The sequence below is a fragment of the Spirosoma litoris genome (assembly GCF_054776755.1).
Genome location: NZ_BAAHBI010000023.1, coordinates 173015 through 230685, shown reverse-complemented (window position 1 = coordinate 230685; position 57671 = coordinate 173015). Strand labels below are relative to the sequence as shown.

Below are 57671 nucleotides of genomic sequence, written 5' to 3'. Positions count from 1 at the left end.
TCGAAGAGAGCCGAAAGCTCCTGGCAGCTACTTCGAATAATGATCTCCGAAAAGAAATCGACGCCCAGTTAGGCGATGCTTACAACGGAATCGGCGATCATGCAAAATCCGACGAGTCGTACGAAGCGGTTCTGAAAGTAGACCCTATCAACGACCACGTTCTCAATAACTATAGTTATTTTCTATCCTTACGGAAAGAGAATCTGCCTCGCGCCTTACAGTTGGCCCAAAAGCTCATTGAACGGCACCCGACCAATGCGACCTATCTGGACACTTATGCCTGGATACTCTATGTATCAAAGGATTACGCCAAAGCCAAGCAATACCTGGAGAAAGCGCTCGCCGATCCAGCCAACGTTAGCGGTACGATCATTGAACACTACGGCGATGTTCTTTACCAGCTTGGCCAACCCGACAAGGCGGTCGAACAATGGAAACAGGCGAAAGCAAAAGGTGGAGCGGGTCCTGACTTAGACAAAAAGATAACTACTGGCAAGTTGTAAACTGGCTTATGGTTTACGGTGGGTGAATACGTAAACCATAAGCCGAAATTTTCCCAAATGAATAAATACCTGTGTGTAATTGGATTGCTGGTCACGCTGTTGAGTTCGGAAGGTTGCCGACGTCGTCATATGTCGCATTCGACGGGCTCAGCTGTTGCTCCATCGCCTACACCAGACTCAACTACTGCCGCCCGGCCTACTTCAACTATTCCTGCTACTACCCCCACAGTTGTTCGCCCGGATATTGAGGAAGCGCGTACACGTGTTGCCGAAATTGATTTTCAGTACCTCACGACCAAATCCAAACTTTCGTTTAAAAGTCCTTCGCAGGACATTGATAATGCGAATGTTAGCATCCGCATTCAAAAAGACAGTCTGATCTGGTTATCTGTATCGAAGTTGGGAATCGAAGCGGTTCGGGGACTCATTACACCGGATTCAATCACCATCATTGACAAGATTCATAAGGAGTATACCGTTTATGATTTTCCAACGCTAAGCAAACAGTTCAATTTCCAGATGAACTTCCAATTGCTACAGGCCTTAATCGTCGGAAATTTACCCTTTCCCAAACGCCCCGCTCAATTAATTAAAAATGAGGGCAATGAGCTGTTATTACGACAAACCGAAGGGCAGGCATTAGTCGAAAATTATATTGGTGAGCAGGATCGAAAATTAAAAAAACTGGTCATAACAGAGCAGCCAACCAAAAATACACTTCGGCTGGATTACGAAGATTTTACCACCCTCACTAACTTCCTGGTTCCATATACAAGTCTTTTAACGCTCGATTATCAGTCGAAAACGGATGGGCAGTCTCGTCAAACCCAGCTTCGTCTAAAACATACTAAAGTTGAACTGGTCGAAACCAGTCCGGGCTTTCCTTTCACTCTTCCGACTAATTACGAGCGTCGACCATAAGTACATTCGTTGGTCCTGAAATCCATGCACCCCACTCCCATATCCACTTGCCGAATCGTTTTCTGGTCAGCTATCAAGTTGATAGCACTCGGTTTTTTATGGTTTACCGAGCCAGTACAAGCGCAGGTGCAACCATCAACTTCGATTCCGCAAACCCAGCGGAATCGACAGGTTCTGGAAAAAGAAAAAAAGCAGAATCTAGAGAAAATGAGTCAGATTCGAACGATTTTGAAACAAACAGCCACGGAAAAGCAAGCTAGTTTAGGACAACTCAAAGCGCTCGATCAACAGATTCAGGCCCAGTCGAAACAGATTAACCTGCTTAATAAGGATCTCCGATTGACCGACGCTGAAATTGCTGAACTACGACAGGCTAGCACGAAGCTCACGCAAGATCTAAATAAACTAAAATCGGAGTACGGCTCCATGATTTATGCTGCCGACAAGCGCCGACAGCAGGTAAATCCATTGGGGTTTCTATTCGCTTCGGATAACTTCAATCAACTCGTTGCCCGCTATCGCTACTTACGCCAATATTCTGATGCCCGCCAAAGTCAGGTGCGACAAATGAACAACGTACAGGTTATGCTACAGGGGAAACAAAAAGCAACCCAGCACAAACGCCTGGAACAGAAAAACACCATTGGCGCTAAGGTAAACGAGACTAAAAAACTCGAGACATTAAAGGTTGAGAAAAACGATGTAGTTAAAGAATTAAGTAAGAAGGAGTTCGAACTTCAGACTGAGCTGGCCGAGAGCCGCCGGGCCATTAACCGGCTTGAAGCCATGATTACGCGCATCATTGCTCGTGAAGCCAAAGAACGAGCAGAGCGAGAGGCCCGAGAACGAGCAGAGCGAGAGCGGTTGGCCCGAGTTGAAGCCGCCCGTAAAGCTGCAGAACGCAAACGGGCCGAAGATGCCATTGCTGCGGCCGAAAAAGCGGGCGAAAAACCGGCACCAGCCGATGTTGCCAAAGTAGAGCGCCCAGCCGAGCCCGAACCTACGGTTAAAAAGCCCGATGAACGGCGAGACAATAACCTCAATGATGAAGAAACGGCGCTGGCATCGTCTTTCACGGCATCGCGAGCACACCTTCCCTGGCCAGTTACAAAAGGCTTTATTTCCGATCATTTTGGCCGAAAACCTCACCCAGTTCTAAAAGGTATATTCGTTGAAAATCAAGGAATTGATATCCAGACCAACGCAGGAGAAAGCGTGCGTACCGTTTACGATGGCGTTGTGCAGGATATCACCAATATCCCTGGGATGAACAATGTTGTTGCCATTCAACATGGCGACTATTTCACGCTTTACGCCAAACTAAAGAATGTATCGGTTCGCGTAGGCCAGCGCGTAAAAGCCCGCGAAACCATTGGAACGGTGGCGACCGATAAAGACGGTGTCTCCGAAATCCAGTTCCAAATCTGGAAGGAGTTCACCAAACTCAACCCCGAATCATGGCTAACGCCAAGATGATTTACGAATTACGCTGTACGAGTTACGATTTTAGAATCCTGCACCTGTACCTTTGCACGGTGCGAAATCGTAATTCGCCAATCGTACAACGTAAATCACTATGTCTGTTCATAATCCCGACATCAAGCGCGTTACCACGCATACTATACAGGAACTAAAAAATAAAGGCGAAAAAATTTCGGCCCTGACGGCCTACGATTATTCGATGGCGCGGGTAGTTGATGGAGCTGGCGTTGAACTGATCCTGGTGGGCGACTCAGCCTCGAACGTTATGGCTGGTCATGAGACTACACTACCAATTACACTCGATCAAATGATTTATCACGCCAGCTCGGTAGTGCGCGGGGTGAAGCGGGCTTTGGTTGTTGTCGATTTACCATTTGGCTCCTATCAGGGTAACTCGTCGGTAGCTCTGCAATCGGCCATTCGGATCATGAAAGAGTCAGGAGCGCATGCGGTCAAAATGGAAGGCGGTCTTGAAATCAAGGAATCAATCGTCCGAATCCTGAGCGCGGGGGTTCCTGTGATGGGCCATTTAGGCTTGACTCCTCAATCTATTTATAAATTCGGAACTTATGCCGTACGAGCAAAAGAAGAGGCCGAAGCGGAGAAGCTAATGGCCGATGCACATATGCTCGAAGATATTGGCTGCTTTGGTGTAGTGCTCGAAAAAATCCCGGCTGCTCTCACCAAAGAGGTATCGGCAAGTCTGAGCATTCCTACCATTGGAATTGGTGCTGGACCAGATGCCGACGGCCAGATTCTGGTTTTTCACGACTTACTGGGCATTAACAACGAGTTTAAGCCCCGCTTTCTGCGCCGATATGCCGAACTACATACCGTTATGACACAGGCCATTGCTCATTATGTGGATGATGTAAAAGCCAACGACTTTCCGAACGAGAAAGAAGCATATTGAGTTAGAGAATAAATGAATAATGGAAAATGAAGTTCGTGTTGCCATTTTCCATTACACATTATCCATTATGAAGAAGAAACCATACCAGGTCGTTTACGAAGATAACCACCTGCTAATTGTCAATAAAGAACCGGGCATTCTAGTTCAGGGCGATCGAACAGGCGACACCACCCTACTGGATGTTCTGAAGGATTACGTCAAGGAAAAGTACAACAAGCCAGGAGAAGTATTCCTCGGCCTGGTGCATCGGCTCGACCGCCCCGTAAGTGGTTTGGTTGTATTTGCCCGTACGTCGAAGGCACTTGAGCGCATGAACGAGATTTTCCGTAAGCGACAGGTTCAGAAAACGTATTGGGCCGTGGTGCGCCATAAGCCCCCTAAAGATGCAGATAAACTAGTAAACTGGTTGGTCAAGGACGAGCAGAAGAATCAGGTTACGGTGTACGATTATGAGGTACCTGGTTCACAGAAGGCCGAATTATCGTACCGGATATTGGGCAAAATCAATGAGCACTATTTATTGGAGGTAAATCCAATTACGGGTCGACCACACCAAATTCGCTCTCAGTTAGCACACATGGGTTCTCCGATTCGGGGAGATGTCAAGTATGGTTACGACCGGGCTGTGGCTGATAAGAAGATTTACCTGCACGCCCGCCGTCTTTATTTCATTCATCCGGTAAAGCAAGCCGGAGCGCCAGATCGACCCATCATTTGCAAAGCTGGACTACCCAACGATCCGTTTTGGGAGGAATTTCTGGAGTTGGACGATGAAAACTATAAAGACAAGAATATGGACTTCATTTATGAATAAGAAGTTCAGGACTTTCATCAAAGCCCCAAATTCATTCTATAGTTTACGGAACACAAAGAGCCGCATTTTCTGAAAATCAGAGAATGCGGCTCTTTAGTTGGATAAGCCCAAAAACCTGGCTATCCAATGTATATATAATGTCCTAAAATCAGGATTCTGTCACCTGCGTTGACGATGCCGGATCTGACGGAGCAATATCCAATATCATTTGCTCCATCACTCGTTCAATCATCTGCACAATTCCACGCAACGCTCCGAAGATGATACACATCGGAAGGATAATGGGCAAGAAAAAAACCCATTGAAAAATCATGTACAAGCGGAAATTTCTCATCGGTTTCAAGAAGTAATTATTAAAGATTAAGGTTACGGTTTTACAAATTAGACAACTTAAAAAGTCAGCGCTTGATACATAATTCTATTCTTATTCAAAATTAACCTTGACTTAATACAAAAACAAGCATAGCCTCTAAATTTTCGAAACAAAATGTTGACTTTATCTTGCTCTGCTGGTTAATATGTTGTCACTTGTCTAACCTGAATAGATTCTTCTCAATTATAATGCCAAAAAATATTTATGTCCTCCTAAGTTAACTATTTCAAAATTAACATTCCTACTGTATTTAACATTTTTCGAATATGTCACCTTAAATACCAGTATTCTTCCAATTTAGATTCTAGAGATTCTTTTGATTCTACCTGATGGTTTAGTCATTGATTATCAGCAGAATATCCGCAATAGAATCCGATAGAATCAACAGAATCCGTTTTACTAAAATACTAATTATCAGGCACTTTGGATTATGTCTTTAGGTACGCCGGAGGTCTCAACATCGTGGATCTTCCTTCGTGATGATAAACTATTTTGTATTCATTAGCTTCTTTCCGATTACTACTGGGCTTATCTGCAATTGTACTATTTAGCAAGCAGGAAATTTCTAGATCAGAACTACCCAAACAAAAAATGTCGTCAGGATGGCTGAAATATAGCCATCCTGACGACATCATTTACCTTATTTTATGGAGCTTCTACTTCAAAGTCGCCACGGCATCTTTAATCCGTTGGACGGCTTCAACAAGCGATTCATCGGAAGCCGCCGTTGAGATACGCAGGCAATCAGGAGCACCGAAGCCCGAACCGGCCACTGTTGCCACATGTGCGGTGTTCAATAACCAGCCAGCAAAATCATCAGAATTTTCGATAGTGGTTGTACCGTCCGATTTTCCGTAGTAATAGCTAATATCAGGGAAAGCGTAGAACGCACCTTCAGGGACGTTCGTGCGGAAATGAGGCACCTCTTTCAGCAGTTTCACCACTAAATCACGACGACGATGATAAGCCTTCGCCATTTCCATGGATGGTTCCATAGGACCATTCAAGGCAGCTACAGTTGCTTTCTGCGCAATCGAGTTCGTACCCGACGTTACCTGGCCTTGTAACTTCTCAACACCGTCGGCAATCCATTTAGCTGCGCCAATATAACCAATACGCCAGCCGGTCATGGCATAACCTTTAGCTACCCCATTCACCGTGATTACACGTTCAGCAATTTCAGGAATTGAGCCTATGCTGAAATGACCTTCTGGAGTGAAGTTGATGTATTCATAAATTTCATCAGCCAGCACATGAACGTTCTCATGACGAGCGACAACATCGGCAATAGCCCGCAACTCAGCTTCAGAGTAAATCGAACCCGTCGGGTTGTTTGGCGACGCATACATAACAATTTTAGTCCGATCGGTAATAGCGGCTTCAAACTGTTCTGGCGTTACTTTAAAATTATTCTCAAACGATCCGTCGATGACAACGGCCTTTCCTTCGGCCAATTTCACCATTTCGGAATAGCTAACCCAGTAGGGAGAGAAAATGATTACCTCATCTCCGGGGTTCACAAGCACCTGAATTACGTTGGCGAGCGAGTGTTTAGCACCCGTCGAGACAACGATGTTTTCGGGTTTCCAATCAATATTATTGTCGCGCTTAAACTTATCAGCAATGGCTTTGCGGAGATCAGGATAACCCGCAACAGGCGAATAGCCGTGGAAGCCGTCGTCGATGGCTTTTTTAGCGGCTTCGCAGATGTGTTGGGGCGTTTTAAAATCCGGCTCTCCAACGCTCAGGCTAATTACTTTGTGGCCCTGAGCAGCCAATTCACGGGCTTTTTTGGTCATCGCCAGCGTGGACGATTCCTCCAGCGCGTTGATGCGGTCGGCTAATAAACTCACGGTGTCAAGCGTGGCAGACATAATCGGTGCTATTTTTTTGAGAAAATGATAACAAACTGACCGCAAAGGTACAATGTTTTCAGCCGAAGGGCGAAGTTTTTGGTGAATTAAAAATTATGACCTCACCTTCATCTTCACATTCGTCCAATAACTCAAGCGTTGTTTTTTTCAGAACTGGATGAACAAACGTGGGTGCAATCTCAGCAAGAGGCACAAGCGTAAACCGTCGCTGATGCAAATACGGATGCGGAATAATCAGTCTGGGCGTTTGCAGTATGAGTTGGTCGTAATACAGAATATCAATATCAATGACACGGGCGCCCCACTTCTCAAGTCGAACGCGCCCTAACTCCTGCTCAATTGCCTGTGTCTGGTTTAAAACCGCTTCAGGTGTCAAAACTGTCTCAACAGCCAATACCTGATTTAAATAAGCTGGCTGATCCGTCACTCCCCAGGGCGCTGTTTCATACAAACCCGACTGCTTTACAATAGGCCCAACGCGCTCGGCTATCAGGTCAACAGCTCGTTGTAAGGTTGTCGTACGATCGCCAAGATTTGCTCCGAGAAGAAGAATAGTTTCCAATGAGTGAATGAGTGAATGAGTAAATGAGTGATTCCGTTCGAGCATTTAATCATTCGCTCATTCATTAATTCACCCATTCACTCATTATCTATCAATAATCTTTAATTGGCTTGATTCCGTAGTACGCTTTAATTTCCTCTTCGCTGGGGGTTTTGGCTGGACGAACAATCCGGAAACCAACAAACGAAGCCGAGGTTAACCACCAGTCCGATTTTGGACTTTGCGGATCAAGTACTTTCCAGGCAGGAGCCGAAGGCGTACGAGCTGCCGAACGTAATACTTCGGGCTCATCATCCCAGGAACCACCTCGTACGGAATTTGGGTAGAGTGTTGTTGTGGGAGCAAATGGCTCTTTCACCTTGCCGCTGGCCACTTGCTTGTAATAATCCTCAATGTACTGATCCTTCGTCCATTCCATGACGTTGCCATGCATGTCGTATAGGCCAAACGAGTTCGGCTTTTTTGTACCAACTTTCTTATAACCGCCACCACTGTTGCCTGCGAATACAGCATAGTCGCCTAATTGCTTCACATCATTTCCGAACGAATAGGCCAGCGTCGCGTTCTTATCATTTCCCCGGCAAGCGTATTCCCACTCGGCTTCGGTAGGTAGCCGATAAAATACCCCCGTTTTGGCATAAAGCCAGGCACAGAATTTAATGGCGGCATACTGGGTCATGTTAATAGCTGGGTAACCCGCCCGACCCATGCCAAATGACATGTCTACATAAGGTGGGCTAGGCCGGGTAGTAGCATCGGTTTTGGCAAGGTTCGCATCTGTTGCGGTATATTTTGCGGCCATCTCTTTCTCCATGTTCGTGAAGGCAAACAGGTCGTAAAAATCCCAGGTGATTTCGTATTTACCCATATAAAAGGGCTCGATCGTTACGCTATGTATAGGCTCCTCATCAGGTTTATGCCCTTTTTCGCCAGGGGCACTGCCCATCAGAAATTTACCTCCGGGAATAGCCACCATCGCATAGGTCTGGTTAGTACCCGGAATGGTTTGGGTATATGATTTGATACTGGTGACTTGGGCACTTGTGCTACCAATCGACGTAATATATAAGGCTACAGCTAACAGAAGGTATTTAGGAGACATCGGGGGCTATCAAAGTAATGTATTTGTAAAAGTAAAACAGATCAGTTTCTCGCTTCATATTGGTCTAGTATTTTTTTAAATTCGACTAGGCCAACCCTGACTACTTTCGGGAAATCTACTTCGTCTATCTCCCTGAAATGTCGATCTTCAGTAATAATGTAATCTGCCCCGCAGGCAATAGCACAGTCTACAAACTTGTTATCATCGACATCCGAACTTATTAGAAACCATTTGTAGTATGGAATTGTCTGAATTGCAAACAGTTTGTATCAATAACAACTATCATTAATGATAAGGTGTACGACGGTGAGTTTTGAGAGCCTCTTCTAAATCTTGTTGAGTCATCCCCCTCGCATCCCAGATTCGATCAATTTCTTCGTCTACCAATCGCGCAAAATAATCAGACAACAACTGTTTAATTTCCGCTTGTTGTTCTGGATTTAGTGGACGATCAAACTGTTTAATCATAAACAGTTGCATATCATTAAGCTTGGTGCTTTGAGCTGGTTCCATACTCCTTTATCACTTGTTGAACATTACATCCAGTAGTAAAAGTACGAACGATTTTCTTTGTTGTACCTTTGTGCTTTTAAACCTATTGGGTTTTCAAAACCTGGTGGGTTATTCAGACTTATGAACTATCTCTCAGCCGAAAATTTAACGAAGTCCTACGGCGACCGTACATTATTTAAAAACCTAACATTTGGTGTCAATCGGGGCGATAAAGTCGCGATTGTTGGGGCCAATGGATCAGGTAAAACCACCTTACTGTCTATTTTGGCCGGAGCCATGCCGCCCGATTCAGGCATTGTCAGCCATCGGAAAGACATTACGATTGGCTACCTCGACCAGCAGCCTGATTTGAACGATTCCTTAAGTGTTATGGATGTTGTTCTAGCGGGCGAAAGTGCGCAGCTCGAAGCAGTTCGGGCTTATGAGCACGCCTTGGCCATTGACGATCATGCAGCTCTCGAAAAGGCTATGATCGACATGGAAAAACTAGAAGCCTGGGATTACGAATCCCAAATTCGGCAGATTTTGGGGGAACTGGGTATCCAGAATGTCGATCAACTGGCGGGTTCGTTGTCGGGTGGTCAGCGGAAACGAGTTGCTTTAGCGCGGGTGCTTATCCAAAACCCTGACTTGCTGATTCTTGACGAGCCGACCAACCACCTCGATCTTGAAGCGATTGAATACCTCGAAAACTTCCTGAATACCAATAATGGTACGTTGCTGATGGTCTCCCACGATCGGTATTTTCTGGATCGGGTCTGTAATCAGATTGCCGAATTGGATAATGGACAGATATATTCTTACAAGGGGAATTACGCTTACTTTCTGGAGAAAAAAGAAGAACGTGAACTAGCGGCAGCCTCTGAGTTAGCCAAAGATCGCAACACCTTCCGGCGAGAACTGGAGTGGATGCGTCGGCAACCCAAAGCGCGAGGCACTAAAGCGCAGTACCGGATTGATGCCTTTGAAGACCTGAAAGAGAAAACAAGTGGCAAACGCAACGACGGCGAACTAGACCTGAATTTGCGCATGACTCGATTAGGCAGCAAAATTCTGGAAGTTGAGAACCTAAGCAAACGATTTGGCGATAAAGTCCTACTCGATCATTTCAACTACACGTTCAAACGTCCCGACCGCGTAGGGTTGATTGGCAAAAACGGTATGGGTAAAACCACGCTCATGAACATGCTAACCGGCCAGCTTCGCCCCGATTCGGGTAAGATCACAACGGGCGGCACTGTAAAGTTTGGTTATTACACACAAACAGAGCTTGATTTACCCGAAAATCAACGCGTAATTGATGTCGTGCAGGATGTAGCCGAAGTTATGAAGTTGGCTAACGGCGACACTGTTACGGCAACGCAATTACTCAGTCGTTTTTTGTTCGATCGTTCCAAACAGTATGATTATGTAGCGAAATTGAGCGGGGGCGAAAAACGACGCTTGCAGTTGCTGCTGGTGCTGGTTCAAAATCCAAACTTCCTGATTCTGGATGAGCCAACCAACGACCTCGACATCATGACGCTGAACGTACTCGAGGACTTTCTGCTCAATTTTTCGGGTTGTGTACTCATTGTAACCCACGATCGGTACTTCATGGATCGGCTGGTGGAGCACGTTTTTGTGCTGGAAGGCGAAGGGAAAGTCCGCGATTTTCCGGGCAACTACACCGACTACCGCGACTGGCGGGATTCGCAGCCCAAAAAATCGACTTCACAAATTGATAAACCAGCAACACCAGCTCCCAAGAACCAAACGCCTGAACCTGTAGTTTCTTCGGCAGCGAGTACGGTAAATGGCGCGAAGAAAAAGCTTTCGTTCAAAGAAATCCGCGAATACGAAACGCTTGAAAAAGAAATTGAATCGTTGGAGCAACGCAAAATCGAAGTTGTGGATCTGCTTAATTCAGGTGGACCGCATGAGCAATTAATCGCCTGGTCGCGTGAAATTGAGCAAATCGAGCACAGTATCGCTGAAAAATCGGACCGTTGGCTGGAGCTGGCGGAGTTTATGTAATTGTGAATGAGTGAATGAGTGATTGAGCGAATATTGTCTGTGTCAGGATTCACTCAATCACTCATTCACTCATTCACTCATTAATTATGAACCAGATTATCGACTTTTTCCAGTATCTGCTTAATTCCGAAGAAATTATTCGGACAGGTGGTCTGGTGTTGATTACCCTCATCATTTTTGTTGAGAACGGTATTTTCTTCGGCTTCTTCCTGCCGGGCGATTATCTGCTGTTTTTATCGGGCGTCTTTGCGGGCACAAAACTGTTGAATGTACCACTCTGGTTATTATTGAGCTGCATTTTTGGCGCGGCTGTACTAGGCTCGGCAACGGGTTACCTAACAGGCTATTATTTTGGCGCACGCATCAAAAATCGCCCCGACTCACTGTTTTTTAAACAGAAATACATCGATAATACGCGAGACGCCTTTTTACGATACGGCAATAGTGCTCTGATTATCTCGCGCTTTTTACCCATTGTCCGCACGTTTGCTCCATTACTGGCTGGCCTTATTCACATGCCAGCGCCATTTTTCATGTTGTACAATGTCATTGGTGGCGCTATTTGGGTGCTAACATTGGTAGGTGGTGGCTTCTATTTTGGCGAGAAGTTCCCCTGGATTGTCGATTACGTTCAGTACATCATCCTGTTTTTCCTCGCTATCACGACCTTCACCGTTATTAAAGGCTACCTGAATGCGCGGAAGCAAAAACCAACGGAGAACATCAGCGAATAGAAATCATAAACAACTGAGCCTACGGCTTCTCAATCCACACAGTTTTCACATTGACGAACTCTTTGATACCGACCTCCGAGAGTTCGCGCCCGAAACCAGACGTCTTGATCCCGCCAAACGGAACCCGCGCATCGGAACGCATTAACCCATTCACAAACACAGACCCAGCCTGAATTTGACGCACTAGCCGGTCGGCTTTGTCCAGATCCTGCGTCCAGAGCGCAGAACCAAGTCCAAAATTAGATTGATTGGCTAACCGAATGGCATCGGCTTCGTCTTTAGCTTCAATCAAAACGGCTAAGGGGCCAAACGTTTCTTCGTCGAAAGCCGCCATGCCAGGTTTTACTTTATCCAACAGAATTGGGGCAACGTTGCAGCCAGATCGCTGGAAGCCCGTTCCCTTTCCACCAGCTACTAATTTGGCGCCTTGAGCGATAGACTCACGAGCTTGTCGCTCAATGTCGTCGGCCAGATTAAGACGCGCCATCGGCCCCATCGTGGTAGTTTCATTGGTTGGATCTCCCTGCTTGATGTTGCTGATTTGATTTATCACCAACTCTGTAAATTGCTTTTTCACCGATTTCTCAATGATAAACCGTTTTGCAGCAATACAGCTTTGCCCGGCATTTTGCATGCGGGATTTTACCGCTATTTCAGCGGCTTTTTCCAGATCGGCGTCGGCCAATACGATAAGCGCATCAGATCCACCCAATTCCAGTACTGACTTTTTGATCTGGCTACCGGCAATACTTGCCACCGATGCTCCTGCCCGTTCGCTACCGGTGAGCGTAACCGCTTTTACCCGGCGGTCTTTCAAAATACCTTCAATAGCCGACGAATCGACCAGTAGTGAACTAAATACGCCCTCGGGCAGACCAGCCTCCCGAAAAATTTCTTCAATGGCCAGCGCACAGCCAAACACATTGGATGCGTGTTTCAGTAAGCCAACATTCCCCGCAATAAGGCCCGGAATCGCAAACCGCATAACCTGCCAGAAAGGGAAATTCCAGGGCATAATGGCCAGTACCGGTCCGAGTGGCTGATACGTTATAAAACTATATTTGGCATCGGTTTCAATAGATTGGTCGGCAAGAAAGGCTTCGGCATGATCGGCGTAATAGACGCACGTAGCTGCGCATTTTTCAACTTCAGAAACAGCCTCCTTGAGCGTTTTACCCATTTCGGCCGTCATCAGTTCGGCATAGCGCTGCTTGTGCGCAGATAAATACGTACCTACTTTACGTAGATAGTCTGTACGCTCCCGAACAGACAAAGCCGACCAGTCGGCGAAGGCCCGGTCGGCTTGTTTCAATTTACGCTCTATAGCCTGAGAGCTATCGGCGCGATACGTTTTCAGCTTTTGCTGATTATATGGGTTGATGGAGGAAAACATGAGTGACTTACGAATTACGGTTTACGATGTGCGAATTAAGGACTGATGTCAGGCAACTCGTACACCGTAAACCGTAATTCGTAAATCACTGTTCTTCGCTTTCTAATTTATTGGTTAATTCAACCAGGGTATCAAGAACCAGTTCCATGCGCTCATGCCCAACGATCACATCAAATTTATCACGAGCCTCTTCCATACACCCTTTAAGACTTATGAATAACTCCTTCCCTCGATCATTCAGAAAAATAATGTTCGACCGAGAGTCGGTCGGATTTTTCTGAATGTAGATATAACCTTCGCTTTCCAGCAAACCAACGATTTTACTCATCATTTGCTTCGTAACGCAGGCCCGTTTCGCTAACTCATTATTTGTTGTTCCTCCCTCTTCAATGTTCGAGAGAAACATCAAATAACTCATTTTGAAATCTTTATATCCAAGTGCATGCAGTTTAGGCTCAATATAGTTACTCGTATATCGCTTGAGCCGCCAGAATAAGCGACCTAGAGATCGCTCCCGAATGACCCGATATTGGTCAAAATCAAAGGAATTTTTGTCTGTTTCCACGAACATATTGGCAAAATGAAAAACGCTGAACCATTTCAGGCCAAAAGATATTACAAATATAGTCAACCTACTTGACTTCATAGTCAACCTGGTTTACTTTTGTCCCACATTAGTCAAACATATTCGACTACACAATAGGTTCTTTACCAACAGGACTTGCCTAAAACCAAGTAAAACAATGGCAACCACAACACAACAAATGGCAACCACAGAAGAGAAAAGCGGTATCGGCGCATATTTACCTCGCATTATTATTGGACTAGTAGTACTTGTAGGTGGTTATTTCGGGTATCAGGCGTTCCGCCATAGCCAGCAGTACGAAACAACAGACAACGCCCAAATTGAAGGTAACTCAGCACCAGTTCTCGCTCGGGTAGCCGGTTACGTAACCTCGGTGAATGTTCAGGATTACGCTAACGTAAAACAAGGTCAGCAACTCGTAACCATCGATCCTCAGGAATATGATGTAGCCCTGGCACAAGCCGAAGCCGATTATCAGCAATCATTGGCCGACCTTGAAAACGCCCGCGCCGACCTGCAAAATGCACAGGCTACAGCTCGCAACGTAGCGCAGAATGCGCGTGTAGCTCAATCGAACGCTCAGGTGCAGGCTATTCGGCGAAACAAAGCCCAGCAGGATTTGCAACGCGACCAGAACCTGTACAAAGAGCAGTCGCTGACCAAAAAGCAACTGGAAGATTCGCAGAATAACGTAGAAGTACAATCGGGACAGTACAACGCGAATATCGAGCAGGTTAACCTCGCCAAAACATCGGAAAGCGTAGCACAGGCTGGTATTGCCAAAGCGCAGGCCAACATTCAGAAAATCCAGGCCGTGCTGAAAGTGAAACAGGCTGCTATCGATAATGCCAAGCTGAAAGTAGGTTATGCCCGGATGACCGCTCCGATTGCGGGTAAAATTGGTCGCAAAAACGTAGTTGTTGGTCAATATGTACAACCTGGCCAGAACCTGTTTACGATCGTTGCCGATTCGACCTTCTGGGTAGTGGCGAACTTCAAAGAAACGCAGCTGGAGAAAATGCAGCTTGGCCAGGAAGTTGACATCAAGCTGGATGCTTATCCAGACCTCGATATCAAAGGCCGCGTATCGTCGTTGTCGGATGCAACAGGAGCCCGATTTGCACTGCTCCCTGCCGATAACGCATCAGGAAATTTCGTGAAAATCACGCAGCGCGTGCCAGTGAAAATCGAAATCCTGAATCCAGAGAAATACAAAAGTCAACTGCGGGCCGGTCTGAGTGTAGACGCCGAAGTGCGTGTAGCTAAGTAAAAAAGGAGAAAAGGGAGTAGAGGGAATAGAGGAGAAAGTAATCTGTTCACTCCTATTCTTCTTCCCTCTACTCCCCTTCCTCCCACTCTCCTTAAAAAAACATGGCAACTCAAACCTTGGCTCCTCCGGCGCAAGCGAACTTACCTACCGGATTAAAGCGGTGGATTATCGTCGTGACGGCCATTTCGGCAGCCATTCTTGAATTAATTGATACGTCCATCGTGAATGTCGGCTTAACCGACATCGCCGGTAACCTCGGCGTTACGATCGAAGACGTGTCCTGGGTAGTAACTGCCTACGCTATTGCCAACGTCATCGTGATCCCGATGACGGGCTTCCTGCAACGGTATTTTGGTCGTAAGAACTATTATATCGGCTCCATTATTCTGTTTACGGTTGCTTCGTATGGCTGTGGTTTCGCGGACAACTTATGGGTGCTGGTTTTCTTCCGATTCTTACAAGGCGTTGGCGGAGGGGCTCTTCTCTCGACATCCCAGGGATTAATGTTCGATGCGTTCCCCCCATCCCAACGACCGCTGGCTTCGGCCTTGTTCGGTATGGGTATTGTTCTCGGTCCCACCTTAGGCCCTACACTCGGTGGCTTTATCATTGATAATTACCACTGGAGCTGGATGTTCTACATCAACGTTCCAATCGGTATTGCGGCTGTGCTTTTAAGCATGGCCTATATCGACAAGAAAGCTGATGAAATCAACATTAACCGTAAGGCGATTAACATTGACCAGATGGGTATTCTCCTGCTCGCCGTTGGTATTGGAAGTTTGCAATACGTACTGGAGCGGGGCGAAGCTGACGACTGGTTCGACAGTGAAGCTATTTTTTGGCTAACAATTGTTGCTGCCATTGCCATTCCACTCTTCATCTGGTGGGAACTCAGAGCAACCAAAGACCCTGTCGTTGACTTACGGGCCATGAAAAACCGCAACCTGGCGATCGGCTCTATTCTGATGGTTGTAATCGGCTACGGCCTGTTTACATCAGTGCTGCTCTATCCTCTGTTTGCCCAGCGTATTGTCGGGTTAACGGCTACCCAAACGGGGCAACTCCTGATTCCGGGTGGCTTAGTAACGGTACCCATGTTTGCGCTGGTGGGCCGATTACTGGCCAAAGGTGCATCGCCCAGATTGATTGTTGCTTTGGGCTATGTTGCTTTTGCCTCCTTCTGTTTTATCATGTCGACCTATAATATGGATGCCTCCAACGGCGATTTCATTACGGCACTTATTATTCGAGGCATCGGATTGGCATTTGTCAACGTACCGCTTATTAATCAGTCAGTATCGACGCTGTCGCCCCGTGAATTGCCTACCGGAATCGCGATCGTCAACATGATGCGGCAGGTAGGTGGAGCGTTCGGGGTGGCAATCACAAATACTTATGTAACGCAACGCACAGCTGTTCACCGGGGTGACCTGGTTACGAACCTGCAACCGGGCGAAATGCTAACCAGCGAACGCCTGACGGCTATGACGCAGGCGCTGGTCGCGAAAGGTATAAATGCCCTCGATGCGGCAACAGGAGCCTATAAAAATCTTGATCTGATTATTTCAAGACAGGCACTGATGCTATCGTATCTGGACACGTTCAAGTTAGCGGGCTTGTTTTTCGTTGTTTCGTTCCCGCTGCTGTTTTTATTAAAACGGAAAAAGATGGATGCAGCTACCGCTAAAGCCATCGCCGATTCAGCTCACTGACCATTGGTAGCCGGTTTATGATGGCTAACACATCAACCATTCCATAAACCGGGTACTACAAACTCCTTCAAACATGCACTCCAAGCTTTTAATAATACCTATGCTCCTGGCAACAGGAGTCCTTCAGGCTCAGAATCAGCCAACTCAGCTTCCCGATGATTTACGGGCGCTGGTACAACAGGCCAATGCCAATTATCCGGTTCTGAAACAGCAACAACAGCAAATTCAGGCCAACGAGTTGCGAGTGGATATTGCCCGCACCGCCATGAAACCAAACGTATCGGGAAACGCCAGCTACCAGTACCTCAATCCGGTAGCGAAGGCAACCCTGCCCATTGATGGTGTAGATCGAACGCTCCAGTTTCAGCCCAACCACAACGTAAATGCTTACGTAGGTATCGGACAAACTATTTACGATTGGGGGCGTACGAATGCCGCCACACGGCAGGCTAGCGATAATGTACAAGTATTACGGAGGAGCCTGGAAATTACCCAGCAATCACTGGCGTATCAGGTTGCGGCAGCTTACTATGGTGTTGGTTTTCTGCAACGGAGCTTAGTCGTTCAGGATTCGGTTATCCGCACAGCCAGCGCCAATGTTCGTTTACTAGCTACTCGCCTGCAAAATGGTGATGCGCTTCAATATGACGTGCTTACTCAGCAGGTTCGGGTGAAAGTTGCGCAGAACCGTAAGATTGAGATTCAGAATCAATTAGAGCGGCAGTTGGCAGCACTTATCTACCTGACAGGCAATCCGAATCCAGACATTAGCCGAGCGGTGGAGCAATTCACCTTAGAAGCCATGTCGGGTCGCACGCCAACGCAGATTTTTGCTCTGGCTAATGACAGTCAAACAACATTAGCTGGTAACAAAGACGTTCAACTGGCCCAGGATCGCGTTCGACAAGCTGAAACCGATGTTTTGGTCAATAATCTGGCTGGTCGCCCTAGTCTTAGCTTCTCGGGTTCGGCTGGTTTCCGGAACGGTTATTTGCCCGAAATCAATACACCGAAGTTCAATATCGCGGCTGGTGTAACGTTGGCCGTTCCCATTTATTCTGGGAAACGCTACCAATTACAAAATCAGGCAGCTCAGTTAAATCTGAATGCCAGTCAGTATGCCGTTGAGAATGCCAACGCTCAGGTACGGCAGAGCATTGCCCAACTCAACGCCGATATCCGTAGCAACCAAACTCGTTTGGCTAACCTCGAAACGCAGGTAGAACAAGCCCAGAAAGCACTCCAGATTGCCAACGCACGTTTGCGGAACGGTGTGATTACGAACGTTGAACTCCAAAGCGCCGAGACAGGCGTAGAAGAAGCTGAATTGGGGCGCCTGAATTTCCAATATCAATTGATGCTCAATCAACTAGAACTAAAACGACTACTCGGCGAATCGTTGCTGTAAACTTCAGTCATACAGACGATTAACAGAAAAAAGATGCTCGTGATAGCGTATTACCGGCGATTGTCAATCCGCTAAACCATGATTTAAAAACTGTTAAAAAATCGGGAGCGCACATACTAAATCGAACAAAAATGGCTTCTATATATAAAAACAAGAGGCTGCAAAACATAAATCGTATGATGAAGGAGCGAGTTATTGAGATTCTGCATGGATTTGGGGTTCAGGAAACCGCCATTACCGACCAAACTCATTTCACCCGCGATTTGGGTCTGGATAGTCTGGACACCGTCGATCTGATTATGCAGCTCGAACAGGAATTTGGCATCCGAATTCCCGACGAAGATTACGACAAACTGACGACGATGAAAGGCGTCATGGCTTATCTGCACGGCGAACAAGCTGTAGCCTAATCCGCAGAAAGCGCCCAAAGTCCATTCCTTATTGGCTGCGACTTTTCCTTATTCACAAAATAATCACCCCACTAATCGGAACCTGAACAAACCCGAATTAGTGGGGTTAGTTATGTTTAGATACTGTCGTTTCGAATAGACCGTTACCAGTAAAGCAGCGATAAAATAGCCTTATAGGTATACTCAATGTATAACTATCCATGCGCTCGGTTCTTTCTCGACTAGTCGTTTGCTTCTCAATTCTCTTTCTGCCACTTGCCTGTATAGATCCGGACGACAGCGCTTTACTCAGCACGAACGATATATTGGTTGTAGACGGCACAATCACCAATCTGGCTGAAGCCCAAATTATTCGCCTTAACCGATCAAAAGCAAATCCTCTTACGGGGAAATTCGGGACCACACCCATTACGAAAGCAACGGTGATCGTCGTTGTTGATTCATCACTACAAATTGCCTGTCATGAGACAATTGATGGCAGTTATCAACTACCCATCGACTTTAAAGGTCAGGTTGGTCATGCGTATCAACTTCGATTTACGTTGAGTGATGGCACTCAGTATGTGTCTAGCCAACAAGTGATGGAGGCTGTTCCATCCATTTCGAAAGTAAGTTCACGATTTAATCCGAAGAGTCTTCCCGTTACTCAGTTAGATGGCTACACAGCTGCTCATGACATCTTTATCGAGAGTCAGGACCCAGCTCAGGAGCACAATTATTACCGATGGGACTGGAAACTCTACGAACGCCAGTATTGGTGCCGAACCTGCCAAAATGGAGTTTATGCCGTTCATAAAATCTTGCCCGGCGTCTATAACGCAGATAAATATTTCAAGTATTTTGTAGCTGGCGACGAACTCTACGAAGACTGCTTTGTGCCTTCTCCTGGATTATCACAGATCGATTCCAATGCGCCGGTTGTCCCTACGGAGCATTGGAATTATGATTATCCTTGCCGAACAGCCTGCTGGGAAATCTTATACAATAATGATATTCAGGTCTTTGATGACCGTTATTCAAATGGCAATCTGATTAGCCAGCAACGAGTAGCACAAATTCCGTTTTACGATTACCAGCCCGCTCTGGTCGATGTTCGTCAGCTCTCATTAACCCCAGACGCCTACCAGTATTATAAGTTGTTTGCTGACCAGAGCCAGAAAACAGGAGGTTTATCCGATACTCCGCCAACGGCTTTGGGTGGCAATGTTCATCAAGTAGCCAATCCCAAAAAACAGACCATAGGCTATTTTACGGCTTCAGCCGTTTCGCAGATGCATTACTGGCTCGACCGGGCCGATCGGCAGGGGTTTGCTTATGGCGCTTTGGACCCTACCGGTCCCCACCTTAATGATGGCGATGATTTGTTTTATGCGCTCAATAATCGTCGGCCAAGTCCCGAACCTCCTCCGCTGTATATTCTGGATGAGCATCGCCCAACGCCTAAAGTCAAGATTTGGCCGTATGCGGATCGCCCGCCCACGGCTCCGTGTTTACAGAGTGACAATCGAACACCCTTTAAACCCGAAGGTTGGCGAGAGTAAATACTATTTCACCTCCATGTTGACTAACGAACTGCCCCGCAATACGGGTATTACATCGTAGAGGTCGTGTTGCAAACAGTAAGCAATGTCTTTCTGAATCCCGAGCCGTTGGAGCCGTCGGATGTGCGATGCATTTGCCATGTACCCAATCAGGTTATCTTTCCCTTGTACGTACAGTCGCCACGCCATAATCGCGCTATCTTCTGCCATGGCATAGCTGTCCTTCAGTCGATCTACTAAAGCGCCTGCAAAGAGCGTATCTTCCAGATTCACACGCCCTTTCCAGCCCGCACAGAGTACCATGACATCGTAGCCTTCTGTTTTTAAATACCGTACCAACGCGTCCAGGTTCAGGAACGACCCGACCAAAACTTTCACTGCCGATCTCGACTTGGTAATAGCCAACGTACCGTTGGTAGTCGTCATGGCTACGTTTGCCCCCCGAATACGTTCATCCATGTAGGTGAATGGCGAGTTATCTAACTCAAAGCCGTCAACTTTTTTGGCATTTCGTTCAGCAGCAGCCAGATAGCCGCGTTCCTGCAATTGTCGGCACTCCTCAACTGTGGCAACAGGGGTGATACTATTGACACCATAGGCAAAGGCCGTAACCATGCACGAGGTGGCCCGGAATACATCGGCCACAACGACTATCGTATTCTCAAACGTGTGGAGATGCAACAAATCCGGGGTAAAGCAAACGTCAATTTGTTTCATATTGTCTGAACCGGGATTTTTATGATTTAACTGACTGACTTTGATTTTTTATGACTTTGCTTTCAAGGAAAGCCGAAGGCTAAAATCAAGGTCGGTCAGTAAAATCACATAAATCCTGGTTATTTTTTAACGAAAGGGAGTTTAACAACCTGGGCTTTGAGCAGCCGATCGCGAACCTTCACAAAGATTTCGGAGCCAGGTTTGCTGAATGCGGTTTGAACGTAGCCCAAACCAACACCTTTACCTAAAGTTGGTGACTGCGTACCAGAGGTCACTTCACCGATTTGATTTCCATCGGCATCCGTCAGTTCGTAATGGCCGCGTGGCACACCCCGATCCAGTAATTCGAAGCCAACTAATTTACGCGGAACGCCCTGCGTTTTCTGCTCTTTCAGCACGTCGGCATCAATGAAGTCGTGGGTAAATTTCGTGACCCAGCCAAGTCCAGCTTCAATAGGCGATGTTTCGTCGGTGATATCGTTTCCGTAGAGATTGTAGCCCATTTCGAGTCGGAGCGTATCGCGAGCACCCAGGCCGATAGGCTTGAGACCATAAGGTTCGCCCGCTTTCACAATGGCATTCCAGACATCCTCAGCCTGATCATTCGAAACGTATATTTCAAAACCACCCGCACCCGTATAGCCTGTTGCCGAGACAATTACATTGGCACAACCGGCAAAATCGGTTTTCTCGAACGTATAATACTCCATCGAATCAAGATCAGCGGGGGTAAGCGACTGTAGCGCTTTAGCAGCCATTGGCCCTTGTACCGCAAACAGGCATGTATCATCAGAGACATTGACCATGCTCAGTGGTGCGCCATCGCGATCATAATCTGATGCGTATTGGCTAATCCAGTTCCAGTCTTTTTCGATGTTCGAGGCATTGACCACGAGCATATATTCGAGATCGCTGATCCGATACACCAGAAGGTCATCAATAATACCACCCCGACCATTTGGCAGGTAACTGTATTGCACTTTACCGTCATACAGGATGCTGGCATCGTTGGCCGAAACTCGCTGAATAAGTCCTAGTGCGCCTTCGCCTTTAAGGATGAACTCACCCATGTGCGAGACATCGAAAATGCCCACGGCATTACGAACCGTGTTGTGTTCGTCGAGGTCTGAAGTATAGCGAACGGGCATCTCGAAGCCCGCAAACGGCACAATCTTAGCGCCTAATTGCTGATGAATATGATGAAGGGGAACTTGCTTAAGAGACATGTACGCAGAGGTTATCCGGCAAATTTACAAACAGATTACGGTTTTAACTTCTGCTTGTTCAGATTAGCACTAGTGCTTTACCAAAGTAGATCCTGTTAATTCTATCAGATTCTATTGACGATATTCTATTGATATTCAACAGCTAAACTGTCATTTAGAATCAAAAGAATCTCTAGAATCTAAATTGGACAAGTACTAATCCAGTGAAAAATTGATTGGTATGATGTATTTAATCTTGGTTTTCTTTCCGCGTTGTACACCAGGCGTCCATTGGCCGCTCATCTTTTTGACCACTCGCAAAGCCTCTCGGTCTAAATCGGATTGGACGCTTTTTACCACTTCATAATCACACAAGGAACCATCGGTACAAACAAAGAAGCTAACAACAACCTGGCCTTCCACTCTGCTATCCCGAGCACCACTAGGGTAGTGTAAATTCTGGCTTAAAAACTGTTTTAACCCCGACATTCCCCCCGAAAACGCGGGCAATCGATCCTCTACTTGATAATCGTTCGGCTCCTCTCCAGCTATGGTTGATTTCCCCGCAAGCAAAACGCCTTTGTCATATTGTTCTTCATAGGCATATGAGCTGTCGGCATACTGGCCCGTCCATATGTCTTGCTTAAAATAATCCTTGTAAAGACCCTGTTCGATCACCGATGTTTCCGATTTTTTATCTCTGTAGGATTTTACGTTCCGACGATATACCGCCCACCCGTTTCCGTTTTTAACCATCTGGCGCCCCGTACTATCCCAAACTGAGGTCACTTTGTCAATGATCATTGGCGACGGGTTATTATAATTTGTAATCACTTCCTGAACATGTCGAATCTGACCGTTTGAATACCAGGATACAATTGCCTGTTTATCGTCATCATATTCCTTCCGTTCGGCAATTGCGCCATTGGCATGATAAACGAACTGCTGCCCGAACAATTTTCCCGTCTTATAGCTACTGGCCGTTAGTCGGTTTCCTGCTGCATCTACCGTATAGATATCCCCATTCAATTTTAGTAGCGCCTGCTGATGGCCAAGCAAATAAGAAGGTTGGCCTGCCAGATTAGGTTGTGGATTTTTTATACGAACGAGCGTGTCACGCGCATACTCTTCCCACTGTTGATTAATGAACTTATAAAGCAATAGATCGCCCGTAGGTAAGCCATTGGTATCCAGTGGGCTAACTTCTTTAAATTTCACCCGCTGATTGCTATCAGGCAGCACATTGATGTCGGCATCCAGGTAGGTTATTTTTGAGCCATGTTCGTACTTAAAGGGTGCATTCGGTTTGAACACAATCGGCATACTTATTTGTTGTCGAACGACTTTACCGCCTTTCTGAGCCGGTTTCCACGCACTGTATAGGCTAAATACACGCATGGCTTCACGATCCAGATCGGGGCGAATACTTTTGACAACTGTTATGCCCGACACGTGTCCGTCTGTTTCGACAACGCCACTTAATACCACAATGCCACCAACGCCCTTGGCTGCAGCCGCTATTGGCTTCCGTAAGTTTGCCTGAAGGAACGTATTAAAGGTCGTTACTCCACCGCGTGGAATAGCAGCACTGCCCACCTCAAACGATTGATAGACAGCCTGTTGAGCACTGACTACTGAGCAAGAGAGAAATAGGAGAAGAGAAAGAAGAATCTTCATGAGGGATAGTACCTGAACCTGATGATGGGTTATACAAACTAGACAGTGGGTACCAGATTAATGCAAAGAAAAGTTGATTGGCAGGTTGTATTTCACATTGATCTTCTGTCCACGTTGATGGCCTGGTATCCAACGACCACTTGTAGCTTTTAGAACTCGTATAGCTTCTTCATTTGTACCGTGACCAAGACCTTTTACTAGATCGATATCTATAACTCGCCCATCAGCATCGATTATGAAACTAAGAAACACCTGTCCTTCGATTTTAGATTGTTGGGCTTCAGGTGGATAATGGAGGTTTTGCGCTAAGAAATTACCTAATGCCTGCATGCCTCCCTTAAACTCTGGTACCTTTTCAAGTACTGTGTACGTTATTGTATCCCCTCCCAGTAGACATGACTTCCCTTTTTGGAATACTCCTTTGTCGAATAACTCTTCATAATAAAATGACTTATCCTCGTATTGCCCTATCCAGATACCTTGTTGAAGACCATTTTCATAAGCTCCTTCTTCTATAACTACTGTTTTAGGCAATAAACTGGAATACGACCTTACTTGCTGTTTATGGTTTACTCGCCCGTTCCCGTTTTTTACCAACTGCTGGCCCGTTGGAGTCCAGAAGGCCTTAACCGAACTCATGAATGATTTGTCTGTAAGGCTTAAATAGTTATTAACCTTAATTTCCCTAATCTGGCCATTGTCATACCAGGAAGTAGCGATAAAACCTCCGTCAAATTCTTCTCTTTTTTCAGACACCAATCCATTTGAACTGTAATGCACACCTTCACTTGTCGGCGCCCCATTCTTATAAAAATACTTATAGATAATCGACCCCGACTTAGTTAGTAGTATGACCTCACCATCCCACCGATGGCCATCACCCTGGTAGCCAATCGTAGTTGTTGATTGGTCAGACGCTCCTTGAGACTCATTAACCTGACGTACAAATGGTATACGATACTCTTCTTTCCAATTGCCGCCTTTGCCTTTGTAAACCACAATGTCGCCATTAGCCAAGCCGTTGCTATCTAAAGGAGCCTCCTGTTTGTAACGCACCTTGTCGCTACTATCAGCAAGAGCTTTTTTATCACTGTCATAATAGCTAACCTGGGCTCCGTTGTTGTAAATAAATGGAGGGTTAGGTTTGAACAGAACGGTAGTAGTAATCTGCTGGCGGACGGCCTTTCCGCCTTTAATACCAGGTTGCCACGCCTTAAAAAGCCTAAACACCCGCATGGCCTCCCGATCGCAATCGGGGCGCAGACTATTAACAATTTTTACATCAGAGACACTACCATCTAATTCAACAATAGCACTCAAAATTACGCGACCACCTACTCCTTTTGCTGCAGCAGCGATTGGCTTGCGAAGATTCGTCTGGAGAAAAGTGTTCAGAAGGAGATTACCTCCGCGAGGGGCAGCAACACTATCGACTTCAAATGATTGATATACTGTTTGTTGGGCAATGGCAGATGAGAAGAAAAGAAGGAAGAAAATAATTTTCATAAAGTGCGGAATTGAACATAGGCCGCAAGTTATGAAAAGGACTTATTTCTCCAAATATTGTTGAATGCTTTACGCTGGAAGACTACTTAATGAAAGCCGCTCCACCCCGGCAGCAATTAATTCTTCCAGTTGTGACTCCGTAGCACCATCTGCCACTACTTTGACGCCTACAGATTTAGGAACACTGGCTCGAAATTGTAGCGATTGGGTATGATTGTAAAGCGGGCGCGTTGAATTGACGATAAAGCCCGTTGAATTTTTGATAAAATCAGCTCCGGTATCGGTCGCTAGTTTTATCATTTTCTGAAGCTGCTCAGGGTCGAGCAAAGAGGACTCCAGAATAACCGTAAAAAACTTCTCCTGAGCATGAACCAGTGCTACTAATTTCGCTAGTTCAATTTTGAGCCAGACGGAAGCCGGAGAAAACAAGGCCGACGTATTCAGGACTACTTCTATTTCGCTGGCTCCATCTTTCAGCGCCCATTCAATTTCAGTCTGTTTAGCTTCAGTACGCTGATAACCAAATGGGTAGCCAATAACGGTCGAAAGGATTGCCGGATGGGTTTCTCCCAGTTCGCGACGGAATTTCTTCACCCAAAACGGCGCAACAGTCAGGCCAGCCATGCCTAGTTGCATTACCTCATCGAGCGCTTCGTACTGCTCGTTAATCGTCACCCCAGGATGAAGTAACGTCCGCTCGATGTAGGGGAAGAGGTGATTCATACGATTCAATGAGTGAAAGAGCGAATGAGTGATTGAGTGAATAAAACTACCGGCTGGTATTCACTCAATCACTCATTCGCTCTTTCACTCATTAAAAGCTAAGAATTAAAGTACTTCAACTTAACCACCTCTTTAGGATCGAGGAAGCGCCATTTACCACGAGGTAATTCTTTCTTGGTCAGGCCAGCGTAGGTGGTACGGTCAAGCTTGGTCACTTCGTAGCCAAAGTTTTCAAAAATCCGACGTACAATCCGGTTACGACCTGAGTGAATTTCAATACCGACCACATAGGCATCCGGTGTTACAATACTGAGTGCATCTGGCTTGATCGGGCCATCTTCCAGATCGAATCCTTTTTTGATTGCCTCAAAATGCTCATCTGTAATTGGCTTATCCAGCTCAACCTGATAGATTTTACGAACATTATACGATGGGTGCGTTAACTTATCGGCCAGTTCGCCATCGTTGGTCATCAACAATAGTCCCGTAGTGTTCCGGTCTAGCCGACCTACTGGGTACATACGGAAGCTGCCCGCATCGGCCACGAGTTCCATAACCGTTTTGCGTTCGTTTGGATCTTCCGTTGTAGTGATGTAATCCTTGGGCTTATTCAGCAAAACATAGACGAAGCGCTCTGGATTCAGTACTTTGTTACCAAATTTAACCGTATCGCCCTCTTTTACTTTGTAGCCCATTTCGGTAACGACTTTGCCATTTACCGAAATTTCGCCCTTTGCAATGAGCTCATCGGCTTCCCGACGTGAGCAAACACCAGAGTTAGCAATGTAGCGGTTCAAACGGGTTTGCACTGGGCCGTCGTTGCGCAGTCCTTCGTTATGTGATCCGTCGGTTTGGTCTTCTGTACGTCTTACCTTTCCTCCTCCACTCTTCCGGTCGATACGGCGCTCTTCCGTGTTTCCACGGTCTTTGCGCGACGCTGCATTTTCACGAGCTAATTCCAGGTTATAATTGGGGGCTTTGGTAAAGTTGCCCGTCCGCCGATCGCCAGAATCTTTGCGTTGTTGTCCAGAAAAACGAGAATCGCCCGTTGACCAATCACCACTCCGTTGATCATCATTACCAAAGCGGTTTCGCGCATCGGCTTCCCGATTGAAACCACCTACCCGTTTGAAGGTTGGTTTCGAGGACTGTCCATCGCGCGAGAACCGAGATGGTTTATCAGACCGGTCGATGCGAGCCCGGCGTGAATCACCCTCAGAAGATCGACCTTTCCGATCAGTATCCCGTGGGCCACCTTCCCGATTAAATCGGGGCGAGCTAGTTGGCCGGTCGTTATCCCGATTAAAATGCTCACGATCAGGACGATCATTGTTAGAACGTTCAAAACGAGGAGATCCAGTTGGGCGCTCATCCCGACTCCGGCGCGAATCGCCGTCATTATCCCGGCTGAAACGCGGTTTACGATCATCGCCATCCCGGTTGCTGAACCGATCTGGCCGGGGGCGATCATTATCAAAACGGGGAGTTCTGGCTAGGCGCTCGTCGCGATCAAAGCGATTATCGTTCCGATCCCGATCAAAACGAGGAGTCCGTTCAGAACGGTTTGTATCGCGGGAGTTATCTCTATTAAAGCTAGGTCGTTCGTTTGAGTTACGGTCGAAACGTGCGGGTCTTGACCCTTCGCTACCGTTCTCCCGTTGCCGGTCGCCGGAACGGAAGCCTCTGCTTCGGGAGTCGTTATCCCGGCTAAAACGGGGCGAATCGGATGAGCGCTCATCGCGGCTCCGGCGATCATTTGAGTCTTTATTGAAGCGTGCTGATCCGGTTGGGCGTTCATCGCGGCCTCCCCGGCGTTCGAATTTGTTATCCTGTGGTCGAGCCGAATCGTCATTGCGGCTACGGTTAAAACGTGGTTGTCCGGCGCCTTCGCCGTTACGGTTACGACCGTCATCCCGACGGCTAAAAGAACGTGGCTCACCGTCACGGCGCGGTTCGTTCTGATCTGAATCCTGATTCATGGAAAAATACAGTAAATCACTTGTTTGTATGTATAAATAGTACTGATTGTCAGCATTCTTATTGAGGAAAGTGCAAAACGGGCCACAAAGGTAGGGCTTTTAAAGACAACCCAACTATACCTCGCTTTTCCTAAACGCTTTTTCTTTCAAAAACAATCCAAGATGGTAGTCAATCGTTAGTCAATTGTCGACGATAAGCCCATCGTTTGCGCTCAACTATTGACTAACGACTACTGACTTTTCCTTCATGCCCCACCCAACGCTATCGCCACTCTATACGCCCGACCGCCGTACAACTAGTCAGTCGCTCATGAAGCGGTATATGGACTGGCTTTTTATAAAAAAAGGATTGTATTTCCGCGATTATGACGACCTCTGGGACTGGTCGGTAACGGATCTGGAAGATTTTTGGGAAAGTATCTGGCAATTTTTCGATGTACAAAGCCATACCCCTTATCATCAGGTCGTTTTTAGACCCAATCGGGTCGATATGATCGGAACCGAATGGTTTACTGGTGCTACGCTCAATTACGCCGAACACATTTTCAGGCATAAACCCATCCAAACCCGTGGCGAACGAACGCCCGCTCTGCTTTTTGCTTCCGAACGACATTCACTGACAAGCGTATCCTGGGAGAGTTTGGAACATCAGGTAGTCGCCGTAGCAACCCATCTTCGGCAACAGGGTGTGGGCGTCGGCGATCGAGTCGTAGCCATGCTACCTAACATTCCCGAAGCAATCGTTGCGTTTCTGGCAACAACCAGTATCGGTGCGGTCTGGTCAAGTTGCTCACCCGATTTTAGTACGGCCAGTGTTCTAGACCGTTTTCAGGAACTGTCACCCAAAGCACTGTTTGTTGTCGATGGCTACAGTCATCATGGCGAGTTGATTGATAACACTGACACGATTAGCGAACTGTGCCGTCGTTTGCCAACGCTGAAAACCCTGATCTGGATACCCTATCTGGACAATACCAGTAAGTTTACGGGCAGAACTGCTACCAACGTTATCCTCTGGCATGAAGTTCTGGCCATCGAAACGCCCGATGAGTTAGTTTTTGAGCCGGTCCCTTTTGATCATCCACTCTGGATCTTGTATACATCCGGCACTACGGGCAAACCGAAAGCAATTGCACAGAGTGTAGGCGGCTGCCTGCTCGAGCACTTGAAAGCCCTGGCATTGCACCAGGACGTACGTGTGGGCGATCGTTATTTCTGGCACACTAACCCAGGCTCGATGATGTGGAATTTTGCCATAGGTTCTATGCTAACGGGGACTACCCTTGTGCTTTACGATGGCGTGGCTAGTTACCCTACTCTGAACGTACTCTGGCAACTAGCCGAAGAGGCACGGATTAATCATTTCGGCAACGAAGCGATCTATTACATGGCTTGCCAGCGAGCAGACTTAACCCCCATCAATACAAGCAAGCTCACTTACCTACGAACAGTTAGCTCAACTGGATCGATTTTACCACCCGAAGGTTTTCGATGGATTTACGAATCGGTGAAGCCAACGATCTGGTTAACAGCACTTAGTGAGGCCACCGACATCTGTAGCAGTTTTGTAGGTGGCAATCCCCTCCTACCTGTGTATGAAGGTGAAATTCAGTGCCGTTGGCTGGGTAGTAAAGTCGAAGCAGTTGATGAGCAGGCCAAGCCCGTTCGGGGCAAGTTAGGCGAGATGGTTGTTATGGAACCGATGCCTTCGATGCCCATTTACCTCTGGAATGATCCGACAAACAGCCGATACCAAACGAGTTATTTTGAGGAATATCCCGGCAATTTTTGGGCTGGCGATTACATTCAAATTACCGAACGAAATGGTATACTCATTCATGGCCACGCCGATGCAACTCTCGAACGCCAGGGTGTACGCATCGGCACGAGTGAGATTTATAATGCTGTCGAACGTTTTGCCGAAATTGCGGATAGTTTAATAGTAGGCCTTGATCAGCCAGGGAAGGGCTATTTCATGCCCTTGTTCGTTGTGATGAAGAATGGGGTTCCGCTTACGAACGAGCTGATTAAGCGCATCAAACTAGCACTTCAGACGCAACTCAGTGTGCACCATGTACCTGATGCCGTATATCCGATTTCAGAAGTACCTTATACAATTACTGGTAAGAAACTCGAAACATCGGTACGCAAAATTCTGTCAGGAATGGATATATCACTGGCGACGAACAAAGACACGCTCCGAAATCCAGCGTCCTTACGCCAATTTGCGGAGTTTGTAAAGTGAAGCTGTGAATTGGGAATTGTGCAGTCAGATGTAAGTAACCGACATCACAGAGAGGCTGATGCCTTCTAACTATTGTATAGTTGAGCGTACAGCCGTTGTATTTTATCACGACTTCGTTTGAGTCGCATTTTAACTGTGCTTGGATTAAGCTCGTATAGGTCAGCGATCTCGTTAATACTTAACTCGTCTTCATATTTAAGACGCAATAGAGACCGTTCTTTATGCGACAGTTGTGCTAACACCCGATTGATCAATTGTACTGTTTCTTCATGCACCTGCCCCTCTTCGGATTCGGGAATATTCTGATTGAGTTCTTCTTCAGTGGTGATAAAATTAGATCGCTTGGCTATACGAAGCTGATCGGAACAGTAGTTGTAGGAAATGGCGTACAACCAGGTAGAAAAACTTGACCGTTCCTGAAAAGCCTCTAGCCGGTTAAATACCTTCAGGAAAATATCGTGTGTAAAATCTTCCGCTTTTAACGGGTCTTTCGTCATGGATAAACATCGACGATAGACTTTGTTGACGTAACGATTATAAAGCGTCTCGAAACAGTGATTTGGCTGACTAGTTAGGTACTGGCGGATCATCTCCTCATCGCTTATTGAATCAGTCATAGTTGTGTAGTTAAGATTTACTCCTTGGGTCAGGTATTCTAACTAAAAATACGCTTGGATGGGTCCTTAATGATTCGTTTAAGATACCTAAAATATATTAAAAGGTATAAAATTTTCAGGTCATCTAAAAATAATCATAGTATACACCCTATAAAGCCTATGTAATATAAAGAAGGGGCCACAAAAACATACTACTAATGAGCCCGCCCACGAACAGCTAACGCGCTGTATAGCATAGCTCTGCCATAAATGGATGCCTGTTCTCCTAGCTTATGGATGGTCTGATAGCCAGTACGTTTAACTAAATTAGCTAATGTATGATAGCTTACCGGATAGGGTACCCAGGTCGGAATTGACTGATCGGTATCGTATTCTACAGTCAGAAAATAGCTTAACTCCGCGAGGTACTTATTCATTTTTTCCAAAAAGGCAACCTGGTCCGACACATAATGCAGAGCGTTCGCCATCAGGAATCCATCTAGTTTGGAAAGTGGAAATTCCTCGCGAGTGAAATCCATTGCATACGTTTCTAGCTTCACCTGATTATGAAATGCCGGGATAGCCTTAAGCGCAGCTTTATTGGTATCAATCGCATAAATGGTGCTGCCAGGTGGTAGTAAACCCGCTAACGCCAGGGTAAACGTACCGCTGCCTGCGCCCAAATCGGCCCATACCATACTGCGCCCTGTCTCTATATACGTATTCTGTAATAAATTCGAAGCCTGTTCTGCTGTCATAACAATGTCAATTATGCTACATTTAGTAGCGCTGACTAGCCAGTTCAAGCAACTAATTACTATTTTTTTGTTTAACCCCAGAGGCACAGAGAATAAAAATAAAATTCTGTGTTCTCTTTGGCTAAATAGTTTTTCCTAAGTTAGCCAACTTGGTAAGTTGTTAATGGGGTTTAATTTTACCCAAATTATATAGCTTCATTCGAGGAGGTTCTCTAAGCGATGGCAACACAACCACAACAGCATATTATTCAGATTGGCACCAAAAAGCAACAAGCCATTCTGTCGAAATCGCAGAAAGAGTTTAATCGGCTGATCAAAAAAATTGAAACGCTGGGCCAAAGTCTACATAGTTTGCGGGAAGCAGCTCAACATATTCAGCAACGTGTGCAAACCGACTATCGACCGCTGCTGGAACAATACAGTCGTTTCCGGGCCGATCTGGTCCGTGTATTCGATCGAGCTTATGAACGCAAAGAGTTTACAAAAACTGAAAAGAAAAAACTGGTTGATTTAATCCAGAAGATGGCCTTCGAGTTGATCGATGTACATGGTCTGGACGAACTCAAGCCTATTTACGACAAATACGATTCAGATGGATTCGATCAAACGAACGCCGAATCGGACCAGCAAACGGCGGATTTAATGAAAGAAATGATGGGGAGCATGTTCGGGATTCAGTTCGAAGATGATGTTGATGTGAGTGATCCCCAGAAAATGACGGCCTATGTCCAGGAACAATTAGCACAACGGGAAGCTGCCGAAGCCGAACGTCGCCAACAGGCAGCCGACCGAAAAGCGAAAAAGCCCAAAACTGAAAAACAACAGGAACGCGAGGCAAAGAAACTGGCCGAAGAACGGAACATTACCAAAGCCGTTCGAACGCTTTACCTAGATCTGGTAAAGGCGTTTCATCCCGACCGAGAGCCTGATGAGGCCGAGAAAGCGCGCAAAACCGAAATCATGCACCGCGTGACGGAAGCTTACGAAAAAAGCGATCTGCTGGCCCTGCTCCGACTTCAGCTTGAGTTCGAACATATCGATCAATCACATCTGGAAAATCTTGCCGAAGAACAGCTTAAGTATTACAACAAGATTTTACGACAGCAGGCGCAGGAATTGGATGATGAATTCTTTGCCTTACAAAATGACCTGTCGGCCATGACAGGCAAACCTGCTTTTGCGGTTAATTCACCTATTGCGCTGGAGTTTAGCCTGAATAGTGATATCGCTCAGTTGAAACGGGATATCAAACAAATCAAAGCTGACCTTAAAGCTCTTGCTGAGCCAGCGGTATTAAAGCAATGGCTAAAAACCTATCGCATTCAAAAACCCGATGAATTCTCGTTTTTTGATTTGATGTAACTGATCCACTATAAACATTTCATGAGGCATCGGCAGATCGCGTAGCGATCAAATGTTTATAGCAAAAAATAGATGCTCCCTACTCAGCATGCCGTAGGTATGCCACATTACTTGGTTGCATACCTACGGCATACTGAATCTCCAACTGATCTATTTTCTATAAACGTGTCATGCCTACAGCATGAAAAAGAAATGCCCCGAGTTAAGATTAACTCGGGGCATCAATTAGATGAATTTATCTTATCAATTCCGCAACGCCTTGCCGCCTGTCAGCAGGCTTTGAATCCGTTCCAGGGTTTTCTTTTCGCCGGTTAGCGACAGAAAGGCTTCCCGTTCCAGATCGAGCAGGTATTGCTCCGATACGTTTTGTGGACTGCTCAAATCGCCACCGCAGATGACGTAGGCCAGTTTGTCGGCAATTTTCCGGTCGTGGTCCGAAATGTAACGTCCCATATGCATGGCCGTAATACCCGCTTTGAACAACGCAATACCCGTTTTACCCTGTACTTTAATGTCGGTGCGTGGTTTGGGTTGTGTATACCCATTGTCGGCTAGTTCGATAGCCGCTTGTTTGGCTTCAGCAAGCAGACGACTACGGTTCAGCACAATCTGGTCGGTTGAGCGGAGGTAGTTCATTTCGCGGGCTTCCTGTGCCGAAGTCGAGACTTTCGCTGTAGCGATGTTCATGAACACATTTTGCAGGATATTCAACTCAGGATCACCCGTTTGGTAGAGATCCGATGCGCGAGCCGCCATCTCCTTAGTGCCCCCACCCGCCGGAATCAGGCCAACACCCACTTCGACCAGACCAATGTAACTTTCGGCGTGGGCCACTACACGGTCGGCGTGTAGTACGGCTTCACAACCGCCACCGAGTGTCAGTGTGTGGGGAGCCACAATAACCGGAACCGACGAATAACGCAGACGCGCGATGAGTTTCTGGAATTGCGCAATCATCAAATTCACTTCGTCGAACTCCTGCTCTACGGCAAACATGAACAGCATCGCCAGGTTAGCTCCTGCCGAGAATGCCTCGGTTGAGTCGTTCCCGACAACTAATCCCCTGAAATCCTTCTCTGCCAGAGCGACACCTTTATTCAGCGCTTCGGAAACTTCCTGGCCGAAGGTGTTCATTTTGCTACGGAATTCGACATTCAGGATGCCATCGCCGAGGTCAACGATGTTAGCCCCTGCGTTTTTCCAGACAATGTTGTTACTCAGGTTTTCCAGAATCGTGAATGCTTCTGTTCCCGGAATCGCCTTGTAGCTTTTTGTTGGAATGTCGTAGTATTTCCGCTTGCCGTTTTCGACTTTATAGAATTGATCGAAGCCCGCATCGAGCATGTCGTACACCCATTGGGCGGGTTTCTGACCGAAGGATTCGATCAGCTCAACCCCTTTCTTAACGCCAATGGCGTCCCAAGTTTCGAACAAACCTAACTGCCAACCGAAACCAGCGGTAATGGCGGCATCGATCCGGTAGAGTTCGTCCGAAATTTCAGGAATGCGGTAGGTGGCATAGCGGAACCCGTCGGCAAACGTCTTCCGGTAAAACTCGCCCGCTTTGTCTTTACCCGCAATCAGTACCGGGAAGCGTTTCTTGAGGTTATCAATGGCCTTCGTACTTTCCAGCGTCGCGAATTTTACTTTTTCGGACGGCTTGTATTCAAACGTTTTCAGGTCAAGCGCCAGAATCAGGGTCTGACCTTTCTCATCTTTCGTTTTCTTATAATAACCCTGGCCGGTTTTATCGCCCAGCCATTTGTTTTCCATCAGTTTCTGCACCGAAGCAGGCAACTCAAACGATGAGCGCGACTCGTCGTGCTCCATTTTTACAAGATTACTCGCCACGTTGACCGTTGTATCCAGCCCGACAACATCCGACAGTCGGAACGTTCCCGACTTCGGGCGACCTACTACGGGACCCGTAAGTTTGTCAACTTCCTCAACCGATAACCCCAGTTCTTCGGCCACACGAATGGTTTGAATCAGCGACTGAATCCCGAGTCGGTTGGCAATAAAACCGGGCGTGTCTTTGCACAAAACGGTGGTTTTGCCCAGGTACAAATCGCCGTAGTTCATTAGGAAATCGACAACGGCGGGGTCGGTATCGGGGCCGGGAATGATTTCGAGTAAACGCAGGTAGCGGGGTGGGTTAAAGAAGTGCGTTCCGCAGAAATTCCGGCGAAAATCTTCACTACGGCCTTCAACCAGTAGGTGCATCGGAATACCCGATGTATTTGAAGTGATGAGCGTGCCCGGTTTACGAAACTGTTCAACGCGCTCATAAACAGAGCGTTTTATATCCAGCCGTTCAACAACTACCTCGATTATCCAGTCGAAGCTGGCAATGTCTTTCAGGTTATCATCAAAATTACCCAGTTTGATTCGGTCGGCGAATTTCGGGCTGTACAAAGCGGCTGGGCTAGCTTTCAGCATCGTCTGGAAAGCATCATTCACAATCCGATTCCGAACCAGTGGGCTAGCCGTTGTTAAGCCTTTGGCCTGTTCTGCGTCATTGGGTTCTTTAGGAACGATGTCCAACAGCAATACATCGACACCGATGTTCGCAAAATGAGCCGCAATCCGCGAACCCATAATACCTGAACCCAGCACAGCAACGCGCCGGATCGTTCGATTTTTCGTTTGAGCGGTGCGCCCCTCCGATTTTGCTTTTTCTAAGGTAGCTTCCATGGTTTAGTTTTACTCGGTAATTCGACATATGACTACAGGATAGAATAGCTTTTATCCTTCCTGATCGTCGTTTCGATCTTTTAGTTTGATTAATTCTTCCACATCACCCAGGTCTTTAGGTCGACCAGTTGCTAACTTTTCGGTAATTAAATCGTTCAACTGAATCACTTTAAACGATACGCCATCGAAAGTCACATCAATAGCGCGTTCATAGCAGGCATCGAAATCAACCTCGCTGAAGGCCTTAAGTTGGTAACCCATATCCAATGTGAATCCGTATTTTCCAATGGCTACCGATGTCCAACCAAAGATCAAAGGGACATCTTTTAAATAAGCGGCTCCAGCTACATCATTATCTTCCAGCGCCCGAATCAGGTTCGCTTTTGTTTCCTCATCCGACTTTAGCCACAAATCCATATCCTGCGTTGTACGAATATGTCCGTGAACAACCCCTGCCATACCCCCTACCAGTAAAAACTGAACAGCATGCTGATTCAGACTCGTCAATAAGTGCAATACATCATCATCGGCAATGTTCATCGGCTTTGGTGGGTTTTTCGGATTAGCATGATAGAGTTTTGATGCCATCCCCATCAAACGCGTAAACGCCTTAAGTCGATGTTCTGTAGTAGTAACGAGAATGGCAGGCATACATCTATCAGTCTAGGGGTAGTTCTTCAGTCTCAGAAGCTTTGATGCGGGCGTTCTCTTCTTCAACCATACGGTTGATTTCTTTCATAACATCCAGAAAGACAACCAGTTTATCGAGCGGAATGCGCTCCCGAATCATGTTATTGAACTGAATAACGCCGTCGCGAGCCATCTCACGCTTGGATTTTCCTTCATCGGTCAGGTAGATGCGAACGAAGCGTTTATCATTGCCATCTACTTCCCGGCGAATCAGTCCACGTTCTTCCAGATTTTTGAGCATTCTGACTAATGAACGCGGCTCCATACCCAGCAGAGGGCCAATTTTGGTGGCTGGGGTACCTTCTTCCAGATCGATATTAAGCAGCACATAGCCAATCGCCATGGTAATGTCGAAGCGGGCTGCATAGGCATTGTACATGCGCGAAATGGCATGCCAACCCCATTTTATATGAAAATCAACCGTTTTCTCCTTTTTCATGATAGGTGTCGTCCTGATCTTAGCTGGACGTAAATCTACCACTTTTTCCGAAAAAATAGTATGCGTGCATACTGTCCGAACCGGGATTTAACAAGATTAAAAAGATTTTAAGGATTAATTGTAAGTGTTAAAAATCTTGTGAATCCTTTCAATCTTGTTAAAATCCCGGTTCGGACTACTCCGCCACCAGTTTATCCACTAGCCGGTTAAATTCTTCAATGTATTGTTCGTAGTATTTACCCGTGCCTGGGCCAGAGAAGCCCGTGTGAATATGACGCACCTGGCCTTTTTTGTCGATGAAAATGGTGGTTGGGAAAGCCACTACTGCGTTCAGATCGGGTAGCGCTTTGGACGCTTGTGCTTTGTCGTTTGTTCCAGCTAACACGACGGGATAATCAATTTTGAACCGTTGCTTCATTCGCTCGATTTTTGGCCCTGATACAGCCATTTCGGGCGACCGCTCGAACGATAAGCCAACGAGTTCAATGCCTCGACTTTTGTTCTTTTTGTACCACGGACTCATAAAATTAGTCTCGTCCATACAATTCGGACACCACGACCCCATGATCTGTACAATCGTCACTTTGTTTTTGAACCGAGCGTCGGACAACGAAACGATGTTGCCGTTCGGTTCAGGGAATGAAGCATTGAGCGTTTTTGAACCGGGTTTTAAATATGTGAGTTTGGCCGGATCGGGAAGATCAGCTTTGGGATCGAATTGAGCGGCCCAGGCTTCGTAACCCGCAATGCCCGCCCATAAACCTCCTTTGAGTGTTTTCGTCGCCGGATCGTGCTTCGCCTTAAATAAATACACATGCGAGCCATCGAAGCAGGACAAAAACAGACTGTCGCCCACAACGGCACCCGACAGATAGCGATAATCGCCGGTAGGCGTCAGAAACGTACCAGTAAGTCGGCTACCTTTCTGATCAAATACGCCCACTGCATTGACCGTATCCACTTTCCCGGTTTTGCTACCAAAATCCGTGGCCCATTTCCCCGTTAGGTTGGTGGTTACAGCACGTGTAGATTCTTCGACCGGTGTAAAGCGATATGTTACGCCATGTTGGGCTTCAAACGGCAGCGTTTGTGGAGGCAACGCAACTCGCCGTCTCCGAAATACCCCCCTTAGCGTATTACCGTCTATCTTTGCAACCAATTCTGAGTCAAACAGGGCCATCGGTATCCGTAGGGAGTCGCCTTCAATGGTAGCTGGGTCCATCGGAAGGCGTTCGTTGCCATTTAAAGCAAACACCGTGTAGGTTTTAGGGTTGTTCGCGGCTGGCTTAATATCCAGCCCAAACGGTAAATCACCCCCACGGGTTTTCAGAACAGCCCGATACGTACCAGGTTTGACAGTTGTTGATTGACCAAGGCCAATCGTTGGTAACGACAATAAGGCAATGGCAGCGATAGGAAGGAGTTTTTTCATGTTTTTAGCAGGTTGATCAAGACGCAAAAGCGGACTGACAAAACCAACAACGACCACTAAAGAAGGTTAGTTTCTGAATGAGCAATTACCACGAACCCGTTTTATTACAGGCCTGTATCGATGGGCTGAATTTGCAACCCGGCGGCACTTACGTCGATATTACGTTCGGTGGCGGTGGACATAGCCGTGAAATTCTGAATCAACTGGAGGGGGGACGTTTGTTCGGCTTTGATCAGGATGCCGACGCCCGCGCTAATGCCCAGGCCATTGGCGATTCCCGACTGACGTTTGTGGCCTCGAACTTCCGCAACATCAAACGCTACCTCCGGCTCTACAAAGCGGAACAGGTAGATGGTATTCTGGCCGATCTGGGGATTTCGTCGCACCAGATCGATACCCCCGAACGTGGTTTCTCCACCCGCTTCGACGCTGACCTCGACATGCGTATGAACCAGAATGCCGACCGCACGGCCCGGCAGGTTGTCAACGAGTATTCGGAACCTGAACTGCACCGAATTCTGGGGATGTATGGCGAGATTACCAATGCCCGCACAGCCGCAGCCGCTCTGGTATCGGCCCGCTCGAATAAGCCTTTGAAAACCGTAAACGACCTAAAAGCGGCCCTGCAACGCTATGCGCCACGAGGCAAAGAGAACAAGTTTTTTGCGCAGGTATTTCAGGCATTACGTATTGAGGTAAACGAAGAGTTACAGGCTCTGGAGGAGTTTTTAGAGCAGGTACCTGACATTCTGAAACCCGGTGGACGGCTAGTCGTTATGTCGTATCATTCACTCGAAGATCGATTGGTGAAGAACTTCATCAATAAGGGTAAATTTCAGGGCGAAGTAGAAAAGGATTTATTCGGCAATGACATCAAACCGTTGCAATCCGTAACGCGCAAACCCATCGAAGCTACGCCCGAAGAAATTGCCCGCAACCCGCGCGCCCGGAGCGCCAAGCTGAGGATTGCTGAGAAGATTTAGAGAGGGATTTTTTTATTGGCTATCGACGCAGTAGCTTTGAAACCCATTCTCCTGATTTGTTTACTTGCTTACTACTATGTTAGCCAAAACGTTTGGTGCAGCCGTATACGGTGTCAATGCCAGTTTAATTACCATTGAGGTTGTTGTTGCCCAGGGCTTGCATTTTCATTTGGTTGGACTACCAGATAGTGCCGTTAAGGAAAGCGAACAGCGCGTTGAAGCCTCTCTGAAATTCTTCGGCTACCGGATGCCTCGCCAGAAAGTGGTCGTTAACCTCGCTCCTGCCGACATTCGGAAAGAAGGCTCAGCTTATGACTTGCCGATTGCCTTGTGTGTTTTGCAGGCGTCGGAGCAAATTACAACTAGCCGTAGCCTGGAAGATTACGTCATTATGGGCGAACTGGCCCTCGATGGGACGTTAAGGCCCATTAAAGGTGTATTACCCATTGCCATCGAGGCCCGCAAGCAAGGCTACAAAGGTTTCGTGCTTCCCATCGAAAATGCGCAGGAAGCGGCCATTGTCAATAATCTGGATGTCATTGGCGTAAAAACCATACAGGACGCAATCGAATTTTTCGAAGGCAAAAAAGACATTGAACCTCTGGTCAGCGATACCCGTGATCTGTTCATGAGCCAGATTAACGCGTACGAAGTCGATTTCTCGCATGTACAGGGGCAGGAGAATATCAAACGCGCTATGGAAATTGCGGCTGCTGGCGGGCACAATGTCATCATGATTGGGCCTCCAGGGGCTGGCAAAACCATGTTGGCCAAACGCTTACCCAGTATCCTGCCTCCCTTGACACTACAGGAAGCCTTAGAAACGACCAAGATTCACTCCGTTGCAGGTAAGCTTGGCTCGCGTGCCAATTTGATTGCAACCCGACCGTATCGCTCACCCCACCACACGATTTCCGACGCAGCGCTAGTAGGTGGAGGCAGCTTTCCACAGCCGGGCGAGATTTCGTTGGCACATAATGGCGTTCTGTTTTTAGATGAATTACCCGAGTTTAAACGCTCGGCGCTGGAGGTTATGCGTCAGCCACTCGAAGACCGAAAAGTGAGCATTTCGCGGGCGAAATGGGCGGTGGAATTTCCCGCCAGTTTTATGCTCATTGCCAGCATGAACCCCTGCCCCTGCGGGTATTACAACCATCCCGAAAAAGAGTGCGTTTGTGGACCGGGCATTGTTCAGAAATACCTGGCTAAAATCAGCGGCCCGCTCCTCGACCGGATTGATTTACACGTTGAAGTCACCCCCGTTTCCTTCGATCAGATGACCGCCAATCGACCCGCCGAACCTAGTGAAGTAATTCGTGAACGAGTCATAAAGGCCCGCGAACGGCAAACAACGCGTTTTGCCGATCAGCCAGGTATTTACAGCAACGCCATGATGCCCTCACAGATGGTAAAAGAAGTTTGTATCATCAACGATGCAGGCCGTGCCTTACTTCGAACAGCCATGGAGCGGCTGGGTTTATCCGCCCGTGCCTACGACCGTATTCTAAAAGTGTCGCGCACCATTGCCGATTTAGCCGGTTCTGACGAAATAAAGATCGAACACCTCGCCGAAGCCATTCAATACCGGAGCCTGGACCGCGAAAACTGGGCTGGATAATGTCTTTTCTGACAGGATTTACAGGATAAAACAGGATTTTTCTGGAATCTGCAATCCTGTGAATCTTGTAAATCCTGTCAAAAAGAAATCTCACTCATACGTAAAGGCATTTCCCGATGGAATGTATGTAATTTTCATGCCTGGCAATTTCGGTTTCAACCAGGGCACCAGCCATTCCATACCGGCAGCTTCGCTCATGATGTGCCCCATGATCACCAGCGACAATTTCTGCCCCTGTCGACGTGCATCCCGAATATATTCAGGCGTTTCCCATTCGCTGGATTCCCCGCAAAAAATCACATCTGGCTTTACTTTCTCGATAGCTGTTATCTGACTTCGTCCGCCTGCAGCACCGGGCATCAGTAAGATTCGTTTGCAAGACTGCGATGTGTCGCCAACGACCCGTACCTGTTTAATATCCAGCTTTCCTTTCACATGCGTAATGAGTTGCTTCAGGGGTGTGGCGGGTAAGGTAACGATGTGGGCATCCTGCGCATCAGCGTATTTCGCCCAGCCCAAAGTCTCCAACATACCCGTCTGAATGCCATCCGGACGATGCGAATGCCAGTAATCATGAAATCGCCAGAGCGCAATTCCATTTTTGGTTAGCAGTTCCTGTTTGTGTCGAAAGACCGGATCGTTTTGTAGCCAGTCTGTTTCATCCAGGTGGTTATAAAACGTGGGTTCGTGGGCAATGATGAAGTTTGCACCAGCGGAAATTGTTTTTTCAATCACTTCGATCGTGGCAAACATCGTCGACACGATACCTGTCACTTTTTGAGAGGTATTTCCCGACTTCAGTGTATCGACTGTTTTGGGGAACGGCGCGTTCGGGATCGTTTTAAGAATCAGATCCATCACCTGCCCAACGGTAATCGACTCCTGGTTTGCCCAAAGTTGCTCAGCCTGAATCAGGCCAGGAGTGCTTATAAGCATTGATGTACCTACCGCTTTGGTTAGGTCCACGACAAATTTTCGTCTTCCGGAAGTGTTTTGCATAAATCTAGTTAATTCTGGCGCGGGTATTTACCCGTGCCTATTCGTAAAGTCAGCATTCGCTGACGCATTGATTGGCCATTTAAGCGCCAGTGAATACTGGCGACATGAACAGGCACGGGTAAATACCCGCGTCAGAAAAATCAAACCATTGGCAATTGCCAGGGGCTATTGTAGTGTGCTTTTACTAAATCGTTTGCTTTAGGGTCGTTGATAATCGCACTTTTGGCATCGTCCCAAAACAACTTTTGTCCTAGACGGTGAGCCATATTGCCTAATTGGGCATTTACCGCGACGTTACGCCCCACGTCGACCGGGCAGTTTGTTTGCTGGCGGTTGCGGATGCACTCAACGAAATTCAGCGTGTGCCGGTCGAGGTCTTTGCCATCACCATACTGGGTTGGCATAGCGGGCGTCAGGTATTTACCGCCATCCACTTCGGGTAGAACTTCCCACTTTCCCCGGTCAATAACCACGGTGCCCAGATTACCAATAAAAGCCACGCCATGATCACGGTCATAAGGCCCACGCCCAATGCCAATCGACTGATCCCACGATAGCGTAAAATTCCCATAATCGTAAAGTACCTGCATGGTATCGGGGGTTTCACCATCCTGATTTGGATAAGCAAATCGGCCACCTACCGATACGACTGATTTGGGCGTACTGACCTGCATACCCCACAAGGCAATGTCGACCATGTGTGCGCCCCAATCGGTCATTAGGCCGCCCGCATAATCCCAGAAATAGCGGAATGTGCCGTGGAATCGGTTGCGGTTAAATGGGCGTTTCGGAGCTGGTCCGAGCCACATATCGTAGTCTACGCCTGCTGGAACAGGTTCATTGGCCACTACCGGAAACGTTTTGCCATAGGGCATATACGCCCAGGTTTTCACCGTCCGAACTGTGCCAATCTGACCTGAACGAACGTAATCGAGGGCATTTTTCCAATGCAGACCACTCCGTTGCCATTGGCCAACCTGTGTAACCCGTTTGTATTTGTGAGCGGCTGCTACCATCAAATCGCATTCCTGAATGCTATTGGCGAGTGGCTTTTCGACATACACGTCTTTCCCCGCCTGACAGGCATATACGGTGGGCAGGCAATGCCAATGGTCGGGCGTACCAACAATAACCGCGTCAATGTCTTTATTCTCCAGCAACTTCCGAAAATCAGAATAGAGCGTCGCTTTCTGACCAGACGCTTGTACCGATGGCAACTTTGCCAGATCGGCTGCGCGTCTGTTGAGTACATTCTGGTCAACGTCGCACAACGCAATACAACGCACGTTTGGGTGTTTAAGCATTGAGCTAAGGTCAGACCAGCCCATGTTGTTGCAACCAATCAGGCCAACCGATACGGTATCGGCAGCGGAGAACGAACGGGCCTGAGTAGCGCCAATCGATTCGTTTGGAACCAACGTAGCCAACCCGGCGCTGGCCGCTAATTGGGTAGAGTTTTGGAGAAATTGTCGGCGCGATGTATTCATTTGGGAAGACCGCAAGAGTCAGGAGTTAAGGAACATAATCCAAAGACAGTAGGCTCTTATTTCTTTGCTTTTCCCTATCTTAAACTTTCCTTTTTATAGAAACGTCTACACTATTTTTTGTCATTCCGACCTTAGGAGGAGTCTCAACGTCCCCATAGGTCAAGCTTGAGATTCCTCCTAAGGTCGGAATGACAAAAAATAATCAAAAAGCCTGAAACACTCGTTTTTCACCTGCCTGTAAATTAATGTTCTTCACGGCACCTGTTCCTTTAAATCCGTAGGCTATTCCAACAATAGACACCTTCTTTTGAGGCAAAGCCGTTTCGTACGCCAATTCACCGTTCACGTGGTAATAGAGCTTGCGACCATCGCTCGTACAGGACACGTTTACCCAGTTGGCAAAGTCGACTCCCAAACGAGACAAATCCGTCTTTTTACCGGAAATCATATGCGTACCATCCAATAGTGTAAGCTCCGATACACACCCTTTTGTGGAAAGTGGTATCGTGATCGGCATATCGTCAGTAATTAGTTCGACCCAGGTTAGTTGGCAGGTAGCGGCTCCTTCGCCATAGTCATTCCGTACATCACTACTAAACGAGAAATTGATCAACGGAACAGGCTCGAAATTACCAACATTAAAATACTTAACCATCGGAACATCAGGCTGTAAAGGCACATTTTTCTGCTGAACGCCAGCAATGGGAAGTTGGAGTCGATCCGGCCTGATATAGTCAGACGATTTCAGGTAAACGGGCACTGGATTAGTGGCGATAGCGCCAAGCCAGCCATCGGTCGGAATGAGTAGCGGATGCTCCTGAACGATCTGCTTCCCAACAATCAATTTTGCCCGATAATACCCTGGTTCATAATAAATGGAGGTGTGCGTTTGCCCGTTTTTATCCACCAGCGTTCGTAAACGCGGGTTCCACGATTGCTGGATATAAACCGAATCGGTGGGTGACGCCGACGCATCGTAGGTAAAAATAATCGAGTTGGGAATGCTGCGGGTTAGCGGTTTACTACTAAAGCGGTACTGCTTCGCATTTAGCTGAGGCTGCTTTTGGTCAAACGCAACGAGACCAATCAAAACAACCGCCACAACAAGACCCACCATCCAGCTCAGCTTCACCCAATTGATAGCCGGTTTTGTTGCTGATTTTATCAGCGTGGATTCTACAGGCGCAGGTGGTAACTCCTGCGGTAGCTGTGCCTTGATGAAAGTGCGCCAATCGGAATAACCCGCAAATTGGGCAAGCGTGTTCAAGGTTGTATTGCTGGGCAAATGCTGGTAATCGACCCGCCCCCAGATCCGGCGTAGGGTACTCGCACTTAGCGAAACGCCAGTCTCTTCCAGAATCCGTTGCTGGAGGTTCTCAAAATCGACACTTGTCCAGCTTTCGCCCGCTCCCCAGTCGAGTTTTTGTTCAATAAGCTGCTTGCATCGGAGCAAATCCGTCGAATCCGAAATCATTGTAAATCAACATGATAAAACTTGACAAAACTTGACTGACAAATGAATTGCAACGTGGTAAACTGGAAAAGTAGGTTTGCGGATGCCTATCGCATCCTTACTTTTTTCAATCCATTAATTCAGGTAAACAACATGAGCAAGTTACTCTTTTTAGTCATTAGTTTATGGGTAAGTTTCCTCTTCCCGCTAAGCGCCCAAACGTTGTATGTCGATGTTACCCGTGGCAACGATGCTGCCAAAGGTACACTTTCTGACCCGTTAGCCAGTTTAGATAAAGCCGTAACTCTGGCTCGCGACTTTAGCGGGAATGAACCTGTAACGATTAAACTCCAGCCCGGCTTATACACACTACGGCAGGCACTGGAAATTAAAACCCGGAAGGCATCGGGCGATACAGCCCGCTACAATCTGGAGGCCGTTACCATGCCCAACGATCCTGATTGGCAACCCACCAAGATGCCCGTTATCCAATCGGTGTCGGCCGATAACTCCACCAGGCAATTTGCCCACGCGATTGGCTTTCTGGTCGCCAAAAACAACGTGAGTTTTAAGGGGCTCAAGTTTTTGGGGAATGCCAATCCCACCGTACGCTATTATTATCCGATCACCCGAGAAGAAGAAACCTTGCAGGGGCTTGAGGTCAGCCAGTGTTATTTCATTGGCGAAAAGAATTCTGCCCCTATTCAGGGAGCTATCTGGGCGCACGGAGGAGGAACCCACGTTGATCACACCATTTTTTACGGCTGTAAAAATGCCCTCCTCCTCTTCAAATCGATCAAAAATTTCTCGCTAACCAATTCCATTATTTCCGGCTCTTACGAAGCTGCGGTATGGTTTGGCCCGTACGATTCCGAGTTTGTGTTCCGCAACAACATCGTTACCAATTGTGAATACTTCTGGCTTCGGGCCGAGAATACAACGCCCAGCTATAGGTTCAGCAATTCTGTCATTGCGGGGAACGCTCACTACATGGGATTTTTCGGTTCTAAAGGGGCAGTGGAGGCCAACTCAACGAACCAGATCGAACAGGGCGTCAAAAAAACGGGGACGATTCTATTGAGCGAGGTAAAAACCAATGGACTACCTACCGACTATCTAAACCTACTTCCTCAATCAGCAGGCTATGACCTGAAAGCAGGGATTTTTAAATAATGGATAGGGGAAATGAATAATGTAGATGTCCAGCTTACGAGGTACCCCACCCACCCTATTATTCATTTCCCATCATTCAGTATCCATTCTTCATTATTCATTACCTCTTCCTACCATGTTTAGAAATTACTTAACCATTGCTCTGCGCAATTTTCGGCGTCAGAAAGGGTTTACTATACTCAATATTACGGGCTTAGCCATCGGGCTGGCCAGTGTAACGCTCATCTATCTGTTCATTATTGACGAACAGGATTTCGATCGCTTCCACCCCGATTCGGATAATCTATACATTTTGGGAACGCATCGAAAAACAAACGGCAACGAACGAACCTCGGCCTATGCAGCGGGTGCGTGGTTGAAAGCCCTTAAGAGTCGTTTTCCAGAAGTTGTAGGTGGAACACAAGTGACTTCGATGGGCTATCCGGCTTCGTTTTGGGATCGAAAAACGGATAAAATTCTCTTGTCGGAGAATGTGTTCTGGGTAAATCCTGACTTTAAGTCTGTGTTTCACTTCCCGTTACTGCATGGCGATCCAGAAACCGTATTCGATAAACCCAATGGGATTGTACTCAGCGCAACGATTGCCCGACAGTTTTTCGGCGATGAAAATCCTGTTGGCAAAACGCTGGAAATAAGCCACATCTATGCAACCGACAATAAGTACCTTCCGCTGACCATAACCGGGGTACTTGACGATTATCCGGCCAATTCGCACATCCAACCCGATTACCTGATCAGCACTGGGATGCTGCATTCGATGATGACGGCCAATAATACGAATTGGCTGGAAAACTGGGGCGCTGGACCTGGCTGGTTCCTGACCTACATCCATACAACGCCCAATGCAGATGTTGAGAAACTAAGGCGCTTATTGAATCAGGTGGTTCAGGCTAATCTTCCCAAAGACCCTACACGACTGATCGAACCAGCCATTATGCCGCTGAGTGGTGTTCATTTCAATCAGGAGCTTCGCTCCAGTTATAACAACAGCCGGATTGGCGATAAAAAATACCTCTACATTTTTGCTTCGACGGCCTTGCTCGTAATCATCATTGCCAGCATAAACTACATGAACCTGGCAACCGCCCGTGCCGTTCGACGAGCGAAAGAAATTGGGTTACGCAAAGTACTGGGCAGCAACCGGCTTCAGTTGGTCGGACAATTTCTGGGCGAATCCCTGATTACTACCTTCGCAGCGTTGTTGCTTGCGCTGGTGTTGGTGGTCATGCTCTTACCGTTATTTAATGTCATTGCCGGAAAGCAGTTTACGCTGTCTCAGCTGGTGCAGGGCAAACTCATCGGATATACGGTAGGTACTACGCTGCTGGTTGGCCTGCTTTCCGGGAGTTATCCCGCTCTGTATTTATCGGGGCTGTTGCCCATCAGCGTACTCAAAAATAACCGATTCACCAGCCGCAGTTCCGACTGGCTCCGGAAAAGTCTGGTTGTGTTTCAATACACCATCACGATTCTGCTGATTGTCTCGACTGGCATCATGATGAAGCAGATGAATTTCATTCAACACTCAACCTTAAGCCGAAGTGGCGATCAATTATTGTCGATTCGCTGGTCGGGTATGGCTTCAATGGATAAGTACCGCTCGCTAAAACAGCGCATCCTGGAAGATCCAGAGATAGAGGTTGTTACGATGGCTAATCACTTACCCAATCAGGATTATTTTGGTTCGTTGGATCATGATGTTACGTTTCCGCAGCTAGGTAATCAGTCTTATTCCTGGGCGGGCATGAACGGAGATTTCGATCTTCCACAGGCGTTTAACCTTGAATTGATCGCTGGGCGAACATTCAGGAAAGACAATCCAGCCGATTCCAGTACATATCTACTCAACGAAAGTGCCGTAAAATCCCTAGGCTTACCGCTTGACAAAGTACTGGGCATGCGCCTGACAATCAAGCTGCCTTATGAGCAACCGAGTCAGAAGAAGGAAGGAACCGTAATCGGCATTGTCCGAGATTTCCCTTATCGATCCATCCATCACACCATTTCACCCCTGGCGATCAATGGACGCCCAGACCCCGAAGACCGAATTGTGTACATAAAACTACCAGCGGGTAAGTTCCAGGAAAAGATTGCGGAGATCGAGAAAAAATGGAAGCAGGTATTGCCTGGTGTTGGCTTCGGGCACTGGTTTATGAGTGAGGAATTTGGTCGGATGTATGAAGGCGAAAATCGGATGTCGGGGTTATTCAAAGCGTTTTCTCTGCTGTCTATTCTGATTGCCTGTCTGGGGCTATTTGGTCTGTCGTCGTACCTGGCCGAACGACGAACAAAGGAGATTGGGATTCGTAAAGTGATGGGGGCTTCGCTCCCGCAGATTCTGCGCTTACTATTTACGCCTTTTCTCAATTTGCTCGTTGTGGCTTGTGCGATAGCCCTACCACTGGGTTGGTTTATGATGCACCGATGGCTCGAAGATTTCACGTATCGCGTCCCGATCGATGCGGTCATTTTTGTGATCAGTATACTGTTAGTTTTTGTTCTGACAGCTATTGTGGTCAGCTATGAAACCGTGCGAGCGGCTTTGACCAACCCACTGAATTCAATACGACAAGAGTAACAACGGGTAGATGATCGTGTAGCGATCAAATGTTTATAGAAAATTCCAGTAATCATATAGTGGGCATGCCGTAGGTATGCAACATATTGCATACCTACGGCATGCTAGACAGCGGGAAATGGTTAACTGACTATAAACATGTCATGCCTACGGCATGTAAAGAAATGATTAACAATGGACTTAACTTCTCGCAAGCAACGGAAGTCAGTTTTTACGCATCTTTGGAGTAACTATTCCCCTCACTGTCACTCCTATGCGTCTAGTTGTCCAGTCCATCGCCGTTCTTTCGCTGTTATCGCTCGTTATCGAAAGCCGTGCCGACGACCTCGATGAGTTTATTAAGAAGCAAATGCAGAAACGAGGAGTACCTGGTCTGTCTATTGCCATTATTCAGGATGGTAAAATTGTGAAGGCAAAAGGGTACGGCGTCATCGAAAAAAATGGCACTACACCTGTTACTCCCTCGACTCTTTTCCAGGCGGGATCAATTAGCAAATCGGTCGCGGCAGTTGGGGCGTTGTACCTGACCGAAAAAGGGAAACTGTCGCTCGATGAAGACGTTAACACCAAATTACGAACCTGGAAAGTCCCGGAAAATGAATTTACGAAGGACAAGAAAGTAACGTTACGGGGATTACTAAGCCATACCACCGGGCTGACCGTACATGGGTTTCCCGGTTATGAAGTTGGTAAACCAATTCCGTCAGTCGTGCAGATTCTTGATGGTACTTCTCCAGCCAATACCCCTGCTGTCCGGGTGGATTTTGTGCCAGGTACCCGCTGGCGTTACTCGGGTGGTGGCTACACGGTTATGCAGCAACTCATGCTCGACGTAACGGGCCAACCCTTTCCGCAGTTTATGCAGAAAACAGTGTTAGGCCCTTTGAAAATGGCGGAAAGCACATACCAACAGCCGCTTCCGGCCGATAAAGCCAAAACAACCGCCACCGGCCATTATGGCGATCGTAATCTGGTGAAAGGGCGCTGGCATATTTACCCCGAAATGGCAGCCGCCGGACTCTGGACAACCCCATCTGATCTGGCCCGTTTTGCCATCGGCATTCAGAATTCCTTTGCTGGTAAACCTGGTTCTGTCTTGTCGAAGAGCATGACCCAGCAAATGCTTACCGATCAGAAGGACAAGGATGGATTGGGCGTCTTTCTGGAAGGCGAAGGACCAACCATGCGATTCGGACATAACGGTCGGGATGAAGGGTTCGACGCCTTTATGACGGCTGGTGCCGAAACCGGACAGGGTTTAGTTATCATGATCAACGCCAATGACAACTCCCGCATGATGGGCCTCATCACAGAGGAAGTTGCTAAACAATACCACTGGCCGGACTATAAGCCAAGAGTAGCCACCAAACGTATCGCTGTGCCTGTCGATGCCAAAGTTCTTACTGCCTATGAAGGTCGCTACGAGCTTAACAACAACCAAATGATCACATTTGCAGCCAGCAAAGACCGGCTGTATACACTAACCGATGGTTTTAACGACGAAGAGTTCATCCCCGAAACACCAACCCACTTTGCTTCAGCCGATCGCGATATTTACTTAACATTCAGCCCTAACGCAACGGGAGAGGTTACTGAATTGCTTTGGAAAACCAATAAAGGCGAACGAAAAATACCACGCATTGGCCCACTCTTCCACGACCCCAAATCAGCGCCCGATCCTGATGCAGAGCGTACAAAAAAAATTGAGGCTGCTCTAAAGGCTATGGCTAAAGGCGGGAAAGCCGTAGACGAAGTGCCGGGCGTTACACCGGGAGTTCGGAAGGATTTCGCGCAGGGAGCGGGCGTACTTACCGATCTAAACGCCATTACGTTCCTGAGTGCCGAGGATGTTAAAGGACGCGGCATCGAGCGCCATGAAGGTAAAGTCGATCAGATTCTAAATTATAAATTTGGTTCAGCGAATGCTCCCCATTACATCCTCGTTTACCTAACTTCGGACGGATTGGTCACGGATTATGATGTAGTGGAGAAGTGACCCATAAATCGATAAGGTTTTGCACCTTTATAGGGCAACTGTTTAAACTTTACTTCTACAAAAATGTGAGACCATTTTTTGTCATTCCGACGCCAAGAGGAATCTCAAAGTCGCTCATAAATCAAGCTTGAGATTCCTCCTGGCGTCGGAATGACAAAAAATCAGACAGTTTTAGCTATAGTAAGAGAGCTTGAACAAACTCAGATTCACCAAGTGCAACATGACAAAGGCAAGCGACATACCTTCTCATCAAATGACGGAGATTTTCGATAATATTCGAAAACTCTACCAATTCGCTACGCCTTGTCCTGAACTGGCTAATTACATCGAATTTTTCTCGGAGTCGTCTGCCGAAGAAACCTATCGATACACAGGTGATAGTCCGTTCGCTATCCGAATGTTTCCGAGCTGGACGCCAACCTGTTATATTAATTTAGGGCAACCTTATCAGTTATCTGTTGGTTCAGCTCACTATCAGATTCAGCAACGCACCGATGTCCTCATTTTGCGAAACAATATTGTTGAGCGGCATAATTTACCGACCGATCATATTCTCACCATTAAGTTTTTCCCCGGCGGACTGGAAGCTATATTGGGCATCAACCAGGCCCAATTCTCCGATCAGGTTGTAACGCTGGACACTGTTTTACCTACTGCCCTGATTAACCGGGTAAAACAATTACCTGACTTTCGGGAGCGAGTCGAACTACTTCAGGCTTTCTTTTTAAGCCAGTACAAAAAGAAAAATACCATCACGCATTACATCAATGTTGTGCAGAAAGCGATTGACCTCTATGAAGCTGGTACGCCTGAATTTAAAAGTAGTCAATTAGCCAATGAGCTGTTCACAACCAATAAAACATTGTACCGCTATTTTACCAACGTAGTCGGTACGACGCCCAAACAGTACTTCTCCAGCGTGCGGGCCAGACTGGCCTTGTCGGCCTACGTGACCGACAAAAAGCTGTTTTCGCCTTATGAGTATGGCTATTATGACATGAGCCATTTCTACAAAGATGTCATCCGGTTCACGGGCAAAAAACTGATTGAAAGTGTCAGTTGAAGATGTCCAGTTTTTACTAAAATTCAGCTTGGCTACGCTTTAGTTTTGTCGAAAATTAGTTCATAATCACATGAATACATTATCGACACGGGGCTACGTACTTCTGATTTTCTTACTCGTGGTAGCCCATGCCCAAGGCCAGCCAGGTGTTGTTCGCCCTCTTGAACCATGCGCCTGCCCTGTTCAGATAGACAGCAGTTTTCATACGCGTTGCGCTTACCTGATCGTACCCGAAAACCGAAAAAAGAAGAACGGGAAAACGATTAAGCTTCCGTTTGTGCTGGTGGAAAGTAAAAACCCGGCAAAGAAAAAAGACCCACTTTTATTTACGGCAGGCGGGCCAGGTGGCAGTTCATTAGGATGGGCCGGGAGTGCGGCTCAGAGTCCACTCATCAATGACCGGGATTGCATCGCCTTTGAACAACGGGGTACCTATTTCGCCCTTCCAAGGCTATCGGGCAGCGAATTAGATGATGCGATCAGGGAGTCTTACCGCAAAAACCTGAATAAAGATAGTATGATGGTGGTGGGCACGAAGCGTTATAAAAAGGCGCTGGAAGCAAAAGGAATTGATCTTTCTGGCTACAATACAGACGAAACCGTGGCCGACATTCATGATCTGTTGGCCACTTTACACGTTGATTCTGTCAACCTAACGGGCGGTTCGTACAGCGGAGGGCTTATGTTGGCCGTTCTACAGAAAGACCCCTCCCGAATTAGATCGTTAGTTCTGGATTCGCCCCTGCCAACGTTCGTACCTATTGATGAAGATGAGCCTGCCAACTTCAACGAATCGCTGAATACGCTGTTTGAGCATGTTGAAAAGGATTCAACGAATAAGGCGTTGTATGGCAATCTGAAGGAAAAATTCCAACGTTATTTTTCCTCCATCGGAGAGAAGACTTTTTATATTCCTTACCTAGAAAAAGGGACGACCGATACGCTGCGCATCCAATACAGCCGACGGGAGCTATTAGGGGTTCTCGTCAATACGCAGATGAAGCACATTCCCTACAGCATCACCGAAATGATAAAAGGGAATCATTATCCCTACATTAAGCGAACACTAGACGATATTTTTGAACATGACACCGCTCCATCGGGCATGCGAATCTCGGTTTACTGTGCCGACCAAACGGCTTACCATAGCGAAAAAGTGCTCCAGCAACTCTACGAAACCTATCCTTATCTGAAAGGCTACCACATTAATGATGTTTATCGGGAGATGTGCGATTGCTGGAAGGTGCCACCCATAAACCCTGAAACCAAGCAGCCTTTCTACTCCAACAAACCAGCCTTGTTAGCGGATGGCGACATGGATAACGCCTGTCGGCCGCTTTATATAGACCGGATTCACCACTACATGCCGAACAGCCAGCGCTTGCTGTTTACGAATAAAGCGCACATGGTTGGCGGATACGATATGACTCGCTTTATGCAGTTGTTTTTAGAGAATCCGTACCGGAAACTAGAGTCTGCGAAGAAAGAGATTGTTGCGTATTAGGAGTTTTTTTGTCATTCCGACGCCAGGAGGAATCTTAAAGTACTACCAGAAGGCTGGTAAACACCCAGCAACTTTTCTTAACGCATTTGCGACTGTCTCGACAACAATGATCTGGCTATCTGCGACTGTAATACTTGTTAATGCCCTATTTTTCAAGATAAAAATCTCTCTCAAGGTCAAGCGAACATTCGTAGACAGTATGGCTCTTCCTCTGGTCATTGGGGTAATATGTATAGACTGATCAGATTTAACAAGTCTGGAATTATCGTCAAATTCAAATGTAACACTTGCTAAGTCTGAATGAGTTGATACGCCTATTGCCTCTACTGATAGCCCCAGAATGAAACTCGTATCACCCCTAACATATTTACCTAGATCGACGGTATCAAACTTATTGGCAGTAGTGTTCTCGTAATCGGCAGGAATATCAATGATACCGACATAAGCCTCAAAGACTGGTGACTTAAGCTTAGTAATGCCTTTACAGTCCTGGGCCTGACAGAAGCCAATAAAGAAATAGCCAACGATTAAGAAGGAATTGAAAAAGAATTTCATACGATTTTTGTAGCAATCCTTACAGCTAATAGTACTCGAAAAAATAGCTGGTCGACTGTCAAAATCGTTGATGTTTATTTTAGATAAAATGCATAAACCAGAACACCTATATTAATCGGCTTTGTTAAGATGCCAATAAAGTCATTGTATAAACCGGTCACGATAAACGTTTTTTTGTCATTCTACATCCTCGGTCTGTGCGGGTACCTAGAGTATATATACATCTCTGGTATAGTCTAATCAGCCCTGTAAGGGTGTCCTGTCAATAGATATTGCCACTTAGTAAGAAAATCTAAAGCGCCGTAGGTGCGACCTAATTCTGTTGATATAGGTCGCACCTACGGCGCTTCAGGTTATGCTCAATCCTATGGTTTCTATTAACAGGCCACTCCTAACGGAGTTTCGAACATGCTAAAAAGATGTGTGTATATTCTAGGTACTCGCACAGGCCGAGGATGTAGAATGGCAAAAAACACTACTGATTAAACTGAATGCTATTCAACTGAATAATATTGTCGTTGGGCTTATCGCGCTTCATGACAACTACATACACATCGTGCTTCCCAGTAAATTCCTTGTCGAAGGTGCCGGTCACCTGCTTGTTGGTGCTCCAGGAACCCGTTGCTTTGTAAGGCGCTCGACTAACGACTGGCCCGGCGTAGGAATCGAGTCTGACTTCAATATCGCCGTCTTTATTGAGCGACGAATAATCATAAGTCAGCGACTTGATCGTGGTCATATCAATGCCTTTCAGCAGAACATAGGCTTTGTGGCTACCAGCATTTAAGCGGGTACCGAACCGAGGGAAACCAACGTACGCATCGGCATTGATCGTTTTCACGGTGGCGTTTCGCAGTGTAACTACATCAGTACTTGTCAATGGACCGACCACTTTACCCCCATTATCGGTGTAGGAAGCCAACAACGTATATTGTCCTCGGGCATCTTCTGGTTTGTGCTCGTTGAGGGCAAGAGTTCCCTGCAGCGGCATGGCCTTCTGCTTACGAGCATCGGTCAGCGAGAAAATGTATTTCACCATTTCCTGCGCATCCTGTACGGGAATCTGTGGGTGCGCACTCATCAGGTGATCTTTACTCCAGCTACCGCCCCCACCTTCAATGATCTTCTTCGCCAGTCGCTCTACACTTCCCGCCTGCCCCTTATACCGATCGGCAACAGCCAGAAACGTTGGCCCGACAGATGGCTTATCAATTGTGTGGCAGGCTTTACAATCGCTACTGGCCATCAGTGTTTTACCAATTGACCCATTTCCAATGGAAGCCAAATCCTGATGCCCCTGTTGTGCCACTACGGTTTGCGCACTTCTGGGCTGAGCGCTGTATTCGTAATACACCTTGATGCGTTTAGGGTCAATTTTGGTATCTTCTTTATCGGTGACTTTTACAGCATACGTAAACGGCTTATTCGCCCAGAAAAACGACTTGTTGTCGGGCGTAGTAATGGCCACTTCCGGTTTTGCGTTGCCCACCTTTACCACAATGGTATCGGCCCCTACTAAACCCTTCTGATCCGTTGCTCTTAAAATAGCCTTGTAAATACCAGGCTTCGTGTACGTATATGTTGCCATAGGTTTCTGAGAACCAACCGTTTTCCCATCAAAGAGCCATTCGTAGGTTATGGCATCATCGTCATCGAGATCAGTACCTCGTCCACTGAATTTTACGCGTAGAGGAGCCTGACCCGCAGCTTCGTGAAACACAGGCGCATTTTGTCCGTCAGAAGTAAGGTACGAGCGGGAATTATGGATCGCTGCTGCCACCGAATCGACGACATTAGCCTTAACCATTGGGGCACGATTTCCGGTATTATATTCAATTTTCACCAGGCGGGCATCGTCGTTATCCGCGCCATAGACCGAACCGTATTCGAGCATATACATCACGCCATCTTTCCCGAAAGCCTGATCAATGGGTCGGCGGAAATCCCCGTTTCCAGCCATAAACGGCTCCGTCCGAATGTAGTTATCGTTCTTATCCACCCGAACAGCCATGACCCAGTTACGCATCCAGTCGAAGATGAACAGGGCTCCGTCGTAGTATTCGGGAAACTTCGTCTTAGCAGTTGAATTTTTGTCGTAGGTGTAAAACTCACCGGCCATCGCACTACGTCCCCCCTGCCCTAGTTCGGGAAACTCTTTTGATGCGGCATACGGATACCAGATCATAGCCGGATTAACTGGTGGCAGGTGTTGGAGTCCATTGCTTTTAGGCGAGTTGTTTATGGGATCTTTCGGATCAAAACGAGGGCCAATCACATTTGTGGCAAAATCCAATGCCGCATAAGGTTGGCTGTTGCCGATGAACAGCGGCCAGCCAAAATTCCCGGCTTTCTTCGCCTGATTAAATTCATCGTAGCCACGAGGGCCCAATGTGCTATCCTTGCCAGCATCCGGGCCAATTTCACCCCAATATAGAACCGATGATTTAGGATTCAGAGCAATCCGGTAGGGATTCCGTAAACCCATCGTGTAAATTTCTGGCCGTGTTTGCGCTGTACCCTTTGGGAATAGATTGCCTTCAGGAATCGTGTACGTGCCATCGGCTTGTGGACGAATACGGAGGATTTTACCCCGCAAATCATTGGTATTCGCAGCCGTAGCACGGGCATCGGCTCCTAAATGATCTGGGCGGGCATCGATGGGCGCATAACCGTTAGACGGGAAAGGATTAGTATGATCACCGGTTGAGAGATACAGCAGTCCTTCTTTATCGAAAGCGATCGAGCCACCATGATGAGAGCCCGGCTCCGCAATGCTAGGTACGGTAAACAGCACTTTTTCGGAAGCCAGATCGAGCGTGTTATCGTCTTTGACAACAAAACGCGACAGGTTATAAAACGGATCTTTTTCGAACTGAGGAGAATAGTAAATGTACAGCCAGTGATTGGTCGCGAAGTTTGGATCGAGGGTTATGCCTTGTACACCATGCCCCTGTTTGGTAGGTACATCAAACCGATGAACCAGTTGTTGTTTTTGGGTACGGGTATTATAGACCGACAAATTTCCGCTCCGTTCCGTAAAAAACACCCGACCATCGTTGGCAACAGCCAGCTCCATCGGCTCGTTCAGGTCGTTAACCAGTACCGTTTTTACGAATCGGTTTTCTTCGGGCATCGTCACGGCATATGACTTACTGTAGTCCAGCGCTTTACCAGTACCCATTACCCAGTTAAGCGCCCCCAATAAGTGTTGCACAAACAGCGGTTCGCTGAAGCTGGAGTCTTCGTGACCACCGCCCGTATAATACGCCCGTCCACCATCGAATTCGTGGTACCAGGCAATCGGGTGATTGCTGCCGTTGATGCCCCCCTCGTACGTATTTTCGTCCAGATTGGCCAGCACGTGCAGATCGGAGTACAGCGATCGATAGTTGTACCACTCGTCGGTTCGCTCCCAATGATCGGGCAACATGCTGGTCGATGGGTGATTTTTATCCAGTACGTCTACTGTTGCTTTACGAACATTCGATTGGCTCGGGTGACTGGCAAAATATCCCCCCGCGAGTTTGTTGTACCAGGGCCAGTCGTACTCCGTATCGGCAGCCGCATGAATACCCAGATAGCCACCTCCTGCCTGAATGTAGCGCTCAAAAGCAGCTTGTTGTACCTGATTCAATACATTCCCGGTGGTGCTTAACCAGACGACCGCCTGATAATTCTTCAAGCTATCGTCGTTGAAATAAGCTGCATTTTTGGTCGTATCGACCCGGAAATTATTCTCCCGACCGAGCTTCTGCAAGGCGGCAATGCCAAACGGAATGGACGTATGTTTCCAGCCTTTTGTTTTCGAAAAAACCAGAATCCGCTTTGGACCAGCGGTAGATGTTGCTGATTGAGCAAACACTTTTGGGAGACCAAGGCCGATAGACAGGCCCAGAAGAATTCCGGCCATGCCCAGCAAACGCGGCCACTTGGTGCTAGAGGTTAGTAGCATAAGAAAAGAAAAAATTGAAGAGCTATTTTCAGGAGGATGTGATATACGGAAAAGACAAGAGTCGGCACAAACTACCTAATACCCTATCCAATCACGGAAAAGTATTAATCACTCCTTTTTTTGGTAGTGACTCGGCTAGTAACTGGTTTGATTTATG

Annotated in this window: 46 protein-coding genes (1 of these 46 cut by a window edge); 21 read left to right on the top strand and 25 right to left on the bottom strand. The window is 47.1% G+C overall.

Annotated elements, in window-relative coordinates:
* The 5 genes from ACYVGR_RS16035 to ACYVGR_RS16015 all read left to right on the top strand — a co-directional run.
* On the top strand, positions 1 to 503 hold the 3' end of the coding sequence (locus ACYVGR_RS16035; protein WP_460958385.1) for a tetratricopeptide repeat protein. Its footprint begins 1279 nt before the window's first position; only the last 503 of its 1782 coding nucleotides appear in the window; its start codon lies off the left edge, out of view; it ends in the stop codon at positions 501 to 503.
* A 57-nt stretch (positions 504 to 560) separates the two neighbouring features.
* Positions 561 to 1424 carry a DUF4292 domain-containing protein gene (locus ACYVGR_RS16030; RefSeq protein ID WP_460958383.1) on the top strand — a complete coding sequence of 288 codons (864 nt, stop codon included), beginning with the start codon at positions 561 to 563 and terminating at the stop codon, positions 1422 to 1424.
* A 24-nt stretch (positions 1425 to 1448) separates the two neighbouring features.
* Positions 1449 to 2900: a murein hydrolase activator EnvC family protein gene (locus ACYVGR_RS16025; protein WP_460958381.1), complete on the top strand. Its 1452-nt coding sequence runs from the start codon at positions 1449 to 1451 to the stop codon at positions 2898 to 2900.
* Positions 2901 to 3000: 100 nt separating this feature from the next.
* Complete coding sequence (panB, locus tag ACYVGR_RS16020; protein WP_460958379.1) at positions 3001 to 3819, top strand: 3-methyl-2-oxobutanoate hydroxymethyltransferase; 819 nt, start codon at positions 3001 to 3003, stop codon at positions 3817 to 3819.
* Between the two features lie 67 nt (positions 3820 to 3886).
* Positions 3887 to 4633, top strand: coding sequence for an RluA family pseudouridine synthase (locus ACYVGR_RS16015; protein ID WP_460958377.1), 747 nt, complete (start codon positions 3887 to 3889; stop codon positions 4631 to 4633).
* Positions 4634 to 4781: 148 nt separating this feature from the next.
* On the opposite strand, the gene ACYVGR_RS16010 is transcribed toward ACYVGR_RS16015, so the two are convergent.
* The 6 genes from ACYVGR_RS16010 to ACYVGR_RS15985 all read right to left on the bottom strand — a co-directional run bounded on the left by ACYVGR_RS16010 (position 4782) and on the right by ACYVGR_RS15985 (position 9057).
* Positions 4782 to 4967 (bottom strand): hypothetical protein, encoded by a 186-nt coding sequence (locus ACYVGR_RS16010; RefSeq protein ID WP_182464606.1) that lies wholly within the window; start codon positions 4965 to 4967, stop codon positions 4782 to 4784.
* Between the two features lie 695 nt (positions 4968 to 5662).
* Entirely contained in the window at positions 5663 to 6880 is a 1218-nt protein-coding gene (locus ACYVGR_RS16005; RefSeq protein ID WP_460958374.1) for a pyridoxal phosphate-dependent aminotransferase, read from the bottom strand.
* A 58-nt stretch (positions 6881 to 6938) separates the two neighbouring features.
* Positions 6939 to 7487, bottom strand: a complete 549-nt coding sequence (gene folK, locus ACYVGR_RS16000) for a 2-amino-4-hydroxy-6-hydroxymethyldihydropteridine diphosphokinase (protein WP_460958372.1) — start codon at positions 7485 to 7487, stop codon at positions 6939 to 6941.
* Between the two features lie 46 nt (positions 7488 to 7533).
* On the bottom strand, positions 7534 to 8544 hold the full coding sequence (locus ACYVGR_RS15995) for a formylglycine-generating enzyme family protein (protein ID WP_460958371.1): 1011 nt from the start codon (positions 8542 to 8544) through the stop codon (positions 7534 to 7536).
* Between the two features lie 41 nt (positions 8545 to 8585).
* On the bottom strand, positions 8586 to 8789 hold the full coding sequence (locus ACYVGR_RS15990) for a PIN domain-containing protein (RefSeq protein ID WP_460958439.1): 204 nt from the start codon (positions 8787 to 8789) through the stop codon (positions 8586 to 8588).
* Positions 8790 to 8829: 40 nt separating this feature from the next.
* Positions 8830 to 9057 (bottom strand): hypothetical protein, encoded by a 228-nt coding sequence (locus ACYVGR_RS15985; RefSeq protein WP_460958369.1) that lies wholly within the window; start codon positions 9055 to 9057, stop codon positions 8830 to 8832.
* A 120-nt stretch (positions 9058 to 9177) separates the two neighbouring features.
* Between ACYVGR_RS15985 and ACYVGR_RS15980 the strand changes: the two genes are divergently transcribed.
* Positions 9178 to 11073 (top strand): ABC-F family ATP-binding cassette domain-containing protein, encoded by a 1896-nt coding sequence (locus tag ACYVGR_RS15980; RefSeq protein ID WP_460958367.1) that lies wholly within the window; start codon positions 9178 to 9180, stop codon positions 11071 to 11073.
* 86 nt (positions 11074 to 11159) lie between these two features.
* Positions 11160 to 11807, top strand: coding sequence for a DedA family protein (locus ACYVGR_RS15975; RefSeq protein ID WP_460958365.1), 648 nt, complete (start codon positions 11160 to 11162; stop codon positions 11805 to 11807).
* Positions 11808 to 11826: 19 nt separating this feature from the next.
* Here the strand turns inward: ACYVGR_RS15975 and ACYVGR_RS15970 are convergent, their stop codons facing one another.
* Complete coding sequence (locus ACYVGR_RS15970; protein WP_460958363.1) at positions 11827 to 13200, bottom strand: NAD-dependent succinate-semialdehyde dehydrogenase; 1374 nt, start codon at positions 13198 to 13200, stop codon at positions 11827 to 11829.
* Positions 13201 to 13285: 85 nt separating this feature from the next.
* Complete coding sequence (locus tag ACYVGR_RS15965; protein WP_460958437.1) at positions 13286 to 13771, bottom strand: MarR family winged helix-turn-helix transcriptional regulator; 486 nt, start codon at positions 13769 to 13771, stop codon at positions 13286 to 13288.
* Between the two features lie 172 nt (positions 13772 to 13943).
* On the opposite strand from ACYVGR_RS15965, the gene ACYVGR_RS15960 reads away from it, so the two are divergent.
* From ACYVGR_RS15960 to ACYVGR_RS15940, 5 genes are all read left to right on the top strand, one after another.
* Complete coding sequence (locus ACYVGR_RS15960) at positions 13944 to 15056, top strand: HlyD family secretion protein (RefSeq protein ID WP_460958361.1); 1113 nt, start codon at positions 13944 to 13946, stop codon at positions 15054 to 15056.
* A 101-nt stretch (positions 15057 to 15157) separates the two neighbouring features.
* Positions 15158 to 16771 (top strand): DHA2 family efflux MFS transporter permease subunit, encoded by a 1614-nt coding sequence (locus ACYVGR_RS15955; protein ID WP_460958359.1) that lies wholly within the window; start codon positions 15158 to 15160, stop codon positions 16769 to 16771.
* 73 nt (positions 16772 to 16844) lie between these two features.
* Positions 16845 to 18179 carry a TolC family protein gene (locus ACYVGR_RS15950; protein WP_460958357.1) on the top strand — a complete coding sequence of 445 codons (1335 nt, stop codon included), beginning with the start codon at positions 16845 to 16847 and terminating at the stop codon, positions 18177 to 18179.
* Positions 18180 to 18358: 179 nt separating this feature from the next.
* The gene (locus ACYVGR_RS15945) at positions 18359 to 18589 is read left to right on the top strand and encodes an acyl carrier protein (protein WP_460958435.1); all 231 of its coding nucleotides are present in this window, start codon (positions 18359 to 18361) and stop codon (positions 18587 to 18589) included.
* Positions 18590 to 18789: 200 nt separating this feature from the next.
* Positions 18790 to 20130, top strand: coding sequence for a DUF4249 domain-containing protein (locus ACYVGR_RS15940; protein WP_460958355.1), 1341 nt, complete (start codon positions 18790 to 18792; stop codon positions 20128 to 20130).
* A gap of 3 nt (positions 20131 to 20133) precedes the next feature.
* Here the strand turns inward: ACYVGR_RS15940 and ACYVGR_RS15935 are convergent, their stop codons facing one another.
* The 6 genes from ACYVGR_RS15935 to ACYVGR_RS15910 form a co-directional block, all read right to left on the bottom strand.
* On the bottom strand, positions 20134 to 20847 hold the full coding sequence (locus ACYVGR_RS15935; protein ID WP_460958353.1) for a 2-phosphosulfolactate phosphatase: 714 nt from the start codon (positions 20845 to 20847) through the stop codon (positions 20134 to 20136).
* Positions 20848 to 20966: 119 nt separating this feature from the next.
* Complete coding sequence (gcvT, locus tag ACYVGR_RS15930; protein ID WP_460958351.1) at positions 20967 to 22073, bottom strand: glycine cleavage system aminomethyltransferase GcvT; 1107 nt, start codon at positions 22071 to 22073, stop codon at positions 20967 to 20969.
* Between the two features lie 195 nt (positions 22074 to 22268).
* Positions 22269 to 23729, bottom strand: coding sequence for a TonB family protein (locus ACYVGR_RS15925; protein ID WP_460958349.1), 1461 nt, complete (start codon positions 23727 to 23729; stop codon positions 22269 to 22271).
* Positions 23730 to 23786: 57 nt separating this feature from the next.
* A complete protein-coding gene (locus ACYVGR_RS15920; protein WP_460958347.1) occupies positions 23787 to 25235 on the bottom strand; it encodes an energy transducer TonB in 1449 nt (482 codons plus the stop codon).
* 69 nt (positions 25236 to 25304) lie between these two features.
* Complete coding sequence (locus ACYVGR_RS15915; RefSeq protein WP_460958345.1) at positions 25305 to 25958, bottom strand: deoxyribose-phosphate aldolase; 654 nt, start codon at positions 25956 to 25958, stop codon at positions 25305 to 25307.
* A gap of 98 nt (positions 25959 to 26056) precedes the next feature.
* Complete coding sequence (locus ACYVGR_RS15910; protein ID WP_460958344.1) at positions 26057 to 27937, bottom strand: pseudouridine synthase; 1881 nt, start codon at positions 27935 to 27937, stop codon at positions 26057 to 26059.
* A gap of 247 nt (positions 27938 to 28184) precedes the next feature.
* On the opposite strand from ACYVGR_RS15910, the gene ACYVGR_RS15905 reads away from it, so the two are divergent.
* Positions 28185 to 30182, top strand: coding sequence for an acetoacetate--CoA ligase (locus tag ACYVGR_RS15905; RefSeq protein WP_460958342.1), 1998 nt, complete (start codon positions 28185 to 28187; stop codon positions 30180 to 30182).
* A 65-nt stretch (positions 30183 to 30247) separates the two neighbouring features.
* Here ACYVGR_RS15905 and ACYVGR_RS15900 read toward each other — a convergent pair whose 3' ends face one another.
* Together ACYVGR_RS15900 and ACYVGR_RS15895 are read right to left on the bottom strand one after the other, a co-directional pair.
* The gene (locus ACYVGR_RS15900) at positions 30248 to 30799 is read right to left on the bottom strand and encodes an RNA polymerase sigma factor (protein WP_460958340.1); all 552 of its coding nucleotides are present in this window, start codon (positions 30797 to 30799) and stop codon (positions 30248 to 30250) included.
* A 194-nt stretch (positions 30800 to 30993) separates the two neighbouring features.
* Positions 30994 to 31536 carry a class I SAM-dependent methyltransferase gene (locus tag ACYVGR_RS15895; RefSeq protein WP_460958338.1) on the bottom strand — a complete coding sequence of 181 codons (543 nt, stop codon included), beginning with the start codon at positions 31534 to 31536 and terminating at the stop codon, positions 30994 to 30996.
* A 219-nt stretch (positions 31537 to 31755) separates the two neighbouring features.
* On the opposite strand from ACYVGR_RS15895, the gene ACYVGR_RS15890 reads away from it, so the two are divergent.
* The gene (locus tag ACYVGR_RS15890; RefSeq protein ID WP_460958336.1) at positions 31756 to 32898 is read left to right on the top strand and encodes a hypothetical protein; all 1143 of its coding nucleotides are present in this window, start codon (positions 31756 to 31758) and stop codon (positions 32896 to 32898) included.
* Between the two features lie 243 nt (positions 32899 to 33141).
* Here the strand turns inward: ACYVGR_RS15890 and ACYVGR_RS15885 are convergent, their stop codons facing one another.
* From ACYVGR_RS15885 to ACYVGR_RS15870, 4 genes are all read right to left on the bottom strand, one after another.
* The gene (locus ACYVGR_RS15885) at positions 33142 to 35592 is read right to left on the bottom strand and encodes a 3-hydroxyacyl-CoA dehydrogenase/enoyl-CoA hydratase family protein (protein WP_460958334.1); all 2451 of its coding nucleotides are present in this window, start codon (positions 35590 to 35592) and stop codon (positions 33142 to 33144) included.
* A gap of 51 nt (positions 35593 to 35643) precedes the next feature.
* A complete protein-coding gene (locus ACYVGR_RS15880) occupies positions 35644 to 36243 on the bottom strand; it encodes a nucleotidyltransferase (protein WP_460958332.1) in 600 nt (199 codons plus the stop codon).
* Positions 36244 to 36250: 7 nt separating this feature from the next.
* Positions 36251 to 36721, bottom strand: a complete 471-nt coding sequence (locus ACYVGR_RS15875) for a MarR family winged helix-turn-helix transcriptional regulator (RefSeq protein ID WP_460958330.1) — start codon at positions 36719 to 36721, stop codon at positions 36251 to 36253.
* A gap of 175 nt (positions 36722 to 36896) precedes the next feature.
* Positions 36897 to 38153 (bottom strand): peroxiredoxin family protein, encoded by a 1257-nt coding sequence (locus tag ACYVGR_RS15870; RefSeq protein WP_460958328.1) that lies wholly within the window; start codon positions 38151 to 38153, stop codon positions 36897 to 36899.
* Positions 38154 to 38230: 77 nt separating this feature from the next.
* Between ACYVGR_RS15870 and rsmH the strand changes: the two genes are divergently transcribed.
* Positions 38231 to 39136, top strand: a complete 906-nt coding sequence (gene rsmH, locus ACYVGR_RS15865; protein WP_460958326.1) for a 16S rRNA (cytosine(1402)-N(4))-methyltransferase RsmH — start codon at positions 38231 to 38233, stop codon at positions 39134 to 39136.
* 76 nt (positions 39137 to 39212) lie between these two features.
* Positions 39213 to 40754, top strand: a complete 1542-nt coding sequence (locus tag ACYVGR_RS15860) for a YifB family Mg chelatase-like AAA ATPase (protein ID WP_460958324.1) — start codon at positions 39213 to 39215, stop codon at positions 40752 to 40754.
* Positions 40755 to 40844: 90 nt separating this feature from the next.
* Here the strand turns inward: ACYVGR_RS15860 and ACYVGR_RS15855 are convergent, their stop codons facing one another.
* The 3 genes from ACYVGR_RS15855 to ACYVGR_RS15845 form a co-directional block, all read right to left on the bottom strand.
* The gene (locus tag ACYVGR_RS15855; RefSeq protein WP_460958322.1) at positions 40845 to 41753 is read right to left on the bottom strand and encodes a Nif3-like dinuclear metal center hexameric protein; all 909 of its coding nucleotides are present in this window, start codon (positions 41751 to 41753) and stop codon (positions 40845 to 40847) included.
* A 140-nt stretch (positions 41754 to 41893) separates the two neighbouring features.
* Positions 41894 to 43240 (bottom strand): Gfo/Idh/MocA family protein, encoded by a 1347-nt coding sequence (locus tag ACYVGR_RS15850; RefSeq protein WP_460958320.1) that lies wholly within the window; start codon positions 43238 to 43240, stop codon positions 41894 to 41896.
* Positions 43241 to 43442: 202 nt separating this feature from the next.
* The gene (locus ACYVGR_RS15845) at positions 43443 to 44714 is read right to left on the bottom strand and encodes a hypothetical protein (protein WP_460958318.1); all 1272 of its coding nucleotides are present in this window, start codon (positions 44712 to 44714) and stop codon (positions 43443 to 43445) included.
* Between the two features lie 42 nt (positions 44715 to 44756).
* Between ACYVGR_RS15845 and ACYVGR_RS15840 the strand changes: the two genes are divergently transcribed.
* The 5 genes from ACYVGR_RS15840 (at position 44757) to ACYVGR_RS15820 (ending at position 53007) form a co-directional block, all read left to right on the top strand.
* Positions 44757 to 45866: a hypothetical protein gene (locus ACYVGR_RS15840; protein WP_460958316.1), complete on the top strand. Its 1110-nt coding sequence runs from the start codon at positions 44757 to 44759 to the stop codon at positions 45864 to 45866.
* A gap of 115 nt (positions 45867 to 45981) precedes the next feature.
* Positions 45982 to 48444: an ABC transporter permease gene (locus ACYVGR_RS15835; protein WP_460958314.1), complete on the top strand. Its 2463-nt coding sequence runs from the start codon at positions 45982 to 45984 to the stop codon at positions 48442 to 48444.
* A gap of 253 nt (positions 48445 to 48697) precedes the next feature.
* Complete coding sequence (locus ACYVGR_RS15830) at positions 48698 to 50440, top strand: serine hydrolase (RefSeq protein ID WP_460958311.1); 1743 nt, start codon at positions 48698 to 48700, stop codon at positions 50438 to 50440.
* Positions 50441 to 50660: 220 nt separating this feature from the next.
* Positions 50661 to 51503 (top strand): AraC family transcriptional regulator, encoded by an 843-nt coding sequence (locus ACYVGR_RS15825; RefSeq protein ID WP_460958309.1) that lies wholly within the window; start codon positions 50661 to 50663, stop codon positions 51501 to 51503.
* Positions 51504 to 51573: 70 nt separating this feature from the next.
* Positions 51574 to 53007: an alpha/beta fold hydrolase gene (locus tag ACYVGR_RS15820; protein ID WP_460958307.1), complete on the top strand. Its 1434-nt coding sequence runs from the start codon at positions 51574 to 51576 to the stop codon at positions 53005 to 53007.
* A gap of 42 nt (positions 53008 to 53049) precedes the next feature.
* Here ACYVGR_RS15820 and ACYVGR_RS15815 read toward each other — a convergent pair whose 3' ends face one another.
* Both ACYVGR_RS15815 and ACYVGR_RS15810 read right to left on the bottom strand, forming a co-directional pair.
* A complete protein-coding gene (locus ACYVGR_RS15815; RefSeq protein ID WP_460958305.1) occupies positions 53050 to 53562 on the bottom strand; it encodes a hypothetical protein in 513 nt (170 codons plus the stop codon).
* 475 nt (positions 53563 to 54037) lie between these two features.
* Positions 54038 to 57514, bottom strand: coding sequence for a ThuA domain-containing protein (locus ACYVGR_RS15810; RefSeq protein ID WP_460958303.1), 3477 nt, complete (start codon positions 57512 to 57514; stop codon positions 54038 to 54040).
* Positions 57515 to 57671 lie beyond the last annotated feature (157 nt).

Coding starts and splice junctions, on each gene's coding strand:
- ACYVGR_RS15825 (WP_460958309.1), top strand. CDS start 50,661: ATGACAAAGGCAAGCGACATACCTTCTCATCAAATGACGGAGATTTTC.
- ACYVGR_RS15935 (WP_460958353.1), bottom strand. CDS start 20,847: ATGAAACAAATTGACGTTTGCTTTACCCCGGATTTGTTGCATCTCCAC.
- ACYVGR_RS15950 (WP_460958357.1), top strand. CDS start 16,845: ATGCACTCCAAGCTTTTAATAATACCTATGCTCCTGGCAACAGGAGTC.
- ACYVGR_RS15910 (WP_460958344.1), bottom strand. CDS start 27,937: ATGAATCAGGATTCAGATCAGAACGAACCGCGCCGTGACGGTGAGCCA.
- ACYVGR_RS15940 (WP_460958355.1), top strand. CDS start 18,790: ATGCGCTCGGTTCTTTCTCGACTAGTCGTTTGCTTCTCAATTCTCTTT.
- ACYVGR_RS15850 (WP_460958320.1), bottom strand. CDS start 43,240: ATGAATACATCGCGCCGACAATTTCTCCAAAACTCTACCCAATTAGCG.
- ACYVGR_RS15960 (WP_460958361.1), top strand. CDS start 13,944: ATGGCAACCACAACACAACAAATGGCAACCACAGAAGAGAAAAGCGGT.
- ACYVGR_RS15835 (WP_460958314.1), top strand. CDS start 45,982: ATGTTTAGAAATTACTTAACCATTGCTCTGCGCAATTTTCGGCGTCAG.
- ACYVGR_RS15985 (WP_460958369.1), bottom strand. CDS start 9,057: ATGGAACCAGCTCAAAGCACCAAGCTTAATGATATGCAACTGTTTATG.
- ACYVGR_RS15945 (WP_460958435.1), top strand. CDS start 18,359: ATGAAGGAGCGAGTTATTGAGATTCTGCATGGATTTGGGGTTCAGGAA.
- ACYVGR_RS15870 (WP_460958328.1), bottom strand. CDS start 38,153: ATGAAAAAACTCCTTCCTATCGCTGCCATTGCCTTATTGTCGTTACCA.
- ACYVGR_RS15855 (WP_460958322.1), bottom strand. CDS start 41,753: ATGCAAAACACTTCCGGAAGACGAAAATTTGTCGTGGACCTAACCAAA.
- ACYVGR_RS15875 (WP_460958330.1), bottom strand. CDS start 36,721: ATGAAAAAGGAGAAAACGGTTGATTTTCATATAAAATGGGGTTGGCAT.
- ACYVGR_RS15840 (WP_460958316.1), top strand. CDS start 44,757: ATGAATTGCAACGTGGTAAACTGGAAAAGTAGGTTTGCGGATGCCTAT.
- ACYVGR_RS15915 (WP_460958345.1), bottom strand. CDS start 25,958: ATGAATCACCTCTTCCCCTACATCGAGCGGACGTTACTTCATCCTGGG.
- ACYVGR_RS15920 (WP_460958347.1), bottom strand. CDS start 25,235: ATGAAAATTATTTTCTTCCTTCTTTTCTTCTCATCTGCCATTGCCCAA.
- ACYVGR_RS15980 (WP_460958367.1), top strand. CDS start 9,178: ATGAACTATCTCTCAGCCGAAAATTTAACGAAGTCCTACGGCGACCGT.
- ACYVGR_RS15905 (WP_460958342.1), top strand. CDS start 28,185: ATGCCCCACCCAACGCTATCGCCACTCTATACGCCCGACCGCCGTACA.
- ACYVGR_RS15895 (WP_460958338.1), bottom strand. CDS start 31,536: ATGACAGCAGAACAGGCTTCGAATTTATTACAGAATACGTATATAGAG.
- rsmH (WP_460958326.1), top strand. CDS start 38,231: ATGAGCAATTACCACGAACCCGTTTTATTACAGGCCTGTATCGATGGG.
- ACYVGR_RS15925 (WP_460958349.1), bottom strand. CDS start 23,729: ATGAAGATTCTTCTTTCTCTTCTCCTATTTCTCTCTTGCTCAGTAGTC.
- ACYVGR_RS16010 (WP_182464606.1), bottom strand. CDS start 4,967: ATGAGAAATTTCCGCTTGTACATGATTTTTCAATGGGTTTTTTTCTTG.
- gcvT (WP_460958351.1), bottom strand. CDS start 22,073: ATGTCTCTTAAGCAAGTTCCCCTTCATCATATTCATCAGCAATTAGGC.
- ACYVGR_RS16030 (WP_460958383.1), top strand. CDS start 561: ATGAATAAATACCTGTGTGTAATTGGATTGCTGGTCACGCTGTTGAGT.
- ACYVGR_RS15815 (WP_460958305.1), bottom strand. CDS start 53,562: ATGAAATTCTTTTTCAATTCCTTCTTAATCGTTGGCTATTTCTTTATT.
- ACYVGR_RS15975 (WP_460958365.1), top strand. CDS start 11,160: ATGAACCAGATTATCGACTTTTTCCAGTATCTGCTTAATTCCGAAGAA.
- ACYVGR_RS15860 (WP_460958324.1), top strand. CDS start 39,213: ATGTTAGCCAAAACGTTTGGTGCAGCCGTATACGGTGTCAATGCCAGT.
- panB (WP_460958379.1), top strand. CDS start 3,001: ATGTCTGTTCATAATCCCGACATCAAGCGCGTTACCACGCATACTATA.
- ACYVGR_RS16025 (WP_460958381.1), top strand. CDS start 1,449: ATGCACCCCACTCCCATATCCACTTGCCGAATCGTTTTCTGGTCAGCT.
- ACYVGR_RS16005 (WP_460958374.1), bottom strand. CDS start 6,880: ATGTCTGCCACGCTTGACACCGTGAGTTTATTAGCCGACCGCATCAAC.
- ACYVGR_RS15955 (WP_460958359.1), top strand. CDS start 15,158: ATGGCAACTCAAACCTTGGCTCCTCCGGCGCAAGCGAACTTACCTACC.
- ACYVGR_RS15885 (WP_460958334.1), bottom strand. CDS start 35,592: ATGGAAGCTACCTTAGAAAAAGCAAAATCGGAGGGGCGCACCGCTCAA.
- ACYVGR_RS15845 (WP_460958318.1), bottom strand. CDS start 44,714: ATGATTTCGGATTCGACGGATTTGCTCCGATGCAAGCAGCTTATTGAA.
- ACYVGR_RS15970 (WP_460958363.1), bottom strand. CDS start 13,200: ATGTTTTCCTCCATCAACCCATATAATCAGCAAAAGCTGAAAACGTAT.
- ACYVGR_RS15900 (WP_460958340.1), bottom strand. CDS start 30,799: ATGACTGATTCAATAAGCGATGAGGAGATGATCCGCCAGTACCTAACT.
- ACYVGR_RS15995 (WP_460958371.1), bottom strand. CDS start 8,544: ATGTCTCCTAAATACCTTCTGTTAGCTGTAGCCTTATATATTACGTCG.
- ACYVGR_RS15880 (WP_460958332.1), bottom strand. CDS start 36,243: ATGCCTGCCATTCTCGTTACTACTACAGAACATCGACTTAAGGCGTTT.
- ACYVGR_RS16015 (WP_460958377.1), top strand. CDS start 3,887: ATGAAGAAGAAACCATACCAGGTCGTTTACGAAGATAACCACCTGCTA.
- folK (WP_460958372.1), bottom strand. CDS start 7,487: ATGCTCGAACGGAATCACTCATTTACTCATTCACTCATTCACTCATTG.
- ACYVGR_RS15820 (WP_460958307.1), top strand. CDS start 51,574: ATGAATACATTATCGACACGGGGCTACGTACTTCTGATTTTCTTACTC.
- ACYVGR_RS15890 (WP_460958336.1), top strand. CDS start 31,756: ATGGCAACACAACCACAACAGCATATTATTCAGATTGGCACCAAAAAG.
- ACYVGR_RS15830 (WP_460958311.1), top strand. CDS start 48,698: ATGCGTCTAGTTGTCCAGTCCATCGCCGTTCTTTCGCTGTTATCGCTC.
- ACYVGR_RS15965 (WP_460958437.1), bottom strand. CDS start 13,771: ATGTTCGTGGAAACAGACAAAAATTCCTTTGATTTTGACCAATATCGG.
- ACYVGR_RS15810 (WP_460958303.1), bottom strand. CDS start 57,514: ATGCTACTAACCTCTAGCACCAAGTGGCCGCGTTTGCTGGGCATGGCC.